The organism is Anoxybacillus kestanbolensis, from assembly GCF_001996285.1.
GTDB classification, from domain to species: domain Bacteria; phylum Bacillota; class Bacilli; order Bacillales; family Anoxybacillaceae; genus Anoxybacillus; species Anoxybacillus kestanbolensis_A.
The window spans coordinates 1-57,671 of sequence record NZ_MQAD01000003.1; the positions used below are offsets into that span (position 1 = coordinate 1).

Consider the following 57,671-nt stretch of genomic DNA (forward strand, 5'->3'; position numbering starts at 1 on the left):
ACGTGACTTCGGAGCGCCAAAGAAACGAGAGTAGCTTCGGCAAAATCGGGCGCGATGAACAAGGAAGGAAACAGTCTTGTAAGTTTTCTGTAACGGAGATAACGATGGATAGTAACCAAGTAGTCATCGGAGTAGATATTGGTACAACAAGCACAAAAGCTGTCATTTTTGAAGAAGATGGGCGTATTCGAGCGATGCATGCGGTTGAATATCCGATGCTTCATCCCCAACCGGGATGGGCGGAACAAGACCCTCACGTCCTTTTTTCAGCGGTGATGCAAAGTATACAAGGGGCGATATACAAAGGGGGCGTTTCATCGGAACAAGTGAAGGCGGTCGGGCTGAGTGTAGCGATGCATTCGCTCATGCTAGTCGACGATCATCATCGCCCATTGACGAATTGTATCATTTGGACGGACAATCGCAGCAACAAGCAAGCTGAACAGTTGCGAGCAAGTGAAAAAGGGATGGACATATATAAAAAAACAGGAACACCTATTCATCCGATGTCGCCGCTTGCTAAGTTAATGTGGTTTAAAGAGCATATGCCACACGTATTCGAACGCACACATAAGTTTATTTCTATTAAAGAATATGTGTTATATCAATGGTTTCAACAATATGTTGTCGATTATTCAATTGCCTCAGCTACCGGCTTATTTTCTTTACAGACGTTTGATTGGGATGAAGAAATTTTGCAATTCCTTCATATCGATCGTCAGCAACTATCGCAACTTGTCCCAACGACATATACACTACAGGGGATGGACAAAAAATGGGCGGAACAGCTTGGAATTTCCCGAAATACGCCTGTTGTCATCGGCGCAAGTGATGGTGTGCTCGCAAACGTCGGGGTCGGCGCAGTACTTCCTCATGAGGCGGCAATTACGATTGGAACAAGCGGTGCGGTACGAACGATTTCATCCGTTCCAAAAACGGACGAAAGAGGGAGGACGTTTTGTTATGTGTTGACGGAAAATGAATGGGTCGTTGGCGGGCCGACAAATAATGGCGGCATTTTACTTCGATGGTTGCGCGATGAATTTGGGGCGCAAGAAAAAGAAGTCGCAAAACGGCTCGGGATCGATCCGTACGATTTATTGACGCAATATGCGGCACGTGTACCCGCAGGGGCAGAAGGGTTGTTATTTTTACCGTTTTTATCAGGGGAGCGAGCGCCCTATTGGGATGCACATGCACGTGGGACATTTTTCGGCATTAGTTTGCAACATAAGCGTGAGCATTTTATTCGTGCTGTCATGGAAGGGGTTTGTATGAGCGTCTTTTCCGTTGCCCTTGCGGTTCGGGATGTCATCGGACCGTTATCAGAAATTCGGGTGTCGGGCGGATTTGCGAAATCGCCATTTTGGCGCCAAATGTTGTGCGATATGATGGGGAAAGAGTTGCTCGTCCCAGAGACGCATGAAGCCTCTGCGCTAGGGGCAGCAGCACTAGCGCTTTATGCGCAAGGTGATATTTCATCGCTTCAAGAAGTAAAATCGTGGTTGCGTATTTCATCGCGCCATGAGCCGAATGAACAACATACAGCGACATATGCGGAACTATTTGATTTGTATACAAGATTATATATGAAGTTAAAAGATGAGTTTCCAATCATCTCTTCGTTTCAAAGGAAATATGTGTAACTAAGGGGGTGATTTACTTCACAACTAAATCGGTTTAGTAATTGTAAGCGTTTACTGAACAATAAAAAAACAAAGGGGAGCGGAGAATATGGCATCGTCTTCGTTAATTTTAATTGTTATCGCTGGAATTAGTTTGTTATTATTTCTAATTATTCGCTCGAAGTTGCATGCGTTTGTTGCGCTATTGCTCGTTAGCTTACTCGTTGGCATTGCGGCAGGGATGCCATTAAAAAATGTGATCGAGTCCATTCAAAACGGAATGGGGGGAACGCTTGGATTTGTTGCGGTCGTCGTCGGATTAGGTGCGATGTTCGGTCAAATGCTTGAGGCGTCTGGGGGAGCAGAGCGTTTAGCACAAACGTTAATGAAAAAGTTTGGCGAAAGTAAAGCGCAGTGGGCGCTTGGAATTACGGGATTTTTCGTTGCGATCCCTGTATTTTTCGACGTTGGATTTATTATTCTTGTGCCGATCGTTTACGGGTTGGCGAAAAAGACAGGTCGTTCGCTTTTGTATTATGGCATTCCTTTGCTCGCCGGTTTGGCGGTGACGCATAGTTTTATCCCTCCAACGCCTGGGCCGATTGCGGTGGCGAATTTAATCGGGGCTGATTTAGGTTGGGTCATTTTATTTGGATTTATTGCAGGTATTCCTGCGATGATTGTAGCAGGACCGCTATTTGGAAAATATATTTCACAAAAAATTCATGCTTCCATCCCGCCATACATGGAATGGAAAGAATATGAGGATGAAAAAGATTTGCCAAGCTTCAGTTTAATTGCGACGATCATTCTTATTCCGTTGTTGCTCATTTTAATGAACACGGTTTCAGGTGTTGTGTTGCCAGAAAAAAGTACGCTTCGATCGTTTTTCACGTTTTTAGGACATCCGTTTGTTGCTTTAACGATCGCTACGTTGCTCGCTTTTTATTTCTTAGGACGGAAACGCGGTCTTTCTAAACAACAAGTACAAGATATTGCGACAAAGGCGTTAGAACCAGCGGGAATTATCATTCTTGTCACAGGTGCCGGTGGAGTGTTTAAGCAAATTTTAGTCGATTCAGGCGTCGGCAAAGTGCTTGCTGATATGATGGCAACATCTTCGTTACCACCAATCGTTCTTGCATTTATTATCGCAGCGCTTGTCCGCATTTCACAAGGATCAGCAACGGTGGCAATGGTCACCTCTGCCGGATTAATGGCACCGTTTATTGAGACGCTAGGCTTGACAGGTCCAATATTAGGGTTAATTACCATTGCGATTGCGGCAGGGGCAACGATTCTTTCACACGTCAACGACTCTGGTTTTTGGCTTGTGAATCGCTACTTTGGCCTAGAAGTGAAAGATACGTTAAAGTCATGGACAGTAATGGAAACGATCATCGCTTTCGTCGGTTTTTCAGTTGTATTTGTTATTAGTTGGTTTGTGTAAAATGACATGGAAGGATTGCGATTACGGAAGATGGGGCTGACTCAAAAGGTCACCTTTTTCCAAGGGATATACAATATATAGTTTCGTAAAGATGTTTCCTGAGTATATATAGGTATAACAAAGGGTGCCCCGTTACTTTTGGGACACCTTCTTTTTTTGAATGAATTTATTAGATATGTTTCGTTTATCTAATATTTATGGTGTATTTTATATAGAGGTGATTGCTTTTAGAAAACAAGAAATATACCCATAAAAAAGAATTGTGTATCTGCTGTATTCTGTCCAAAATATCGTAGAAGATTGTCGGGATTTTTATTGTCGATGAACTCATGATGGCTAATATGGAGCTATTAGAAACGCAAAAAGAATTAGCACTAAGCAACCCGATGTTCGTTCGCAATCATGAAATTAGACATTATGCAGTATATTTCCAATTAGCCGTGACGATGTTTGTTTTTATCATTTCTTTTATACGACCGTGGGGCAAGAAAAAAGCGTGGAAAGTATGAGGCAATAGCACAAGCCCTTGCTTATTCGCAAGGGTATTTAAGACTACTCGCTCAACCGTTCGTGCACATCTTCTTCCGTCATATCGAGTATATGTGCAATCTCTGCCACGCTCATTCCTTTTTCGCTCATTTTTCGGATCGTTTCTTTGATTCCTTCTTCTCGTCCTTTTTTCAATCCTTCTTCCCGACTGCTGCGAATGTTTGAAAGTTGGTCAAGCAGCCATTTGAGCCGCATTTCGTATGCGTAGCGGTTTTCTGGGTCAACGCTTAAACTTTGCCATTCTTCTAACGCCTCTAAAATTTCTTGTTCTGTCATCGCGATTCCCTCCAATTCGCGAAACATGTCTTCATCCATTCGTTTTGTTCGGCTATCGACCGCCGATAACATCGTCAGCCATGGCCATTCGGGCGATTGCTTCACTTCTCTCCGATATTTCTTCCATTTTACCATAAATTGTGACAAGTCGAGTACATGAAATTCAAGGTGCTCGCTCCAAAGAAATTGTTCTTCATCTTCACGGATATGAAAGACGGTATGGAAGCGATCAGTTTCATGTGGGAAAAGTGGGTAATTTAAGATGGCGATCATGATGGTCGGAGGAAGGGGGTCGTACCGTTCTCCTTTTGATAACGAAGAGGAAAACAACCGCGCCCAGTAATACAACAGCCGTTCGGGCATGCCGTATTGCGGGATGATTTGAATTTCGACATGAATGCGTTCGCCACGATTCGTGCGAACAATGACGTCTAACCGCCCTGTTTTTCCATCTTCTGTTTCTTTCGTCAGTTCGGTGTTTTCAAACTGCACATCAACGATGCGGTCATCGCCTGTCCGATGCAAAAGCGCGTTTAAAAACGCCATCGTAATGGACTTGCGGCTCGGGTGACCGAACAGCTGTTTAAACATAAAATCCATTTTTAAATCAAGATACTGCATACACCTCATCCTTTCATAATAGATACACTTTTATTACACTCGGGAAATACGGGAAATGCAAAAAGGGAAAATTGAATATTGAGGCACATTTTTTGTGAAAATCGGCGAAAAAAACGGTAGGAAGAAAATTTTGTGGACTGAAAAATCAATTTTCAATGGGAAAGGCACATTTTTTTCGATAGGTGACTGGGAACGTTTAGTGACGTAAAATGACAGCAGTTTACAATGGGGATTTTTGTTATAGTTAAAGTTGTAAAAAGGGCAACAAAAGATGGAGGCGCCTTGAAATTTCAAGACACCTCTATTTCACCTAAAACCGTTTTGCCATGTCTTTCGCGCGTTCGATCGCTTGTTGTTTAATGGCTTCTGCTTCGTTTGGAAATGCGTTCATACCTTCCACAGCAATCGTTTCGACGTCTGTGATGCCGATGAAAGAGAGGACCGCACGCAAATAGCGATCGCCAAATTCCATTTCTTTTGCCGGACCTTCGGAGTATATGCCTCCGCGCGCTTGAATGTGAAGCGCTTTTTTCCCTTTCAATAGCCCAACAGAACCTTCTTCCGTATATTTAAACGTTTTCCCTGCAAGACAAAGCGTATCAATATATGCTTTTAGTTTTGGAGGGAAGCTAAAGTTCCACATCGGTGTGACGAATACATATTTGTCAGCTTCCATAAATTGTTCGCATAACTCATTGATACGTGCTATTTTTTGTTGTTCATCTTTGCTTAATTGCTCGAACGCTTGTCCTTGTTGCAGTTTGCCCCAGCCGCTAAATACATCAGCATCAATGTACGGAATGTCCGTATCATATACATGTAGTTCAACGATTTCATCTTCTGGATGATGTTGTTTGTAAGTTTCTAAAAACGCACGCCCGACTGATAAACTAAATGATTGTTGTTCTTGTTTTGGATTTGCAGTAATATAAAGTACTTTTGCCATGACGATTCCCCCTCGGTATTTTAAGTGGAAAAATATCCGTAACTATATTAAAGTATATTACTTACTTTTGTAAAGTAAAAAACTTTTTGGGTCTTCACCATTTTCTATGTTTTCTACTCAATCCTAGATACATGTTAGCTGGATGAAATAGGTTCATCAGTCAGGATCCTTCTTCCGCATACAGACCACGAAGTTGGTAGAATGGAAACAGTCAAGTGCTTTCCTTCACGGGTTCCCTTCTACCAACTATCATACCGATAGCGGAAGAAGGGAGCGCTTAAGCAGCCGAAGTACCTGTAATGTTCCCTGTACACTCCAGAAATATACGCAAACGAAACCGTTCTAGATTTCGATAGCCATATGCCCGGCGTTTGATGTGATTCGTCCCCTCAATTTCGGCATTCGTATATGGGTACAAAAAGTAGGAAATCCACCTTTCAAGCGTGTTGGCTGCTTCCTGAAAAGAAGCAAAAGGGCTCTGTTTGGCTAACTTAATCCATTCTTCCAAGCAATCCTAGTGGTATAGAAAGCACTTACGAGACCTCCTTAATGTTTATTTCACTGCTAACATTATTGCCAGGATCTCGTCAGTGCTTTCTCTTTTTTGTCACTAAATCACAAAATTTGGTGATGAACTAACTTTTTTAAACGGATGACAGCCATCGAAAAATGAAGTAAAATACGTATACAGGTATAGAAGAAAAGGGTGATGACAAATGGCAGGGCATCGGTTTCATTATTCGAAAGCGGAAAAATTGTTGAATCCAAAAAGACGAGAGTTGATTGCGCCAGAGGATGTCGTTTCGTTATTGCATATAAACGAACATGATGTTGTCGCGGATTTAGGGGCAGGAAATGGGTATTTTACAGTGCCGATCGCTAAAACAGCAAAAACGGTATATGCGGTTGATGTGCAACAAGAAATGCTTGACTTACTTAAGCAACACACAGAAAAAGAAGGGATCGAAAACATTTCTTACATCCTAAGCGATGTAACCGCAACAACGATTCCAGCGCAATCGGCTGATAAAGGACTGATGGCGTTTGTTCTTCATGAAATTGACGATCGTAAGGCGGTATTGACAGAAGTCGCGCGCATCATAAAGCCAAACGGTGCGTTTATATTCATCGAATGGGAAGCGGTCGAAAGTGAAATGGGTCCGCCGATTCATGAACGCATTCCGTCCCAACAACTCATGGACGAGGCAAAAGCGACATTTGCACATGTCGAGCTCGTTCATTTCCATCCGAGCGTATATGGTATCGTAGTGAAAAAGTAGTCATCGAATTGTCGATGGCTATTTTTTTATCCGTTCGTTTATTCAAGGGATATGCATATTTTTCATTCATTGTTAAAAAATAATGGCGAATGGGGGGACGCTATGAAACTGTTCGCATTTGGCATGATGATCGTTTGTTTGCACGCATTGCCGTATTTTCTTCTTGGTGAAGATGCCCATATGCGCGTGCACGATAATTTAGATTCAAATATCGCTTGGTATCGTGTGCTTGCACGAAGCGGTGAGTTGTTCGGTTCCGTTCATGCGACGATTCCGCAAGTCATTAACGGATTGCCACGCAACGCGTACGGAACAGAATTTAGCGGCATCGTCTGGCTTCATGCGCTTTTTCCTTCCGTTTATGCTTACGGGCTTAGCCAGCTGTTGACGCGCGTATTTGCGTTTATCGGCATGTATATGTTGTTGAAAACGCACGTATTAAAGGAGCGAGAAGCGACGGCAGAATGGATTCGCGTTGGTGTGGCGCTTACGTTTGCCTTAACGCCGTTTTGGCCATCAGGGATGCTTAGCACGCTCGGCATGCCGCTTGCGTTATGGGCGCTACTTAACATTCGAGCGGGCGATCGTTCGTGGAAAAATTATGTCGTACTCACGCTTCTTCCTCTCTATTCTAGCTTCGTGCTCGGTTTTTTCTTTTTTTTAAGCGCGATGTTTTTGTTTTGGATCGTTGATGCGTGGCGTCGCCGACCGAATATGCCGTTATTGCTGGCGCTCGTATATATGACCGCCCTTTATTTAGCAATTGAATATCGGCTTGTTCATTCATTTTTATTTGCGACCGAACCGACAAGTCGGGATGAATATTTCCATGCCCGTCTGTCGTTATGGCGCTCGCTTCGACTAACATTAAAAAACTACATATTCGGTCATACGCATGTGATGACGATTCATACGCTTGTCATTTTACCTGTCACGTTCATCGCCTTATATATCGTATGGAAACGAAAATGGTGGCGGAATGAACGGCTATTTTGGCAGCTTCATGTGCTCAATTTCATTTTGTCGCTTTGGTATGCGTTTTGGTTTTACAAAGGATGGCTTCCTGCGACAGAAGCGTTTCCGTTTTTAGATCGCTTTAATTTTGCACGCTATCATTTTTTACGCCCGATGATCATTTACGTCTTGTTTGCTTTGTCGCTTCGCATCATTTGGCGCGCATGGGATCGGCGCATCGTTTCATTTGCGCTTTTTGCGCAACTTGTGGTGGCGCTGTTGTTTCATGAACAAATCGTTTATCGCGACAAGCCAACGTTTCGCGCCTTTTATGCGGAAAAGCAATTTCAAGACATCCAACAATATATCGGAAAGCCCGTTCATACGTATCGCGTCGTCAGCATCGGCATACATCCAGCGATTGCACAATATAACGGTTTTTACACGTTAGATACGTACAACAATTTTTATCCACTTTCGTATAAACATCAATTTCGTCAAATCATTGCGAGCGAGCTAAATAAAAATAAAAAGCTAAAGGAATATTTCGATGAGTGGGGCGGACGTTGTTATATTTTTGTTGCGGAACTTGGGAAAAAATATATGTTTACGAAACGATCAAACAAACGCATTCACCACTTGCAACTTCATACGGACGTTTTATATGACATGGGCGGGCGATACGTTTTTTCCGCCTTGCCGATTAACAATGCGAAAGACAATCAACTCAAGCTATTGCGCACGTTTCACCATAAAGAATCAGCATGGACGATTTATTTATACGAAGTAGAAGGAGGGAAAACGACATGACCGTTTTAGCGATCGTTGTGCCTTGTTATAACGAGGAGGAGATGTTGCCGGAGACGATCGAACAGTTGCGGGCATTGCGGCAACAACTTATCGATGAACAGCTCATTTCTTCGGAAAGTAAAATTGTGTTTGTCGATGATGGGAGCCGCGATCGGACGTGGACGATCATTTATAAAGCGTGTTTGCGCTACGAAGAAATAAAAGGAATTAAACTAGCGGGAAACGCAGGGCATCAACACGCGCTGTTAGCGGGGATAATTGCCGCTAAACAAATGGCGCATTGCGTTGTGACGATGGATGCTGATTTACAAGACGACATATACGTCGTTCGCGAGTTTGTGCGCAAATTTCAAGAAGGATACGACATCGTCTACGGGGTAAGAAAAAAGCGTGACGTTGACTCATATATGAAGCGATGGACAGCTGAGACGTTTTATCGCATAATGAATCGTATCGGGGTGAAGTTGATTTATAATCATGCCGACTATCGCCTTATGAGCCGGAGGGCAGTCGAAGCGCTAGCGCAATTTCGTGAAGTGAATCTGTTTTTACGTGGCGTTGTACCACTGCTTGGCTTTCCGTCGACGACCGTATATTATGACCGAAAAGAGCGGAAAGCAGGAGTGACGAAATATCCATTCATGAAAATGATTCGCTTTGCGTTCGATGGGTTAACATCGTTTAGCATGATGCCGATTCGTTTCGTCTCTCTTCTCGGTTTTTGTTCGTTTGTTGTGAGCGTATTATTTGCGTTATATGTGCTATTTTTAAAAATGACAGGCCATACGCAGACGGGCTGGACGTCGCTGATCATGTCCATTTGGCTTGTCGGAGGATTGCAGCTCATGGCGATCGGTTTAGTCGGGGAGTATATCGGAAAAGTATATCAAGAAGCCAAACAACGTCCGCGCTACATTGTCGACGTCGATTTGTTAAATGGACCGATGATCGCAAGGCACGAGCGGGAAAAACTAGCTGAGGAAATTAGTTAAGGCTCCGAACTAGACGGAGCCTTTTTGCATCATGGTGCGTTGAAACGATTGAAACAGGACGAATGAAACGAACGTAAGCACAATCCCTGTCATATACGGCAAGCTCGGCTTCAATGTAAATAGCCAGCCTGCAATCGCCGGTCCGCCGATGCGCCCGAGCGAATCGAACGATGATAACAGCCCTGTTGCGCTTCCTTGTCCGTCCGTCGTATGTTTCGTTAATAAGGCGGATACACATGGGCGAATGACGCCGTTACCGATGCCGAAAATCGTTAAATAAAGGGCAGCTGTCCAAAAGTTATGGATAAATAAAATGAGCGAAAATCCGAGTGCTGAAAGCAATAGTCCAGCGCGAATGACCGTTCCTTCGCCGAACGACTGAATAAGTTTGCCAAGAAGTCCTCCTTGAATGACCGCCCCAGCAAGTCCCATAATCATAAAAATATAACCGAGTTCAGTAGAAGCAAGTCCAGCACGTTGAGCCGCAAAATATGCAAATGTCGCTTCCAGCCCCGCAAGCGAAAACGTGACGATCAACTGCAATACGTATAGACGCGATACGTCGCTTCGTAACGCCGTCATCAGTGATGGACGTTTCGTTTCGCCGTTTGCGCGTTTTTCTTTTGGCAGCGACTCGTTTAAGAAAAAGAAAACGAATACCGCCGTCACAAAAGCTAAACTGCCTGCGATCCAAAACGGAACGGTTAAGCTATGTTTCGAAAACACGCCGCCGATGGCTGGTCCGAAAATAAAGCCGAGCCCGACCGCTGCCCCGATGATGCCCATGCCTTTTCCGCGATTTTCCTCGGTCGTCACATCGGCAACGTACGCCATCGCTGTCGGCATCGTTGCGGCCGATAAAAAGCCGCCGATGATGCGCGCTGCAAACAACATCCAAAGTTTTGTTGCTAAGGCGAATAAGAAAAACGAAAGCGCTAGACCAAAAATGCCGAGCAGTAAAAACGGCTTGCGTCCGTAACGATCAGACAGCCGTCCCCACATCGGCGCAAATAAAAATTGCATAAACGAATATACCGCCATTAACCAGCCGAGCTGTGTTGGGGTGGCACCGATGTTTTCAGCGTAAAACGGAAGGACAGGAATAATAATTCCGAATCCCATCATGACGAAAAACATGACAATAAATAAAAGCGGCAAATAACGCCGATCGTTCATATGACCATCTCCACTATGTAGTTTGCATCTTTATCATAATGGAAATGTGACCATTTTTCAAAGATGTCGCTGCATTGACAACGGAAAAAGTTTTCGCGAAACTGAGATTGGATGAACGATGTGGGAGAGTGAAGAAATGACATATATAAACCAACATGTGTTAAACAACTTATTTTACATTTTAGTAAGCATTTTTTTCTTTTACTTTTTGTACGATCACGTCCGCTTTTTTCAACAAAAAAAGGCGCATCAACATGTGTTGCTCATCGCATGTTTAAGTGTCCCCCTTATTTTATGTATGAAATATCCAATTTATATCGCACCAGATTGCGTGCACGATTTGCGACAAGTGCCGTTTTTGATCGGCACGTTTTACGGCGGTTGGGCGGTGAGCGTACCGCTATTGCTTATTTTGCTTGTGGCGCGCTTTATGATGTATGGATATGAGTTTATTACCGTTGCGGTATATGTGATGATGTGCCTATGCGGCAGCTTGTTTTCTCTGTTTTTTCAGCAGCTTACAAGAAAGCAGCGGCTCGTTGCTTCGGCGGCGATGACGTTTCTTTTGGCGATTGCGGCAACGGTGTTGGCGGTCGCCATTTCCGATTTTCAAGTGACGGAATCGTACGTTGTCGATTTTATTCTCGTTCCTCCTGTTGCGATGTTGTTCATTGTATTTATCATTGAAACGTTGCGAGAGGCGCTGTTTATTCGTTCAAAAGCGATCAAGTTGGAGAAAATGGAAGTCGTCAGTCAGCTTGCCGCCAGCATTTCTCATGAAATTCGCAATCCCCTTACAGTCGTCAAAGGCTTTATGCAACTGATGAAAGCAAAAGACATATCAGCGGAAACAAAAGAGCAATATATGAATATCGCCCTCGAGGAGTTAAACCGCGCCTGCATGATCATTGACGATTATTTAACGTTTGCGAAGCCGTTTCCTGAAAAAATTGAGACGCTTCATGTGGAGCGGGAGCTAGAAAAAGTGATCGACATGTTGCGTCCGTTTGCGAACATGTATGGCGTACAAATTGTCGCAACACTCATGCCTGCCACGATGGAAGGAAACGCACAATATTTTCGGCAATGTTTTTTAAATATAATAAAAAATGGCATTGAAGCAACAACAAATGGCGGTAAGGTATATGTCGATGCCCACGCCGATGGAAAAACGGTTACGATCGTTGTGCGCGATGAAGGGGAGGGGATGACGAAAGAGCAACTTGCTCGTTTTGGTGAGCCGTATTTCAGCACGAAAGAAAAAGGAACAGGGCTCGGGGCGATGGTGTCGATTCGCATCATTGAAATGATGAACGGAACATGGCGCATTCAAAGTGAAAAAGGGCGTGGAACGACGATGACAGTCAGCTTCTCGTTATTAGAAAAATAAAAATATTGCGAAATAGCGAAAAAGTATTGTCTTTAACGATTTTGGGCGTTAAAGTATAAAATGAACATAACGAGTAAGGGGAGTTTACATCGATGAGTTTGTTCAGGAGAAAGTCGGTTGAAGCGCTGATGAGCGAATCAGGAAAAAATGGGGCAACGCTCAAAAAAGAATTAGGCGCATTTGATTTAACGATGCTTGGCATCGGTGCGATTATTGGAACAGGTATTTTCGTTTTAACGGGGGTAGCGGCTGCTGAACATGCGGGACCAGCGCTTGTTCTTTCGTTTATTTTATCTGGATTGGCGTGCGTCTTTGCGGCGCTTTGTTATGCGGAGTTTGCATCGAGCGTTCCGGTGTCAGGGAGCGCGTATACGTACAGCTATGCGACATTTGGGGAATTAATCGCTTGGATGCTCGGTTGGGATTTAATTTTAGAGTATGGTGTGGCAGCTTCGGCTGTTGCGGCAGGCTGGTCTGGTTATTTCCAAGGATTGCTTGCCGGATTTGGCATTGAGTTGCCGAAAGCATTAACGAGCGCTTACGATCCAGCAAACGGGACGTTTATTGATGTGCCCGCCATTGTCATCGTCTTGCTTATTACGTTTTTATTGACGCAAGGGGTGAGGAAATCCGCTCGTTTTAATGCAATCATGGTCGTTATTAAAGTTGCGGTTATTTTATTGTTTATTGCGGTTGGCGTATGGTATGTGAAGCCAGAAAACTGGACGCCGTTTATGCCGTTTGGATTTTCCGGTGTTGCGGCAGGAGCGGCGACGGTGTTTTTCGCTTACTTAGGGTTTGATGCGGTATCGACAGCGGCAGAAGAAGTGCGCAATCCGCAGCGCAATATGCCGATCGGGATTATCGCATCGCTTGTGATTTGTACGCTTCTTTACATTGCGGTGTCGCTTATTTTGACAGGCATTGTGCCGTATGATCAGTTGGGAGTAAAAAATCCAGTTGCTTTTGCGTTAAACTATATTCAACAAGATTGGGTGGCGGGATTTATTTCGCTCGGTGCGATTACAGGCATTACGACGGTGCTTCTTGTCATGCTTTATGCACAAACGCGCCTCTTTTATGCGATTAGCCGCGACGGCTTGCTTCCGTCATTGTTTGCGAAAGTGAGCGAACGGAAACAAGTGCCCCTTGTCAATTCATGGGTAACAGGCATTGCGGTTTCCGTTTTCGCAGGGGTCATTCCGTTAAATAAATTAGCGCATTTAACAAATATCGGAACGTTGTTTGCATTTACGACTGTTGCGATCGGCATTTTAATTTTACGCAAAACAGAGCCGAACTTAAAACGAAGCTTTATAGTGCCGTTTGTACCGGTCATTCCGCTTCTTGCGGTCGCGTTTTGTACGTATTTAGCCCTTCAGCTTCCAGCAACAACATGGTTAAGCTTTGGTGGCTGGTTAGCGATTGGTCTTGTCATTTACTTCTTGTACGGTCGCAAACATAGCAAATTAAATGAGGCAAATGCCGCACAAAAACAAGTGAGTTAACGATTGACAAAACGAACAGCCACTTTTATAATGAAAGTACAATAACATCGTTTTCCTTCACAAAGGGGAGTAGCGTTCAGGCGTTGCCTGAAAACAAAGTCGTCAATTCATGGACCTTGTCCATCGGCTTTGTTGGCACAATTACGTGTCTAGCGAGACCTTTGCCGTTCGGCAAAGGTCTTTTTTGCGTTCTCATGATTTTTGCCGGCGGACGAGGGAAAACTACATATTACAGGAGGGATTATCGATGGATGTATCATTATTGTTAGAGTACGGTTGGGTGCTTCTCGTTTTAATCGGTTTAGAAGGTATTCTCGCTGCCGATAACGCTGTCGTGATGGCGGTCATGGTGAAGCATTTGCCAGAGAAAGAACAAAAACGGGCGCTCTTTTACGGGCTTGCTGGGGCGTTTATTCTTCGCTTTGCAGCGTTATTTGTTATTTCGTATTTAGTGAACATTTGGCAAATTCAAGCGCTCGGTGCGTTGTATTTAATGTTTATTGCGGTGCATCATTTTATCAATAAAAATCGCGATGGCTCGCATAAAACAGAGAAAAAGAAGTCAGGTTTTTGGATGACGGTATTAAAAGTCGAGCTTGCTGATTTAGCGTTTGCGATCGATTCGATTTTAGCGGCTGTCGCTTTAGCGATGACGTTGCCGGATACAAATTTACCAGCGATCGGCGGCATGGATGGCGGAAAGTTTTTAGTGATCTTCGCTGGTGGATTAATTGGCGTCATCATTATGCGTTTTGCGGCAAATGCGTTCGTAAAATTGTTGCATAAACGCCCAAGCCTAGAATCGGCCGCATTTTTAATCGTCGGTTGGGTTGGGGTGAAATTGGCAGTATATACGCTTGCACATCCAAGCTTAGCAGTCGTTTCCGAACATTTCGCGCATTCGGCGTTATGGAAAGCGATTTTCTGGATCGTTCTTTTAGCGATTGTTGCTGGCGGCTGGTTTTTCTCAGGAAAAGAAACACAACAACAGAAAGAAGCGATTCAAACGTTGAAAAAAGCGCAAAACGAGTAAAAGGAGGCACGTTCCTCCTTTTTTTGTTATAATGAGAAGAGGAGGAGTGAGATTTATGTTAAGTGAAAAATTGTTAAACGGACTGAATGAACAAATGAATTTCGAATTTTATTCCGCACATGCGTATATGGCGACGGCGGCATATTGCTCAGCGGAAGGATTGGATGGTTTCGCAAATTTCTTTTTAGTGCAAGCGGAAGAAGAGCGATTCCATGCGATGAAGTTTTACAACTTTATTAATGCGCTTGGCGAACGGGCCATTATGACAGGTTTTCCTTCACCGAACAACGAATTTACGTCCGTTCGTGACTGCTTCGAAAAAGCGCTCGCTCATGAAAAAGAAGTGACGCGCCGCATTTACAAACTATCTGACTTAGCGTTAGATGAGCGTGAACACGCGACGATGAACTTTTTGAAATGGTTTATCGACGAACAAGTGGAAGAGGAATCGCTATTTGACACGCTCATTCAAAAGCTCAAGCGCATCGAAGGCGACAGCAACTCGCTATTTATGCTCGACAACGAACTCGCACAACGTACATTTACACCAGAACCGTAAAGGGAATGCATCGGCATTCTCTTTATGGTGCATATGTGTACAAATACTTTTGATGAATGATATAATGTTTCGAAAGGGAATGGAGGGACGAATATGTCAAAACAAGTTGAAACAGCGATTTCTTCTCAAATGAAACGAAATAAGTTAAATGCTTCCTGTGTTGACTTTGCACAATTAAGAAAGAAAATTGCGAAACCTTCCCCTTTTGGTAGAAAGCTAGTGGATATGTATAAACAAGGAAGGTAGCGTCGCATGTCCTTCGTATTGACTTTTGAAGATGCGCGTCATGAAAATTTTGAACAAGCGTCCATTTACATTGATGCTTGTTTTATTTTGGCTTACATGAACAGCGATGATCCACGTGGTGATAAAGTTTGTGAAATGTTACAAAAATGGCAAGAGGAAGGTATCGCTCAATTAGGAATAAGTAGCCATGTATTTGGAGAAGTGATCCATCAGTTGTTTATGCAAGAAATATTGTTTCCGCTCGAAATATACTACAACAAGCAGCAACGTCCTAAATTAAAATCATCCTCATATACTCAGTTAGGATCGTTAGAAGAGCCTACTGCATTTCTTTATGACGTATGGAAAAAAGAAATTCCGCGTTTTTACAATAAACATTTTGTCGTCAATGTATCCCGTCTTATTAAATCTGTAAAAAATCGTTATCCATCGCAAAGAAATAAGTTGCAAATTTTTTATAACAATGCAATTGATCGCTACAATGAGTTTTTGAGTGCTTTGAGAAATAATTTTCACGTATCGTTTTTGAACACAAACATTGATATTCAACAGTTAACATTAGCTCAAATGAAATTATTACAATTGGAAGTGTACGACGCGTTACATTATGCACTGGCTCTATACCATGGCTATGATTATTTTGCGACGCTAGATGGAGATTTTGTACATGATCTTTACTCTGAAAATAGTAAAACAAAAATTTTAAAAATCGCCTAACACACTTTTTTCTTTTCGCCTAACCAACGATCGCGCGTCAAGCGATAGTTGGATATAGGAGGGATGGAGATGAAATGGTTAGTCGATGATGATCCGTTGTTCGTATTGCCGACGGTGGCGGTAAAGCTTGGACTAAATGAAAGCATATTTTTACAACAACTTCATTATTGGCTCGAAAAAAGTACGCATACGTACGATGGATATACGTGGGTATATAACACATACGAAGGATGGAAAAAACAGTTTCCGTTTTGGTCAGAAAGCACGATTCGGCGCACGATCGTCCGGCTTGAGAAAAAAGGGATCGTCGTGTCAAGGTATCGTTCGAAACTGGATAAAACGAAATGGTATCGCATTGACTACGATGTGCTTGCCGAAGTGCTTGACACAAACGTTGTACATGACGAGCAAGTGACGGAAGATGACGAGAACATGTGTATCGAAAAAACGAACGGTCAACATGACGAGCGGACGATGCAACATGACGCATCGCACGCGTCAACTTGCCAAGACGCACGTCGCAATATGAACAGACAAACAAATATAACAACAGATCATACGTTACAAAACTTGATTTATTTTTATGAACAAAACGGTTTCGGGACGATCAGTAGCTATGTCGGTGAACAGATGGCGCTATGGGTGAATGACACGTCAGCGGAATGGGTGCTCGAAGCGTTAACGATCGCGTTAAAAAACGGAGTGAAAACGTGGAAATATGCCGAGGGGATTTTGCGCAATTGGAAGAAGCATGGTCGCATAAAAAAAGAAAAACGAGCGGTGCGAACGGAATTGATTCCGGAATGGCTACATATCGACTATACGCAATATGAGCGGAGAACGTATAACGAAGCGGAACTCGAACAAAAGCGGCGTGAGTTAGAAGAACGATTAAAAAAGAAAAGGGCATGAATGTCCATACCCTATCCGATTTGTTTAAGTGGTTGGTCGTTTTCGTTTGTTGCTTCTACAGCTTCTACAAGCAATTCAACGAGATGGACGGCGCGTACGTTTGTGAGTCCTTCCCGTTCAATGCCGAGCTTCATTTGTAGTAAACAGCCGGGATTGGCGGTCACAATCGTCGTCGCTTTCGTTTGTTTTACTTGTTCCATTTTGTAGTCGAGCACTTGCATCGACATATCCGGTTCGATGATGTTATAAATGCCCGCAGACCCACAACATCGGTCGGCATCTTTCATTTCACGAAACTTGACGCCTGCAATCGACTGAAGCAATAGGCGTGGTTCTTTTGCGGTTTTCATGACGTTGCGCAGATGGCATGAATCTTGATACGTCACCGTTTGGTTTGGCAAGCGCCATCCTTGCTTATGAAAGCCGAGTTCCACTAAAATGACGGACACATCTTTTATTTTTGCGACAAACGCTTTCGCACGATCCGCCCAAACAGGATCGTCTTTTAACAAATGGTCGTATTCGATTAAAAAGGCGCCGCACCCGCCAGCGTTTGTAATGATGTAATCGACATCGAGTGTTTCAAACGCTTCGATGTTGCGTTTCGCTAACGTTTTTGCGTCCGCTTTTTCACCGCTATGTCCATGAAGCGCCCCGCAACACGTTTGCGCCTCAGGAATGACGATGTCGCAACCAACAAGCCGTAACAGTTTCATCGTCGCATCGTTGATGTCCATAAACATCGTATCCATTAAACAACCACGAAAAAAAGCGACACGCCGCTTGCGTAGGGGGAGCGCTTCTACATGCGTCGGGCGCTCATTCATTTGTTTCCACGTCGGCACGTTTGGCAACACGTTTTCCATCATCGCTAAATGATTTGGCAATAGGCGCAATAACCCGAGCTTACGAACGAGCGCCTGCAACCCTGAACGTTGATAAAAACCGATAAGTGCCGTCAACATGCGCATCCGTTTCGGATGTGGAAACAGCTGTTTAAATACAATATGGCGAATGAAACGGACGATCGGTGAATACGTTTTATGTTGCGCAATAATGTCGCGCGCTTCTTCAAGTAAATGACCGTAGCGCACGCCAGAAGGGCAAACCGGTTCACACGCGCGGCAGCCAAGACAGAGTTGAAGGGAACGTTCGACATCTTCGTCCGGTTCAATAAGTCCATCGACGACCGCTTTCATTAATGCGATCCGGCCGCGCGGCGAGTGCGACTCTTGAAAGCCGGATTCAATATACGTCGGGCATGTCGGCAAACAAAAACCGCACCGCATACAGTTTAGTAGTTCGTCTTCATTCATGCGCGCTTGAAATTGTTTTGCGAGCTGTTCGTTTTTCATCGTGTCACCACCACCCGTTTGCGCGTACTTTTAGCGAACACTTTTCCCGGATTCATAATGTTGTTCGGATCGAGCGCTTGTTTAATCGCTTTCATCGCCGCGATTCCTTCTTTGCCGAGCTTCCACTCTACATACGGCGCTTTCATGATGCCGACGCCATGTTCGCCTGTAATCGTGCCGCCAAGCTCAATCGCTTTGGCGAATATGTCTTCAAACGCCTGCTCGACGCGATGCAGTTCGTCTTTGTCGCGCACATCAGTCGGACATGTCGGATGAAGATTGCCGTCTCCTGCGTGACCGAACGTGCAAATGGTGACGTTATACTTTTTCGCAATGTCGTTAATCGCTTTTACCATATTTGCAATTTGCGAGCGCGGAACGGTCGCATCTTCTAAAATCGTCGTCGGCTTTAAACGGGCGAGTGCTGATAGTGCCGAACGTCTCGCTGTGCGCAAGTTATTCGCTTCTTCTTCTGTTTTGGCTACTTGGACGGAAATGGCGTGTTGCTCTCGGCAAATGCGCGCCATCGCTTTCATATCTCGCTCAACGACTTCTTTCGGTCCATCTTGTTCGATCAGCAATACCGCTTTCACGTCTGTCGGCAAGCCGATGTTGACGAACGACTCGACGACTTGTAACGTCGGTTGATCTAAAAACTCAAGCGTCGTCGGGATGATTTTATTGGCGATAATCGCTGAAACAGAGCGAGCGGCTGCTTCTAAATCTTCATAAAGCGCGAGCATCGTTTGTTTCGTCTCCGGCATCGGAATAAGTTTTAACGTCGCTTCTGTAATGATCCCGAGCGTGCCTTCCGAGCCGACAAACAGGCGCGTTAAATCGTAGCCAGCGACGTCTTTCGCGAGCTTTCCGCCCGTACGAATGATGTCACCGTTGGCGAGTACAACTTCAAGCCCCATGACGTAATCGCGCGTCACGCCGTACTTTAAACCGCGCAAACCGCCGGAATTTTCATTAATGTTTCCTCCGATCGTTGAAATTTTCATCGAGCTTGGATCGGGCGGATAAAATAGTCCTTTTGCTTCGACAGCGTGAATAAGGTCAAGCGTAATAACGCCCGGCTGAACGGTAACCGTTAAGTTTTCTTCATCAATTTCTAATATGCGATTCATATGTTTAAATAACATGACGATGCCACCTTCGGTTGGGCATGTGCCTGCACAAAGATTTGTGCCCGAACCGCGTGGAACGATCGGAATGCGCTCGTTGTTGCAAATTTTTACGATCTCACTCACTTCTTTTGTGTTGCGTGGTGCGATGACGGCATCAGGAAGCGATTGAAAGTTTGGTGTTGCGTCATAGGAATAAACTAGCCGTCCGGCTTTCGAATCATCGTAGTTTTCTGCACCAACGATGTCAATGAACTGTCGTTTCACTTGTTCAGTGATCATGTCAACGACCTTCTTTCTCCCATTTTTACTATAAGCATAAAAAAAAGCGGGAAAACCCGCTATGGATGAATATATAAAAATAAAACGTTTACATCTTATTTTTTTGTTGTTTCATCTAAAAAACGAATGGCTAAATATAAAGTGACGACATGTTCGATATGGCGCACGTTTAAATTTGTATATTGTTGTACTTTTTTTAGCCGATAATGAAGCGTATTAATATGAATGTGAAGCGCTTCGGCTGTTTGTTTGAGCGATAAGTGGTTGGCGAAAAAAGTACGCAATGTATGAAGAAGCTCTTGTTCATTCATTAATGGCGCAATCGTTCGTTTAATAAGTTCTTGTTTTGTCGCAAGCGAAATGTCTTCTAAACACATGTCCAATCGTAAATCTTCATCGAAAACGATGTCGCCTGTTTGTTTGGCGATATGAAGGGCACGTTCGGCTTGCTTATACGAATGGTACGCCTGTTTACTATCTCCCATTTTTCCGCATCCGATATGAAGCGTCACATCGTATTTGTCTAATAGTGCGCGTTGCATCGTTTTGATTTTAGCGATCGTTCGTTCTTTGTCATCGTCTGTTTGTAAAATAAGTAAGCGATCGTTTCCCCAACGGACGATGACGTCACGTGCATCGCTCCAAACAGTTTGAACGTATTTCCACATGTCAACGGAAATCGTTTGTTTTGTTTCCTTTAACGAAGCGATAATGACACGCCGTTTAACATGCAGATCGATATGAAACAGTTGGGCGCGTTCGTAAAACGATGGCGACCATTCGCGCGCTTGCAGCCATTCAAACACGAACGTTTCAAGCGTCCGCGCTTCGAGTTGGAGTTGTTCGATGTAATAGTTTTCTTGAATAAGAAGCTCGGTCATTTTTTTTAATAGTTCTCCATAAGGCGACACTTTTTTCGGGTCGCCTGTAATGCCGATGACGCCGATCACATCGCCGTGAAAAAAGATCGGCAAGTTGATGCCCGCTTTTACGCCTCGTAATACGTTTTCATCTTCTTTTGTAATAATCCGTGTTTTCTTTTCGTGAAAAACGAGAAACGCTCCTTCATGAAATTGTCCGATGCGCGTCGTATCGGTGCTCGCGATAATAATGCCGTTTGTCGCGACGATAATAATATCTTCATTAATGAGGCGGCGAACGTCAGAAACAATTTTTTTCGCAAGGTGAGGAGAGAGCATGTATTCACTTCCTTTCGTAGCGAGATGATGAAAAAAGAAACCGTCCTTTCACTTGAAAAGAAGGACGGTTGTCCGAGTTACATGTGGAAACGTGCGACCGCTTGACGAAGCTGTTCGGCAGTGCTTGCGAGTTCTTGCGAAGAAGCGAGCAACTCTTGCATCGTTGCGTTTTGTTCTTCCGTTGCTGCGGCCACTTGTTCAATGTTTCTTGCCGATTGCGATGAAATGTCAATAATTTGATCGGCAAATGACGTCATCGTTTTTACTTTTTCGTCAACGGCGCGAATTGTATCGTGCGCTGTATCACTTTCTGCTTGGACGCGCGCCATATCGGTCGAAATGGAATGGAAAATATGTCCGACTTGTTCGACGAGCGAATGACCTGTTTGGAACGATTCGCTGCTTTCATTCATCACATGTACGGCGTGCGCCGTTTGCGTTTGCGACTGCTCAGCAAGGGTGCGAATGTTGCCGGCCGCATGCGCCGTTTGTTCAGCAAGCTTACGCACTTCTTCAGCGACGACGCCAAATCCTTTTCCGTGTTCGCCTGCTCGTGCAGCTTCAATGGCGGCGTTTAACGCAAGCAAGTTCGTTTGATCGGAAATGCTCGTAATAAAGCCGACGATTTGATGAATTTCTTTTGACTTATCGTTTAGCGATTCAATGACGGTAGCAAGCCGCTCAATTTGTTCGCGAATGAGCTTCATTTGTGCAACCGTTTGCTCTACTAGTGCCGTTCCTTCGCTAACGCGTTTCGTTGCTTCGTTTGTTCGTTTCGTCGTTTCAGATACTTTTACCATGACGGTCGTTAGCGCATCAGATACGTCATGTACCGCTTCATTTGTTTGTTTCGATACATTCACTTGCTCATCTGCACCAGAGGCAACTTCGAGAATGGCTTGTGTAATTTGTTCGTTTGCTTCCGTCGTTGCTTCTGCGTTAAGTCGCAACGTTTGTGACATGTCGTTGACGTGTGTAGCCGCCGCTTGAATTTGAGCGATCGATTGTTCCAATCCATCCGCCAATTCATTCATCGCTTGAGCAATTTGTCCGACTTCGTCATTTTTCGTATCGGTCAATCGTTCGACGCGCAAATTGCCGCGCGCAAGTTCATGACAAACATGGACGACGTCGTGTAATCGTTTGCTAATTTTTTGGCTGACGACGATTAAAGAGATGACCGATAAAACGATCGCTACAACGACGGTGATGATCATCATGAAAATGTTTTTCGCAATTGTATCGTTCATTTGCGTCGTCAGCGTGTTTCTGTCATCCATGACGATTTTTCTTAATAAATCAAGCTTTTCAATGCTCATGTCGCGAATCGTTGCGGCTTTATTTTGGAAGCTAATGACTTGGAAAATATCAATTTGTTCGCCGCGATCGCGATATGACAATACTGCAGGTTGAATCGTTTTATACAGCAGTTCGTTTAGTTGATTTTCAATGGAAATGGTTGAGTTGTAAATCACTTTTGCTTCTTCCGTTTGCATATGCGGTTCTAGCAGTTTTATTTTCTTATTGAATTGATCGGTTAAATCGTTATATTGCCAAAGCGTCTCTGGACGCGGATTTGTCATATAGTCAGTAATGACGATATATTTTTGTTTAAATAACGAACCGAGGTCGGTAATTAAAATGGCTTGGTCGCTTTTTTGTTCCACTTGTTTGACGACGTTCGTTAAGTTATTGACGAGTAAAAAAACAAAAATGAAAACGCTGACAAATAAAAGTGTAGCAAAGCTGAAAACGATCCCATATTTTTTCCCGATCGTCATCGCTTTGTTCGTTTTAGTTGTTTTCTTTTTTTTCTGAAAACGATTTGTCCATCGTCCTTTCATCATGAGTCCTCCTTTGCTTTCTTCTCATTATAGCATGACTGCTAGAGAGGGAGGGAGAGCATTTTTGGACAAAATGCCACGAATTTTGTCACAAATTTTTTATTGCAATCGGTTTCGAGTTCGGTTACAATTCAAATCAACAAGGAATCCGAAACGTTTTGGAGGAAATGAAAGTGACAACGATTAAAGATATTGCGAAAGCAGCTGGCGTGTCGGTAACGACCGTTTCTCGCGCGTTAAACGGTTATTCAGACGTCAGTGAAAAGACGCGCAAAAAAATTATGGACATCGCGAAACAGCTCAATTACAGCCCAAACACTTTAGCGCGAAGCCTTGTTATGAATAAATCGAAAACGATTGGGTTGCTCGTTTCGGGGATGACGCGCTCAGCGGTGAAAGATAATTTTACGTTTGAAGTGATGACAGGCGTTAACGATTACATCGCAAAAACAGACTATGATGTCATTTTGTTTAATACGAATTCGACGAAACAGCGGGAAAAGACGTATTCGCAACTATGTCGCGAGCGGCGCGTCGACGGCGTCATTTTGCAAGGCATTAAAACGGACGATCCGTATTTAACGGAAGTCGTCGAAAGCGATATCCCGTGCGTGTTGATCGACATTCCAATTCAGTCTGATCGCGTCGGATACGTCACAACCGATAACGTACATGGGGCGAAAAAAGCGGTGCAACATTTGCTTGAGCTTGGGCATCGCCACATCGCGATGATGAACGGACACGATTACGCTTTCGTAAGCAAACAGCGTCTGCAAGGGTTTTATGAGGCGATGGACGAAGCGAACGTGCCAGTTCAAAAAGAATGGATTGTAAACGGCGAATTTTCAGAGGAAATAGCGGAAGCGCGAGCGTACGAGCTGTTTACGAAACATCAACACATTACTGCGATTTTTTGTGCGAGCGATTTAATGGCGCTCGGTGTCATGAAAGCGCTCAAACAGCTCGGGTTACGCGTGCCTGAAGATGTATCTATCGTTGGATATGATGACATTTTGCTTGCCTCTTACGTTTCGCCGGCGCTTACGACGGTGGCACAAAATAAGTTTCAAATGGGCTATGAAGCGGCGAGCATGCTTATTGATATGCTTGAAGGAAATGAAGCGAAAGTCGTGACATTGCGAACGCAGCTTGTTGTGCGCGAGTCCACGGCGGAAGTGAAAAAAGGGTAGCCTTTTTTCATACGCAAAATCCGAAACGTTTTGGAAAAACGATATTCATACGAGGAAAGGGAGTTTATGATGCTGCAATACAACTTAGGAACAGGCGAGTATAAAAATTGGATCGTGTCAGAAGTGCAATTTAATCCATATGCGCTCGGAAAATGTGAAGCGATTATGGCGCTTGGCAACGGATATATGGGACTTCGTTCGGCGACGGAAGAGTCGTACGTCGGGCAAGTGCGCAATTTGTTTGTGGCTGGGACGTTTAACCAATTTGATGAATACGAAGTGACAGAGCTGCCGAATGCCCCCGATGTTGTTGAGTTAGACATTTGGTTAAACGGCGAAAAGTTTTCGCTCGAAAAAGGGAAAATCATTCATTATCGCCGCGATTTAAACATAAAAGATGCGGAATTAGTGCGCCACGTCATTTGGGAAAATGCGCGCGGCGAGCAGTTTGAATTGACGTTTCGCCGTTTTGTATCGCTAAAAAACTTGCATCTCATCGGCATGAAAATGGAAATAAAACCGCTCAATTGCGAGGCGCATATTCAAATCACATCCGGTATTAACGGACAAATGACAAATAGCGGGGCGCAACATTTCCACGAAGGTGAAAAGCGCATTTTCGATAAAACGTATTTGCAGCTCATTCAAACGACGACGGAATCGAAAATTGATTTTGTTGTGAATGTAACGCATCGGTATATGATTGACGGAAAAGAAATCGAAGTCGAGCCGCGCATGGCGATGGACCGACGCAAAGTGTTTATTCAAGTTGCATTTGATGTGAAGCAAGGGGAGACGCTCACGTTTGAAAAGATTGCGAACGTATATACAAGTCGCGATAAACAGTACGATCATGACGCATACAGCCTTGATATCATGCGACAAGAGGCGTTAAATGACTTAAAAGAAGAGGCGAAAAAAGGGTACGATGCGCTCTTTTCCGAAAACGTTTCGGAATGGAAAAAGCGTTGGGAACAAATGAACATTACGATCGAAAGTGAAAACGAATTTGACCAGCTTGCCATTCGTTTTGCGCATTACCATTTAATTATTATGACGCCAGCGCATGATGCCCGCTTCGGTGTCGCGGCGAAAGGGTTGACAGGCGAAGGGTATAAAGGGCATTCGTTTTGGGATACAGAAATTTTCATTTTGCCGTTTTTCACGTACACGTTCCCGCATATCGCCCGCAGCTTGCTTGAATATCGATACAACACGATTGAAGGGGCGCGCCGAAAAGCGAAAGCGAACGGCTATGAAGGGGCAATGTATCCATGGGAGTCAGCATTTACGGGCGATGAAGTGACGCCGGTATGGGGCGCTGTCGATATTGTCACCGGAAAAGCGACGAAAATTTGGTCGGGCTTTATTGAACAACATATTACGAGCGACATCGCTTTTGCGGTATGGCAATATTACAAAGTGACAGGCGATGACGACTTTATGGAGCGTTACGGTTATGAAATGTTGTTTGATACGGCAACGTTTTGGGCGAGCCGCTTAGAGTGGAATGAAGAAAAACAACAATATCACATTAACGATGTCATCGGCCCAGATGAATATAAAGAGCACGTCAACAACAACGCTTTCACAAACTATATGGCGCATTGGAATATCGAAACGGCGATTCGCTATTATGAAAGATTAAAAGAAACGAACGCAGCACTTCTTGACGCGTTGCACGAAAAAATTGGCGTACATGACGCGTATAAAAAATGGAAAGAAAAAGTCGATCTCATTTACTTGCCGCAGCCGCGCGAAGAAGATCTCGTCATCCCGCAAGATGACACATATTTAACAAAACAAATCATCGACTTAACGAAATATAAAAAACAAACGCGCGTCGGCACGATTTTTGAAGATTACAACCTCGAACAAGTAAACAACATACAAGTATCAAAACAAGCGGACATTATGGTGTTGTTTTACTTGCTAGAAAACAAGTTTTCGCAAGAAGTGAAACGAGCGAACTGGAACTACTATGAGCCAAAAACGTTGCACGATTCATCGCTCAGCTTATCGACGCATTGCATTTTAGCGAGCGATATGGACGATCGCGAGTTGGCGTACGAATTGTTTGAACAAGCGGCCCGCATCGACTTAGGACCGAATATGAAATCGTCGGATCACGGCATGCATACCGCATCGATCGGCGGCGTCTGGCAATCAGTCGTGTGTGGATTCGGCGGCGTGCGCATGTTGGACGGGAAATTGCGCATCCATCCGAAGCTTCCAAAACAATGGAAAAAATTATCGTTCCCAATTTATTGGCGTGGCGACCGATTAGAAGTGACGGCGACGCACGAACAACTTGTTGTGAAAAAAGTGACGAACGTCCACGATGCCGTGACGTTTGATGTGTTCGGTACCGTATATGAAGTAAAAGATGAAGTGACAATTCCACTTACATGAAAGGGTTTGACATAATGAACAAGCAATTGAACGCAGTCATTTTCGATTTAGACGGTGTCATAACCGATACGGCAGAGTACCATTTTATCGCATGGAAACAGCTTGCAGAACAATTAGGCATCACGTTTGATCGCGCGTTTAACGAGCAATTAAAAGGGGTGAGCCGCATGGAGTCGCTTGAGCGCATTTTAGCGCTCGGCGGCCAAGCGGATCGCTATACAACAGCGGAAAAAGAGGCGCTGGCGCATAAAAAAAATGAGCATTACAAACAGCTCATTGCGCGCATGACACCGAACGATTTGCTTCCTGGCATGCTCGATTTATTGCGAGAGTTGAAGCGCAATCATATAAAAATCGGCTTAGCGTCCGCAAGTAAAAATGCGTTTACGGTTATCGAACGGCTCGGCATTCGGGAATATTTCGATACGATTGTCGATGCGGCAAAAGTACAAAACAGCAAGCCGCACCCAGAAATTTTCCTTACTGCCGCCGAGCAGTTACGTGTCGCTCCGTCGACGTGCGTTGGCGTAGAAGATGCGCAAGCAGGGGTGGCTGCCATTAAAGCAGCAAACATGTTTGCGATTGGTGTTGGCGACAAAGAAGCGTTAAAAGAAGCAGACTATATCGTCAAAACGACAGCCGATTTAACATACGATGCCATTGTACATGCTTTTCATCGGGAATAAGGGAGCTCGTCTCCCTTCCATATGCTACATTGAATAAGAAAGGGGTCTTATGAAATGAAAAAGAAACAATGGTTTGCAGTTGGGATGTCGACGTTGCTTTTTGGAAGCGTTTTAGCAGGATGTGGCGGTGAAGAAAAAACAGCGAAAAACGAAAGCAATGGTGAAACGAAAGAAGAACAAGTGGAAGTGACGCTTGCTGGTTGGGGCGGCAACCCAATGGAACAAAAGTTGTTGAAACAAACGTTAGATGAATTTGAGAAAAAATATCCGAACATTAAAGTCAAACATGAAGTCATTTCCGATCAATATATGGACGTCATTAAAACGCGCTTAATTGGCGGCGAAGGTCCAGACGTATTTTATTTAGATGCGTTCGAAGCGCCAGCGATGATCGAAACAGGCGTATTAGAGCCATTAGATGACTATGTGACAGACGATTTTGACATCGATGATTTTGAAAAGCCGCTTCTTGATGCGTTTAAAGGTCCAGACGGCAAAATATACGGCTTCCCGAAAGACTATTCGACGTTAGCGCTTTTCTACAACAAAAAAATGTTTGCCGAAGCAGGGTTAGATGTACCGAAAACGTGGGATGAATTGCGCGAAGCGGCGAAAAAATTAACAAAAGGAACAGAAGTGTACGGTTTCGGAGCAGCGCCAGAACTAGCGCGCCTATACTACATTGCGGAATCAAAAGGCGGCAAAGTTGTGACAGACAATAAAGCAAGCTTTGCCGATCCGAAAGTGGTTGAAGCGTTACAACCGATTGTCGATATGCGCTTAAAAGATAAATCAGCCGCGCAACCGAGCGAAGTAGGCGCCGGCTGGGGCGGCGAAATGTTCGGTCAACAAAAAGCTGCGATGGTTATTGAAGGAAACTGGGCGATTCCATTCCTCCAAGAAACGTTCCCGAATACGGAGTTCGGCACAGCCGAAGTACCGACGATCGACGGCAAAAAAGGAACGATGGCGTATACAGTTGCGTACGTCATGAACAAAGATTCACAAAAGAAAGAAGCGGCATGGAAACTCATTTCGTTTTTAACAGGAAAAGAAGGAATGAAAATTTGGACAAGTAAAGGTTTTGCGTTGCCAACTCGTAAATCGGTGGCGGCTGAATTAGGATATGATAAAGATGAATTGCGCGCCGCACTCGTTGCTGGAGCACCGTATGCAACCGTATGGCAAAACGGGACGAACTTGCCAATTATTATGAACAACTTTAACAACCAATTTGTCAGCGCCTTTTTAGGTGAACAACCGCTTGCTGAAGCGCTCAAAAAAGCGCAAGAGATTGCGAATAAAGAAATTGAAGCGAAGTAACGGCTGAGGGGACATTCCCCTCGCTGTTCCCTTCTTTCAAGTGAAGTGATACACAATCTTCACTTGAAAGAGGTGAATAGCACGAGATAAAGGAGATGAAAATATGTTTCGTCGTCAACGATGGAAAGAAGCAGGAACGGCATACACGTTATTATCACCAACGTTATTTGTTCTTCTTTTATTCGTCATCGGTCCAATTTTATTTGCGATTTATTTATCGTTTCATAAAGTGCAGTTGTTAGGAACAGCGAGCTTTCAATTTGTCGGATTCGATAACTTTACACGCATATTCGATGATACGCGAGCGAAAATCGCGCTTTGGAATACGGTGAAATACGTGGCGATCGTCGTACCGACGCAAACGATGTTAGCACTCGTTTTAGCGGCGACGCTCAATGCGGGTTTAAAAGGGGAAAAGTTTTTCCGCATCGTCTACTTTTTGCCGACGTTAACATCATCGGCTGTTTTGACGCTTATTTTTATGTGGATGTACAACCAAAATGGGCTTGTTAACCACGTGCTTCAATTTCTTGGCTTGCCGACATACAACTGGCTTGGTGATCCAGCTGTTGCGTTAAACGCCATTATGATTATGAACATTTGGTCAACCGCACCGTTTTTTATGGTCATTTATTTAGCCGCATTGCAAGACATTCCTGATTCATTATACGAAGCGGCGGAGTTAGACGGAGCAAACGCTTGGCATAAATTTTGGTACGTGACTGTGCCGTACTTAAAACCTGTCACATCGTTTGTCATCATTATGGGATTAATTGGTACGTTCCAATTATTTGACCAATCATACATTTTCTCAGGCGGCTCAGGCGGACCGAACAACGCCACGTTAACCGTCGTCCTACTGATTTATCAATATGCGTTTAAATCGCTCGGAACGATGGGATATGCGGCCGCGCTTGCGTTTGCGTTAGCGATCGTCATTTTACTTGCGACGTGGCTGCAACGAAAATTTTCAAAAGAAGAGTCGCTTTATTAAGGGGGGAAGGACATGCGATTTGGCAAAGCGTTGTTATATACGATTCTCGTGTTATATGCAATTGTGACGATGATTCCGTTTTTATGGGCGCTTTCGTCATCGTTTAAAACGCTTGAAGAGATTGTGGGCGGTTCGATTAGTTTTATTCCGAAAGACTTTACGCTTGATAATTATAAACAAATTTTCATCGAACAAGAGCTTTTCCCGCGTTGGTTTATGAATAGCGTCATTATTGCGGTGACGGTGACAATGTTGAATTTAATATTTAACTCGATGGCTGGTTATGCGCTCGCTCGCCTTCATTTCCGAGGAAAACAGACGATTTTTATGATCATTTTGGCGGTATTAATGATTCCAGCGCAAGTGACGATGATTCCGAACTATTTAATTTTAAAACAGCTCGGTTGGTTGAACTCGTATCAAGGGATGATTGTCCCAGCGATGATTAATGCGACGTTCATTTTTATGATGCGTCAATTTTTCATTAACTTCCCGAAAGAATTAGAAGAAGCGGCAGCGTTAGATGGGTTAAGCCGCATCGGTACGTTTTTCCGCATCGTGCTGCCGCTCGCTCGACCAGCGCTTGCCGCGCAAGCCATTTTCGTCTTTATGGGTTCGTGGAACGACTTTATGCGTCCGCTTATCATTTTATCCGATCCGCAACTGTTCACGTTGCCGTTAGGGTTAAATAGCTTTAAAGGACAATACATTAGCTATTGGAACTACATTATGGCGGCGTCAATGGTGTTTACGATGCCTGTATTAGTCATTTATGCATTTTTCAATCGCTACTTTATCAAAGGTATTTCGTTTACAGGTGGGAAATAGCTTTAATCTGTCCCATATCCGACGTCTTTGTCTGGATGAGCAAACGGTGCTAGTTCGCTCCGTTTTTCTTCGAGTAAGGCGCGGTTTTCGGGGGTATTCCAACCGATGTCGTTTGTTGGGTGCACCCATTCGTCACCCGCCATTACACTCGGATCGGTTTCGTCGCTCCATTCATGAAGTGGGGAGTTTGGCGAATTGTATTTACTATCGCCAATGACGACCCCATACCGATTGACAAATGGTGGTTTCATCTCGATGCCCGTTCCCTTAAATGACGGAGCATGTATTTGATGCGGTTGCGTCTCATTGAAAATGGGCGATTCGATTTCTTTTTCTTTTTCCATGATGATCACCTCATCATTAATGTGGCTAAATGGCGTATAAAATATGTCGTTTTGCATGACATTACTTGTGAGGGGGGATTTATATGCATTTTCCAATTGCGCAGTTGCATGAGCGCGACATCGCCCAAGTGCAACAATGGGAACAAACGCTTCGGCAACAAACAGGTGAAGACATTATATTGATTGCATACAAAGGAGTGGAACGTGATGAAAAGAAAAGTGAGACATGATGCAGCGAAAACAAATAACCAAACGCCGACAGAAAGCATGCCAAAAGACGAATTTGAAGCGCAATACGCTGGCGGAGAAGATATGAGCCGCGGCGCAAACCGAAATTCGAAAAAAGGACGGCAAGGAAAATGAAAAACAAACAAGCAGGCAAAACAATTCCGATTCCAAGCGACATATTAAAGGAAGAATTCGGACACGAACAAGGCGACATCAATGCCCATAAAGTGATGGAGTTAATGGAAGAGGCAAAGAAGAAAAAGTAGGAGTGGAGGCTCCTACTTTTCCATTTCCAAAAAATACGTCTCTGCTTTCATCGTCGTTTGGTTGAAGTATACGATCATCGCCATATGGCAATGGCGAATGTGTTTCGTTTGTAAATAATGCGGCAAGTCGAACGGGATCAGTTCAACGACCGTGTGTTTAAATAGTTCTTTTTCGCTTAGTGAAAGAAGGTGCGGTTGTTCGGACAGTTTTTCATATACGCGCGCGCGTACATGTTTGTCCGTTTTTTCATCCCACCACGGTTTGCGTGGTTTTTGTTTTTGATTGCGCAAATAGTCGTATTTCATCAACGCTTCGACAATTGGTAAGTTGGGCGTGTTTGTCGTTTGTAAAAACGAATAGAGGCGGCGGAATAAATCTTCAAGTTGATGTCCGATCCGCGCCCAACCTTGTTCATCCCAATACGTCCCAAACGACTGGAAAAAGTCAAATGGCGTGTCAAATAGATGGGTGACGATATATTCGATCGTCTCGTCCATCCGATGATCGTTCCAATATTTTTCAAGCACATCTTCGACTTGTTTTAAGCGAATGATGTCATGAAACGACAGCACGTTGTTTCGCAAAATTTCATACGGTGCGCGGTCCATAAAGACGTAGCCGTATTCGTTTGCCTTATGGCGTAAGCCTGTGCCGCGCAACATTTTCAAAAAGCCGAGTTGCAATTCTTCAGGACGGAGCGCAAATACGTCGTTAAACGTTTTGCGAAACGATGTGTAATCTTCTTCCGGAAGCCCGGCAATTAAATCAAGATGTTGGGCAATTTTTCCGCCTTGTTTGACCATCGTGACGGTGCGGGTGAGCTTTTCAAAATTTTGCTTCCGCATGACGAGTTTATTCACTTCATCGTTTGTCGACTGCACCCCGATTTCAAAACGGAATAGCCCTGGCGGCGCTTCTTTATTTAAAAATTCAATGACTTCTGGGCGCATAATGTCGGCCGTAATTTCAAATTGGAACACGACACCCGGCACGTGCTCGTCAATTAAAAATCGGAACATATCCATCGCATAGCTACGGCTAATGTTAAACGTGCGATCGACAAATTTAATTACTTTCGCTCCGTGTTTCATTAAATAACGTAAATCTTCCTTTATTTTTTCACGATCAAAGTAGCGGACGCCGACTTCAATCGACGATAAACAAAATTGGCAACTAAACGGACAGCCGCGGCTCGTCTCGACGTATGTGACGCGCTTCGACAAATGCGGGATATCTTCTGGAAAGCGAAACGGCGACGGCATGTTCGCTAAGTTGATTTTATTTCGTTGCGGGTTAATGACCGCTTTGCCGTCTTGATGAAACGCAAGACCAGCGATGTTTGCGACATCATCGCCATTTTGAAGCGCTGTCAGAAGCTGTTTAAACGTTTCTTCTCCTTCGCCGATGACGATATAATCAAACTCCGGCACGCGCTCAAGCCAATAAGCGACGTCATATGACACTTCCGGTCCACCGACGACGATTGTGACGGTCGGATGCACTTTTTTCAAAAGCTGAATAACTTCAATCGTCTGTTCGATGTTCCAAATGTAACAGCTAAACCCGACGACATCGGGTTTGCGGCGATATAAATCGGTGACGATGTTTAACACCGGGTCTTTAATTGTATATTCGACAAGCTCCACATGAAACTCCGGTTGGGCGTACGCTTTTAAATAGCGAATTGCTAAGTTCGTATGAATATATTTCGCATTCAACGTTGTACAGATGATATGCACTGCAAACGACTCCTTTATATGTAGGTTGCAACAAGTCATTATATCATATAAGAAGGGAAAGGAAAAAGGGTATCCTTTTTACAGGACACCCTTTTGTATTATGCTGAAATTTGGTTTTCGGCCCGTTTTGTTTTGCTGCGGTTTGACATCATAAACAAAATGAATGCGACGACGATGACGGCATAAAGGACAAACCAAACGTTAAAGCCGCCGACGATTAAGCCCATGCCGAGCATACCAGCCGCTAAAATGTAATATGTCATCGGAATGAGCGCTTTACGAATTAAACTTCCTTCTTGACCGACGAGGCCGACTGTTGCAGAAGCAGCAACGACGTTATGGACGCAAATCATATTTCCTGCTGCTCCACCAACAGCTTGCAGCGCAACGACGACCGCAGCGCCTGACGCCGATAAACCGATGCTTTCTGCTGTACCGAATTGGAAAAGCGAGAACATCATATTGCTGAACGTGTTGCTTCCTGCAATAAACGCTCCAAGCGCACCGATGAGCGGCGCCACGATCGGCCATGCTGAACCGGCGATGTGCGATACTCCTTCGGCTAAAACGAGCGGCATGCTCGCAAGCTCATCTGTTTTCGTATTAATGAAAATGTTGATCATCGGTACCGCGAAAATGAGTGCCGAACCTGCGCTTAATGCCGTTTTAAACGAATCGCTAAACGCTTTTTTGTAGCTTGAAGCGTCCATGCGATGTAACACGTACGTGATGAGCGAAACGACTAAGAAAATCGTACCTGGCAAGTAAAGTGGCGTTGATTTAATCGCAATGCCAGAGTTGAATAAGTTATCGATTAAAATGGTGACGCTTTCTCCTGTTAAAAATGTTTGTACTTCCGTTACTGTGCGCGTAATGATGAGCAACACAGCAACTAATACGTATGGGAACCAAGCGTTGAAAAGGGAAATGCGCTTTTTCCCTTGAGCGATGTTCGTTTGTTCATTGTTTAAACGCCCGATCCATTCTTGTTCCCAAGCGCTGCGATGTTCGAAATCAAACGTGTCTTTCGGCATAAACAATCCTGCTTTTGCCGCTGGTACGACGATCATCAGGCCGATTAACGCCCCGAATAACGATGGAAACTCTGGTCCGAGCACGTTTGCGATCATCGCATACGGAACGGTGAACGCCAATCCGGCAAACAACGCAAATTTCCATACGCGCAATCCTTCACGGAACGAACGATTTTTACCGAAAAAGCGCGTCATCATGCCGACCATAATAAGTGGAATAAACGTTCCGACTATCGCATGAATGAGGCCGACGTTTGCGGCAATTTGCAACAAATAATCCATAAACTCCATATCGCCAATCGCTTTCATAACCGCTTCTTGGTTAGCAAGCCCTGTATTAACTCCAACGAGAATTGGCGTACCGATTGCTCCGAAAGAAACAGGCGTACTTTGAATAATAAGCGCAACTAGTACGGCGGCCATCGCAGGAAAACCGATTGCGACAAGAAGCGGGGCAGCGATGGCTGCTGGCGTACCAAAACCTGCTGCACCTTCAATAAATGAACCGAACAACCAAGCGATAATGACCGCTTGAATGCGGCGGTCTGGCGAAATGTGAATAAACCCTTGACGAATCGTTTCGATCGCTCCGCTTTCTTTTACCGTATTTAAAAGCAATACCGCTCCAAATACGATAAACATAACTTCAATGGCGGTTTTTATCCCGTTGACGCTTGCGGCGGCGACAACATTGATGTTCGTCCCCCAAACGAACAAAGCGATCGCCGCGGTCACAACGAGCGCAACAGGCATCGCGCGGCTCGCTGGCCATTTCAGCACAACAAGAAATAAGAAAATTGTTAAAATTGGCAATAGTGCGATAAATGATAACATGTTCATCCCCCTTTGTTTATGTGAATGATATAACAATATGTGATGATGTAATTCCTTATCCCCTCCTCATAAGGTCATACAATCATCTGATGAGTATATCATAATGTAAGCGCAACCAATTTTCAATATGAATATTTAAAAATTTTTCACAGTTATTTTGTAAAAAAATATGATATGATATTCTATTTATGTGGGGGAGCAAACAAGAGATGATGGGGTGGACAGAGTGTACAAACAAATTAAACCGAAAAAAATATATGAAGAAGTAGCGGAAGCGATTTTACATATGATTCAAACGGGACAGTTAAAACCGGGCGATAAACTCGATTCCGTTCAACAACTAGCTGAAAATTTCCAAGTTGGGCGCGCAGCCATTCGCGAAGCGTTAACTGCGCTTCGAGCGATGGGGCTTATTGAAATGAAGCAAGGGGAAGGGACGTATGTGCGCGAATTCGATCCGGCGGTGTTGTCGTTTCCGATTTCTGCTGCTGTGCTGATGAATAAAGAAGACGTTGCCCATTTATTAGAAGTGCGCAAACTGCTTGAAGTTGGCGCAGCTGGATTGGCGGCGCTAAAACGGACGGAAGAAGATTTGCGCGCCATGCAAAGCGCCCTTGCGCAAATGCGTGAGGTGATCGGCGATGAAGAGCTTGGGGAACAGGCCGACTTTTTATTTCATATGGCGATTGCGGCGGCGACGAAAAATCCGTTATTAGTTAGCTTAATGAACAACGTATCTGGCATGATGATGGAGACGATGCGAGAAACGCGCCGCATTTGGCTGTTTGCCAAACAAGCGACGACAGAACAACTACTTGAAGACCATATCGCCATTTTTGAAGCGATTCGCGACCAAAACGCTGAACTTGCCCAAGAGCGAATGAAAGAACATTTAGGACATGTTGAAAAAGTGCTTGCTAACTACATATCTTTATAGTGGAGGTGCTCCCTCCGCCCTTAATCATCAGATGACCGGTTGACTAATTTTGCAATTGCATGTAAAGTGAAGGGAAAGAAAACGTTTTCTTGGAGAGGGGATTTCGGATGAACGTCACATTATTCGTTACATGTTTAGTCGACTTATTTCACGTGAACGTCGGAAAAGCGACAGTAGAGCTGTTAGAGCGGCTTGGATGCACAATTCATTTTCCAGAGGCGCAAACGTGCTGCGGACAGCCAGCGTACAATAGCGGGTATGTAAAAGAAGCGAAAGAAGCGATGAAACATATGATTCGCACGTTTGAACATGCAGAATATATCGTGACCCCATCCGGTTCGTGTGCCACGATGTTTAAAGAATATCCGCACATTTTTAAAGGTGACGGCGAATGGGAAGAGCGGGCGAAACGCGTTGCTGATAAAACATATGAACTGACGCAATTTATCGTTGATGTATTACAAGTCGAAGATGTCGGTGCGCAGTTAGAAGGAAAAGCGACGTACCATACGTCATGTCATATGACGCGCTTACTTGGCGTCAAAGATGCGCCGCTTACGCTTTTACAACACGTAAAAGAGCTTGAAGTTGTCCCTTTGCCGAACGCGCACAATTGCTGTGGATTTGGCGGTACGTTTTCAGTAAAAATGGGACCGATTTCGGAACAGATGGTCGATGAAAAAATTCAATGTATTGAACAAGTCGAAGCCGACTATTTAATCGGTGCAGACTGTGGCTGTTTAATGAATATCGGTGGGCGCATCGAACGAAAAGGCAAACCGATTCGCGTCATGCACATTGCCGAAGTGCTCAATAGTAGATAGGGGGGATTCATATGGCGATGAAAATTAACATGGGAGAATTTCACGAACGGGTGGAAAAGGGGATTCATAATACGTTTATGCGCGGAGCGGTTGCTGGAGCGCAAGAGCGGCTGCGCACGCGCCGATTAGAAGCAGCTGCTGAGCTTGGCAACTGGGAAGAATGGCGCGCGCTCGGAGAAGAAATTCGCCAACATACACTTGAAAACTTAGACTATTATTTAATGCAACTGAGCGAAAATGTAAAAAAACGCGGCGGGCACGTCTTTTTTGCGCAAACGGCAGAAGAAGCGAACGACTACATTTGCCGCGTCGTTGCAAGCAAACAAGCGAAAAAAATTGTGAAATCCAAATCGATGGTGACGGAAGAAATTCATATGAATGCCGCATTAGAGAAGCTTGGCTGTGAAGTCATTGAAACGGACCTTGGTGAATACATTTTGCAAGTCGATGACCACGATCCGCCATCGCACATCGTCGCACCTGCTCTTCATAAAAATAAAGAACAAATTCGCGACGTATTTCAAAAAAAGCTAGCGTATACAAAAACAGAAAAGCCAGAAGAACTGGCGCTTCATGCGCGTGCGATGTTGCGCCAACAATATTTAACCGCAGACGTCGGCATTACCGGATGCAATTTTGCGGTTGCGGAATCCGGTTCGATTACGCTTGTGACGAACGAAGGAAACGCCGATTTAGTCACCGCATTGCCGAAAACACAAATTACAGTCATGGGAATGGAGCGCATCGTACCGACGTTTGAAGAAATGGAAGTGCTCGTTAGTTTACTGACGAGAAGTGCGGTCGGGCAAAAATTGACGAGCTACATTACCGTATTAACCGGTCCGCGCGAGGAAGGGGAAGTGGACGGACCAGAAGAATTTCATCTCGTCATTGTCGACAACGGACGTTCTGACATTTTAGGGACGGAATTTCAACCGGTGTTGCAATGTATTCGTTGCGCGGCGTGCGTGAACGTTTGCCCTGTATACCGTCATATTGGAGGACATTCGTACGGTTCGATTTATTCTGGGCCGATCGGGGCGGTATTGTCTCCGCTTCTTGGCGGCTACGATGATTATAAAGAATTGCCGTATGCGTCCACGTTATGCGCCGCCTGTACGGAAGCATGTCCGGTAAAAATTCCGCTTCATGAACTGTTGTTAAAACATCGCCAAACGATTGTCGAACGGGAAGGAAAAGCGCCGATTTCGGAAAAATTAGCGATGAAAGCGTTCGGATTAGGTGCAGCATCATCGCTGTTATATAAGCTTGGTTCAAAAATTGCCCCGACTGCCGTCAATCCGTTTACGACAAACGACCGCATTTCGAAAGGTCCCGGACCGTTAAAAGCGTGGACGGACATTCGTGAATTTCCAGCGCCAGAAAAAGAACGGTTCCGCGACTGGTTGAAACAAAGGGGGAACGAATAATGGAAGCTTTTTTACAACGAATTGCTTCACGACTTGGACGCGATGTGCGCACGTCTGTTGAGCGCCCACAGTGGAAACATGCACCGCAACAAACGGTGTTTCAAGGATACAGCCAAAATGAATTGCTCGACGTATTAAAACAACAATGTACTCGCATTCATACGACGCTTGTTGAAACAAACAGCGCCGAGCTTCGTGATACGCTACAACAAGTCGTTGCTGCGCATGGCGGTGGACCGATCGTTGTCGCAAACGACGAGCGCTACGAACAGTTTGGGCTCTCCTCCTTTTTACAGAGAGAAGATGTGTACGTATGGGACGCTACACGTGGACGTGACAATATTGAAGCGGCAGAACGAGCTAATATCGGCATGACATGGAGCGACATGACGCTAGCGGAATCAGGAACGGTCGTGTTATTAAACAACCGCGATCAAGGGAGAACGATTAGCTTTTTACCGACGACGTATGTGGCGCTTATTCCGAAAAGTACAATCGTTCCGCGAATGACGCAAGCGGCGCACATCATTCGGGAGAAGCATGTTCCGTCATGCATCAATTTCATTACAGGTCCGAGCAACTCCGCAGATATTGAAATGAACTTAGTTGTCGGTGTGCATGGGCCGGTGAAAGCAACATATATCGTCATTACCGATCGTTAAGCAGCCGATGCGCTGCTTTTTTAATTCCAATCAGATTAGTAAAATTTTCGGAATATTAAGAAGGAATAAAAAAACAGATGGCGAATATACATCATAACTATGGGGAGGGAGCGATTGAGGAGGGAATGCGTTTGAGTTTGCAAAACATGATGGAAGAATCAAAATTCGTTCAGCTTTCGGTACAAGAAAAAGAGGCGATCGATCGGCGAATAAGTTTGTATAATTTTATTTTACAACAAGTGACAGACGCGATCGTTTTAGTAAAAGATGACGGGACGTTCGTAGACGTCAATGAAGCGGCGTGCCGTTTGTTTCGTGCGTCAAAAGAACAGTTGTTGCAAAAAAATTTTTACGAATACGCCTACCTTGTGCCAGAACATATTTTCCATTTTCAAAGACAAATGTTGCATAAATTTGGGACATACGACGATGAGCTCATCATCCGTTTAGCCGATGGCGAAATCAAACATGTGCAACTATTTATGCGCCGCTATAACGAACAACCGTTTAACTTATATATGATCCGCGACATTACCTCCAAAAAAGTGCTTGAGCGTGAACGGACGATTAACGAAACGTTATTTAAAGATTTGTTTAATCGCGCAGGCGACGGCATCGTCATTTTTGATGAACAAGGGCGCTTTATTGATGCGAATCCTTCCTTTTGTGCGAGTGTCAATGTCTCGAAAGAAGAGCTATTCAAATTATCGATTCAAACATTTATTCCAATTGAATATTACGGTTTATTTGAACAACTGTTGCTCACATTAAAACGAACGGGAACGGTATCGAGCGAACTTCCGTTTATTTTAGGGGACGGCATGCAAAAGCTGTTTGAACTGACGTTAACAGCGAACGTACATAGTGGCTTTTTTATGGCGATTATGCGCAACGTGACGGAAAAACGAAGCATGGAGATGAATTTGCAACGAAGCGAAGAGCGATTTCGTGCTATTTTTGAACAAGCTCATGAGGCGATTTTAATTTGCGATGACTTTGGAAATATTTTGCGCGCCAATCCAGCGGCAAGCCGAACGTTTGAATTGCCGCTTCATGACCTTGTTCATGCGAACTTAATGCAGTTTATTGATGCAAAAGATGAAAAAGTACGTCACGTGTTACGGCAATTTTTCCGCGATGGAGAAATTCGCGATGAATTAACGTTTCATATGCCAAACGGGGAGAAAAAACAACTTGAGTTTACTTCGAAAAAAGGGGTTATTAACGGCTATCATTTAACGATTTTTCGCAACGTAAGTGAACGGAGAAAAATGGAGAAACAGTTGCGCGAACAAGAACAAAAATTTCGCAACGTATTTAATCATGCGATGGACGGCATTGTGTTAATGGATAACGAACAGCGTATTTTTGATGCCAATCCTGTAGCATGCCGTATTTTCGCGCTTTCCAAAAAACAGTTGATGGAAAAAAGGTTGCATACATTTATCGGAAGCAACGATTTGCATAAATTTCAAATGTGGTTGAACAACGGAGAGGAAGAAGAACAATTTACAATTACAGATGGCGAAGGAAAGAAAAAAATCGTTGAATTATCGTTTAAACCGAACATTATTGAACATGTCGGTTTGATGATGGTGCGCGACATTACCGAGAAAAAAGAAATGGAAGAACAACTTCGCAAATCGGATACGTTAAGCGTCGTCGGTCAACTGGCGGCAGGCATTGCGCACGAAATTCGCAATCCGATGACAGCGCTAAAAGGATTTATTCAGCTTTTACAAGGAAGCATCGGCAATGATTGTGAACAACATAATATGTATTTTCACGTCATTATGTCGGAATTAAAGCGCATTGAGTCCATTATTACTGAATTTCTCGTTTTAGCAAAACCGCAAGCCGTTCATTACGAGCGAGGCGATGTCGCAAAAATTATGCAAGAGACGGTCGATTTGTTAAGTGTACAAGCGACGATGCATAACATTCAAATTGAAGCCACATATGAGCCGGTTCCGCCGATTTATTGCGATTCGAAACAACTAAAACAAGTGTTTATTAACATATTAAAAAATGCAATTGAAGTGATGCCAAAAGGCGGAACGATTACCGTTTCCGTGGCGCACGTTGCAGAGGGGGTACGCATTTCTGTCCGCGATGAAGGAAGCGGCATTCCGAAAGATAAAATCAAAAAATTAGGCGAACCGTTTTATACGACGAAAGAGCGCGGAACGGGACTTGGCTTAATGGTCAGCTATAAAATTATTGAAGAACATCAAGGGCGCATTGACGTCGAAAGCGAAGTCGGGGTTGGTACAACGTTTTATATTACTTTACCAATTGATAATGACATGCGATGAACCGATATGATCGTTGGCTATGAAACCGTTCGTCCAGAAGATGTTGCTTCGCACTATCAATGTCGACTAGGCAAATGGTACTTTGATGAACAAACGAAAAAACAACTGCAAGGTACGCCGGCATACGAAAAATTAAATGCTCCGCACGAACGTGTACACATCGCAGCGAAAAAAGCAGCCGAAGCGTACGCTAAAGGCGATCTAAAAGGTGCCGAAGCGCAGTTAATCGAACTAGAACAAGCATCGATAGAAGTGATTCGTCTCATCGATGAACTCATCGAAAAAGTCGAAAAAGAACGGACGTTTGAAACCCACCTCGCATAAGGTGGGTTTATTTTTTTACGATATGGGACAACGCAAGTGCAAAAATGAGTAGCGCTCCTTTTATAATATCTTGCGCATAGTACGGGACGTTCATCATCGTCAGCCCGTTTAACAACACGCCAATAAAAATCGAGCCAAGTAACGTACCGATCACATTCGGTTTGCCGGCACCAAAAACGGAAAAACCGATAAAGGCAGCGGCGACGCCGTCCATGAGTAGCGATGCGCCCGCAGATACTTGCCCTGTACCAATGCGGGAAGCGAGCACAATACCACCTAAAGCGGCAAACAATCCGCTAATCATATACGCATATGTACGATAGCGGTTGACAGGAATGCCGGTGAGATGAGCGGCTTCACGATTTTCGCCTGTCATATAAAATAAGCGGCCTGTTTTTGTATATGTTAAAAAAAGATGCGCACAAACGACGAGCAAAAGCATAAGCAACACAGAAAACGGGACGCCAAACAGCTCTCCTTGTCCGATAAATAAAAACGATGGAATAAATTTTCCAGGTGCCACGCCACCTTCGGGAAGTGGCATATCGTTATAAATGGAAAAACCTTTTGTGTACGTCAATTGCACACCGTTAATGATGTACATGACCGCTAACGTCGCCAACAAGTCAGGCAAACGAAGGCGAATAATGAGAAACGCATTGAGCAGCCCAACGAGCGCTCCGAGAAGAAGCGGAACGGCAAGGGCTACGAAAAGTTCTTGACGATGTAAAACGAGCGCGGAGGCGCTGGCGATCGTTGCTAAGCTGACGGTGGAGCCGACCGATAAATCAAACCCGTCGACAATTAACGAAAACGTAATGCCGATCGCAACAAGCGTCACAATGGAAATAGAGCGCAAAATGTCGCTAAAGTTGGCGTATGTGAAAAACGAATCGAGCGAGAAGCTAAAAAAAGCGATGACGATTACGATAGCGAGTATCGTTCCGTACTTGTATAAAAACTTCAATTTGTTCCACCCCCTGTCATGTCATAGACGAGCTGTTCATACGTCGCCTCGTGTGCGTCCATTTTTTTGACGAAGCGCCCGTCGACCATGATGTAAATCGTATCGGCGATATGAAGCAATTCTTGACATTCGCTCGTTAAATAAATGATCGCTTTTCCTTTTTCAGCAAGCGCGCGAATGATGGCAAACACTTCTTCTTTCGCATGCACGTCAATGCCTTTTGTCGGCTCGTCAAAAAGAAAGACGTCGCCATTTGTTTGTAACCATTTCCCGATGACGACTTTTTGTTGATTGCCGCCGCTTAAATGTTTCACAAGCGCAGTCGGCGAAGATGGGCGAATATGTAACGATGAAATAAGGTTTGTAGCGATCGTGCGCTCACGTCGTTTGTCAATCCATTGCCATGGGGCGATGTTTGACAATAGGCGTATGGTCAAGTTTTTTTCGATCGTTTCGTTCATAAAAAGCCCTTGTTTTCGCCGTTCTTCAGGAATGAAACAAACGCCTGCTTCAATTGCATCTTTTGGCGAGTTCCACGTTTGCTTTTTTCCATGCAATATGCGTTCGCCTGTCGTTTTTACGTGAGCGATCATACTTTCGGCAAGTTCTGTTTTTCCTGCACCAACAAGGCCAGCGATGCCGACAATTTCACCACGCCGAACAGCAAGATCGACGGTCGTGTTCGTTTTCGGGATATACAATTGTTTCACTTCAAATATCGTTTCGTCGCGGACGGTGCGCGCTCGTTGCTCGTTCGTTTCTTTTTGGCGTCCGACCATATGGCGCACGATGTCTTCTGTCGCTAGCGATACATCGCCTTCGTAAACGACGGTACCGTCTCGTAAAATCGTCATGCGGTCGCATATGCGTTTTACTTCGTGCAATTTATGCGAGATGTAAATAAACGACACTCCTTGTGCTTTCAATTGTTCGATCATCGCAAACAATCGTTTCGTTTCTTCTTCGCTTAATGAAGCGGTTGGTTCATCTAAAATAATGTAGCGAGCGGAAGAAGAAAGGACGCGCGCGAGTAAAATGAGTTGTTTTTCATGAAGCGTGCACGTCTGTACCGGTGTATCAAGCGACAAATGGGCTAAGCCGACGCGTTCAAGCAGTTGTAAAACAGTTGTGCGCTGTTTCGTTTTGGAAAAGAACATATGTTTTTGTTCGACCATTTGTTCAGCGAGAATATTTTCATATACAGATAAAGCAGGGAATAATGCCGCATCGACTTCTTGGACAACATGTCCGATGCCGGCTCGTTTCGCATCTTTCGGCGAAAAAAATGTATGTGGCTGTCCATCGATTTCAATCGTTCCGCTAGTCGGTTGCAACACGCCAGCTAAAATGTTCATTAACGTGCTTTTTCCCGCGCCATTCATACCTAAAAGGGCGTGAACTTCGCCCGGTTGGATATGGAAGTTCACGCCGTTTAATACGGTCACATCACCAAATGAATGAACGATTTGTTTCATGCGTAAACCGCTCATTGTTTTTTCACCTTTTCTTCAAGCGTCTTCATCCACGGCGAAACCGCAACATTCGATTGGCCCCAGCTTGTAATGTAGTTGTGCAGTTCGCCGATCGACACTTGCTCATCTGGTAAATCAGAACGTTTCACTAAATGCGGTTCAAGTGAATAAATATTTGGCGTTTGTTCGCCTGCAATTTTTTGATACGCAAAGCGCACTTGCACGCGTCCGACTTCCGCTGGGTCAGTTGCCGTTGTTGCGACCCATGGGCTATTCGGTTGTTGAATGAGTTGTAAATCTTCATCGCTTAAGTCGATGCCGTATACTTTAATTTCTGTTCGACCTGCTTGTTGAATGGCGCGCGTCGCTCCTTTAGCGAACTCATCCCACGTCGCAAAGACGGCGTCGATGTCGCCTTTATTCGGATATTTTTTCAAAATGGCTTCCATTTGTGTTTGTGTATCTAATGCAGTATTGGCGCTTGCCGTGCCGAATTTGGCGACTTCTTTTATGTTTGGATATCGTTTTTGAAACGCTTCATATATGACGTGGCGGCGTTCCATCGGCGTAAAGCCGCCGACCCAAATGGTGACGATTTCACCTTCACCGTTTAAATCTTCCGCTAACGTTTTTAACGTTTTCCATGCTAAGCTGTAATCGTCTTGGTCAATGACGGTGACACCTGGAATGTTTAAATCGTTATCGAATGCGACGACGTGAATGCCTTTCGCGAGCGCTTTTTCAACTGGCGCTTTTAACGCATCGGCGCGTCCGTGGTCTAATAAAATCGCATCGACGTTTTGGCTAATTGCTGTTTCGACGTACGATGCCATTTTCGTTAAATCGTTATCGGCGTTATAAATTTGCACGTCGCCTCCGAATTTCGCGACTTGTTCTTTTACCCCAGCGATATATTGTGATGAAAAGGTACCGATCGACATTTGCATAATGGCGGCAATTTTAATCGGTTTGTTTAATGCGGCTGGAATGTCCGCTCCTGTTGTTTCATTCGTTTGTTTCGTTTCTTCTTTCGGCTGCTCTGCCGGTTTTGAGACGGCGTCTTGTTCGTTCGTGCACCCGACTAATAGCGCGAATAAAAGCACGATCATTGCCCATATGTTTCTCATGCAAAAACCTCCTCAAATAATGTCGGTAGCTTCGTTTCATAATCGCCGAAAACGATGCCTTTTTCAGTAATAATGCCTGTAATAAGTTCATGCGGTGTGACGTCAAATGCCGGGTTGTAGACGTTCACATCTGGTGCGATGCGCACGCCTCCGATATGCGTCACTTCTTCTTTCGCCCGCTCTTCAATCGGGATATCGTCGCCTGTTTTCGTCTGTAAGTCGATTGTTGAAAGCGGGGCGGCGACGTAAAACGGAATGTTGAACGCTTTTGCCAAAATAGCTAAGCCGAACGTACCGATTTTGTTGGCGGTATCGCCGTTGGCGGCAATGCGATCGGCGCCGACGATGACTGCGGAAATATGTTTGGCTTTCATCGTTTGCGCTGCCATATTGTCTGTAATAAGCGTCACATCAACACCCGCTTCGGAAAGCTCCCATGCGGTCAGCCTTGCGCCTTGCAAGACCGGGCGTGTTTCACAAGCGTACGCATGAAGGGTGATTCCTTTTTCTTTCGCTAAATGAAACGGCGCAAGGGCGGTACCGTAGCGCGCCGTTGCAATCGCCCCCGCATTGCAAATTGTCATGATGCGGTCGCCGTCTTGAAACAAAGAAAGGGCATATTCACCGATGCGGCGGCAGACGTCTTCATCTTCAATTTGAATGCAAATTGCTTCATGAATGAGCGACGTTTTCGCTTCATTGACCGAGGTGGCGTTGACAACGCTTTTCATGAGCCGGTCAAGCGCCCAAAATAAATTGACGGCAGTCGGACGCGAGCTTGCTAAATAGTCGCGATCGCGCTTTAGTTTAGTATGAAATGTCGCTAAATCATCGGTTTCATATAATTTGGCTGCAAGTGCTAATCCGTAAGCGGCGGTCATGCCGATCGCTGGTGCCCCGCGCACTTTTAACGTGACGATCGCGTCCCACACGTCTTCTATATTTTTTAATTCTAAATATTCAGTCTTATGAGGCAACGCTTGTTGGTTTAAAATTGTAATATGCGTATCGTGCCATTGTACTGCTTTCATCATTTTCCTCCTAGCTGTTTACATGTGCGGTTTGTTCAACGAGACGTTTGAAATCATCGACACGAAGATTGTGTCGATGGACGATCAGCTCGCGTCCGAGACGAAGGGCATGGCGTTTCGCTTCGAGCCGTTGTTCAAGCGGCAATTCATCGAGGTCCGCCACATGCGCTAAACCGATCGTGCGGCGAATGACTTCGCAACCAGCAAAGCCGATTGCTTCCACGAGCGCATCGTTCATGATGTCGTCGAGCACGAAAGAAACGCGCGCATACGGTTCGTTGCTTTCTTGCCAACATGTTGTAAATGTGCGAACAAACACGTCCCACGTTTTTTCAATATGTGTAAAGAGCGGCTCGCATTCGCTTTCATGGCGAGCGAGGGCGTTTAATAGTAAATTGGCAAAAAAATTCCCTAAATCAAAGCCGATCGGACCGTAAAATGCAAATTCTGGATCAATTACTTTCGTGTCATCGTCGCTTGCGAATATGCTTCCGGTATGTAAGTCGCCATGAAGCAACACGTCTGCTTTTGTTAAAAAGAGCCGTTTCAATTTCGCTACTTCGCGCTTGAGTTCATCATCTTGCCAAAGCTGCTTGACATCGGCGCGCAGTTCTGCTTCAAAGTTGTTCGTGTCGTGGTCAAAAAACGGGTCGGTAAAGACGAGATCTTCCGTAATTTTACATAGTTCAGGGTTTGTAAATTGTTGGGCGAGCTTCTTTTTTTGTTGTTGATTCATGCCAAAATCAGACGTATAAAACGCCGTTTTCGCGACAAACTCGCCGATATGTTCAGAAAGCTTCGGAAATGTTTTTCCTTCGATCAGTCCACGACGTGCAATTTGTAAATGCGACAAATCTTCCATCACCGTAATCGCTAAAGTCTCATCGGAATAGTACACTTTTGGTACATACTGAGAGGCGTAGCTTGCGAATGTGCGCAACGCTTGGCTTTCAATTGTCGCTCGTTTTAATGTGAGCGGCCAGCTTTCTCCGACGACTTTCGCGTACGGCAACGCTTGTTTTATGATGATGCTGTCGTTTGTGCGTTCGTTGACGATGCGAAAGACGAGATTTAAGTTGCCATCGCCAATTTCTTGGCATGAAAGAAGGGCATCGGCGTCAAATAGCCCTAAGCGGACAGCGAGAGCGATCGCTTTTTGTTCTGTTAACGGTTCGTACATATGAATTCCCCCCTTGACATAAATAAAAAACCTCTTTCGCTGAACGAAAGAGGTTTGAAGTTTGCTTCGCACCTCTTATCTCTCAGCCTACTGCTGCAAGAATTAGCACCGTGCGTCATCGCCGGTTGCCGGGTTTCATCGGGCTCGTCCCTCCACCTGCTCTTGATAAGAGTGTTTATCTTTATTCGAATGTTTTGAATAGTGAAAACGTTTCGTGAATTCGCTTGATTTGAATCATACATCGCTTCTCGCTTGTTTGTCAATCTTTTTTTTCAAAAATTTTATACACGTCTGGGCGACGATCAGCAAAAATCGGGATGCGGGCGCGTACGCGTTGTACTTCGTTTATGTCGATCGTTGCCTTGATGACCGTTTCTTGTTCGCTTCCTTCCGCAAGAATATTTCCCCACGGATCGATAATCATCGAATGCCCAGCAAACGTGTTGTTCGGGTCTGATCCTGCACGGTTGCACGCGACGACGTAACATTGATTTTCGATCGCTCGCGCCATTAATAACGTGCGCCAATGATGAAGGCGCGAAAGGGGCCATTCCGCAACGACAAATAACACTTCCGCACCGTTTAGCGTATGCGCGCGAATCCATTCTGGAAAGCGAATGTCATAACAAATGACCCCCGCACACGTCGTTTCATCGAGCGAACATAGCCCGGTCGTTTCTCCCGCTTGTAAATATACATGCTCATCCATCAATTTAAACAAATGAAGTTTGTTATATTCACAAACGACATCGCCGTTTCGATGGACGATATACATCGTATTCGTTATGTTGTCCGCCACTTTTTTCGCGACCGATCCACCGACGATATGCACATGATACGTGCGGGCAAGTTCGGAAAGAAACGCTTTCGTTTGTTCGCCGTTTTCATCGGCAATATGAGCAAGTCTCGTTAAATCGTAACCTGTCGTCCATAGTTCAGGTAAAACGACGACATCGGCTTCTTTCGCGATTTGTTCCATGTAGCGCACGACTGTTTGTTTATTTTTTTCCGGTGCTCCAAACGCAATGTCCATTTGTACGCAAGCGATATTCATCTCATTCACCTCAAAAAAATTTTCTTTACATTTTGATTTTTACGATATATGATTCTTGACTAGAATTTCAACCTTTTTGTGAAGTAGGTGTGAAAAATGAAAACATTTCCGCAATCGAACTTGTTACAGCAACTTCCGAAGCAATTTTTTGCTTCGCTCGTGCAAAAAGTGAACGCAGTCATTGCCGAAGGGCATGATGTCATTAATCTCGGACAAGGAAATCCAGATCAGCCGACACCAGCGCACATTGTAAGCGCGATGCAACAGGCGGTAGCAAAGCCTATGTATCATAAATATTCACCATTTCGCGGCTATTCGTTTTTGAAAGAAGCAGTCGCGACGTTTTATAAACGCGAGTATGGCGTGACGATTGATCCTGAAAAAGAAGTCGCTATTTTGTTTGGCGGAAAAGCAGGGCTTGTTGAAATGCCGCTTTGCTTATTAAATCCGGGCGATGTTGTGCTCGTTCCTGACCCTGGTTATCCAGACTATTGGTCGGGGGTCGTGCTTGCGCGGGCGCGCATGGAAATGATGCCGCTACGGGCGGAAAACGGCTTTTTACCTAATTACGAGGAGCTAAACAAAGATGTCGTTCGCAAGGCGAAACTGATGTTTTTAAACTATCCGAACAATCCGACCGGCGCAACCGCAACGAAATCGTTTTTTCAACAAACCGTTTCGTTTGCTGAAAAACATCGTATCGGTGTTGTACACGATTTCGCATACGGAGCGATCGGCTTTGACGGGAAAAAGCCAGTAAGCTTTTTACAAGTCGAAGGGGCCAAAGACGTCGGCATTGAAATTTATACGTTCTCAAAAACGTACAATATGGCAGGATGGCGCATCGGTTTTGCGGTCGGTAACGAAAGCATGATCGAAGCGATCAACGTATTACAAGACCATTTATACGTCAGCATGTTCGGGGCGATTCAAGAAGCGGCAGCAGTCGCACTACTTGATTCGCAACAATGCGTCGCCGAGCTTGTCGCGACGTATGAAGCAAGAAGAAACACGTTCGTTCATGCATTGCGTGACATCGGCTGGAATGTGCAAGCGCCAGCAGGTTCGTTTTTCGCTTGGCTTCCGGTGCCAAACGGCTATACGTCGGAAACGTTTGCTGACCTTTTGCTTCAAAAAGCGCACGTGGCGGTCGCTCCGGGCATTGGGTTTGGCGAACATGGGGAAGGCTATGTGCGCACAGGGCTGCTCACAAGCGAAGCAAGACTTCAAGAAGCAGCGGAACGCATCGGGCGGTTGCAACTTTTTTAAAAAATCGTTGACAAAATCGGCATGTGCTGTCATAATTCGAATTAAATTTGTGAAAAACGAACTGTTTGAAAAATTTTATACATTGCGAATTCTTATCAAGAGTAGGTGGAGGGACGAGCCCGATGAAGCCCGGCAACCGACTTAACAAGTGTTAAGCACGGTGCTAATTCTCGCAGCAATGAGCTGAGAGATAAGAAGAGACGAACGATTGAGCCTCTTCTTATGAAGAGGTTTTTTATTTGTAAAGGAGTGGGAAGATGATTACCGCAACATATTTGATTCATGACGACAAAGACTTAGTGAAAAAAGCGGAAGGGATTGCGCTTGGATTGACTGTCGGGTCGTGGACCGATTTGCCGCAGCTTGAACAAGAGCAGTTGAAAAAACATAAAGGCGTTGTTCAGTCCATTGAACAGCTCGAAGAAGATGAGCGGGTCAATACGTTTTTTGGCAAAAGACTAAAGCGTGCCCTCGTGCGCATTTCGTATCCGAGCGTCAATTTTAGCGCCGATTTTCCAGCGATTTTGACGACGACGTTTGGAAAATTGTCGCTTGACGGAACGATTAAACTTGTTGATTTAACGTTTTCTGACGAACTGAAGCGTGCGTTTCCGGGCCCGCGCTTTGGCATTGACGGCATACGCGAAAAGCTTGGCGTTTTTGACCGTCCGCTTGTGATGAGCATTTTTAAAGCGGTCATTGGGCGTGATTTACAATACGTCACCGAACAATTAAAACTACAAGCGCTCGGTGGGGTCGATCTCGTGAAAGACGATGAAATTTTATTTGACAATGACTTAACGCCGTTTGAAAAGCGCATTGTCGCAGGAAAACAAGCGCTACAAGAGGTGTACGAACAAACAGGGCATCGAACGTTATATGCGGTCAATTTAACAGGTAAAACGTTTGAACTAAAAGACAAAGCGAAGCGTGCGGCGGAGCTAGGGGCGGACGTGTTGTTGTTTAACGTGTTTACATACGGACTTGACGTGTTGCAAGCGCTTCGTGAAGACGATGACATTCGCTTGCCGATTATGGCACATCCGTCGTTTAGCGGCGCGATCGCCTCATCGCACGTATATGGAGTTAGCTATGCGCTTCTTCTTGGAAAACTATTGCGCATGGCCGGGGCGGATTTTTCGCTTTTCCCATCACCGTATGGAAGTGTCGCGCTTGAAAAAGAACAGACGGTTGCGATTGCCCATGAACTTACGAAAGAAGAACCGTTTTTACGCACATTCCCTGTGCCATCCGCCGGCATTCATCCGGGGCTTGTGCCGCTTTTAGTGCGCGATTTTGGCATCGACTCCGTCATTAACGCAGGCGGCGGAGTGCATGGTCATCCGAGCGGGGCAATTGGTGGCGGGCAAGCGTTTCGTGCCGCAGTTGATGCGGTGCTTGCTGGTCGTTCGCTTCATGATGCGGCAAAAGAAAACGAAGCGTTACAACAAGCGCTTGATTTATGGGGGAGCGCTTGATGAAGCCAATTATTTTTTGCGACTTTGATGGAACGATTACGTTAAACGACAACATTATTGCGCTTATGAAACAGTTCGCTCCGCCCGAGTGGGAGGCCATCAAAGATGACGTACTTGCGCAAAGATGTTCCGTACAACAAGGTGTCGGACGTATGTTTTCGCTATTGCCGACGACGCTAAAAGAAGACATCGTGCAATTTTTGCTTGACACTGCCCGCATTCGCGACGGATTTTCCGACTTTGTCGCATTTACAAACGAACGGGAAATTCCGCTTTATATCGTGAGCGGCGGCATCGACTTTTTCGTTTATCCGCTGTTAGACGGACTTGTTGAAAAAGAGCGCATTTTTTGTAACAGCGCTGACTTTAGCGGAGAAACGATTCACATTACGTGGCCGTATGCGTGCGATGAACATTGCAAAAATGAATGCGGGTGCTGCAAGCCGTCGCTTCTTCGTAAACTCGCGCCAAAAGGGGCAAAAACGATTGTGATTGGCGATTCCATTACCGATTTAGCGGCGGCGAAACTAGCCGATTACGTCATCGCGCGCGACTTTTTGCTTGAAAAATGCCGGGAGCTTCATTTGCCACATACACCGTTCACGACGTTTTATGATGTCATTGACGCGTTACAAGAAAGCGAGGTGATCGTGTGAGACAAAAAAAATGGGAAGAACTTGCGGAAGTGAAACGAGAACTAGCGGAGCGCGACTGGTTTATGGGAACGAGCGGCAACTTGTCGCTAAAGGTGAGCGATGAGCCGCTTACGTTTCTTGTGACCGCTAGCGGAAAAGATAAACGAAAAGAAACAGCAGAAGACTTTTTACTCGTCGGTGCGGACGGACAGCCAGCCGAAGCGACGCATTTAAAGCCGTCAGCTGAGACGCTTCTTCACGTTAAAATCTACAATAAAACGAACGCTGGTTGTGTGCTTCATGTCCATACCGTTGACAATAACGTTATTTCCGAATGGTACGGTGACGAAGGGGAAGTCGTTTTTACAAATCAAGAACTCATTAAAGCGTTCGGATTATGGGAAGAAGATGCGGCATTTCGTATTCCGATTATTCCGAATTTCGCCCATATTCCGACGTTAGCGGATGCGTTTGCGAAACATGTGCACGCGGACGCCGGAGCGGTACTTATTCGCAACCACGGCATTACCGTATGGGGAAAAGATGCGTTTGAAGCGAAAAAGTTTTTAGAAGCATGCGAGTTTTTATGTCAATATTATGTGAAACTACTACTTTTAAAACGATAAGGGGGAGTATGTATGGCAGTTATTAAAGTGCGCAACACAGGTGAAGTGATTGAAGGAAAGGAAAACGTCGCTACGTTTTTAAATAAGCAAGGGGTGTTGTACGAACATTGGGATGCAAGTAAACTTCCAACGCATCTTCAAAACAAATTTGTATTAACAGACGAAGAAAAGGCGGATATTTTAGCGACGTTTCAAACAGAAATTGAAGATTTAGCGAAGCGTAGAGGGTACCAAGCGTGGGACGTCGTCGCCTTGTGCGAACAAACGCCAAATTTAGAAGAGCTATTGAAAAAATTTGAACAAGTGCATACGCATACAGAAGATGAAGTGCGTGCAATCGTTGCTGGCCATGGCATTTTCGTCATTAAAGGGGACGAAAATACAGGCTACTTTGACGTTGAACTTGAAGCAGGGGATGTCATTTCTGTACCAGAAGGAAACCCGCATTTCTTTACGTTAATGGACGATCGCCAAGTCGTCGCGGTGCGGTTGTTTATTGATCCATCTGGCTGGGTGGCACATCCGTATGAAGAAAAAGAAGGGGCGTAACGCTCCTTCTTTTTAAAATGCTTCAATTAAAAACACCATAACGAGCAAACCGATAATAAACGCATACGTCGATGATTGTTCGTTTCCGTCGCCATGGCTTTCAGGGATTAACTCTTTATAAATAATAAACAACATCGCACCAGCCGCAAACGCTAATCCGTACGGAACGAGCGCGTCGACGACGGACGTTAAATAAAAGCCGATGATGGAGGCGACGAGCTCGATCATTCCCGTCCCGGTTGCCATGAAAAACGCTTTTCCTTTTGATATATGTTGGTTAAATAAAAAAAGCGCAACGAGCAATCCTTCAGGTGCATTTTGAAAGCCGATCGCAAGCGCAATTAAATCCCCGATATGATTTTGTTCCCCCGAGGCATAACTCACGCCAACAGATAAACCTTCTGGAATGTTATGAAGCGTAATCGCCGTAAGGACAAGCAGCGCTTTTTGATCCATTTTGATGCCGCTTTTTGTATGTGCTAAGTCGATATGCGGTACGATGTTTTCAAGAAGTGTCAGCGTAAACACCCCAAAGCACAATCCAACCGCAAGAGACAAAAACGTGCCAGAAGAAAGTGACTCAGGAATTAACCCAAGCATCGATGCCGCCATCATAACACCAGCTGTAAAAGCGAGCAACATGTCGCGCCGTTTGTGCGTTAATGAGCGCGACAAAAATAAAATCGGAACAGCGCCAGCTCCTGTCGCTAGCGCCGATAACGTGCTTCCGATGAGCATATCGACCATCATTCCACCTCCTGTCGTAAAGGAAGACGAACGGTAATCGTCGTTCCTTTCTTTTCTATGCTATGAATGTCGATTGTCCCTTCATGCATATCGATGATACGTTTACAGACGACGAGCCCAAGTCCTGTTCCCGTTTGTTTCGATGTGACAAACGGTTGAAACAGTTTGTGTTTTACGTCGTTTGGAATGCCGCATCCATTGTCCGTCACTTGCAGCATCGCCCAGTCGTTTTGTTTCGTCAGCGAAATCGTTAGCTCACCTCCATCGGTCATCGCTTCGATCGCATTTTTTGCTAAATTTAAGACGACTTGTTTTAAATGATCTTTTGAACAACGAATCGGAAGTGGTACATCGGCACGTTGAAACGTATAGACGACGTTATGTAAATGCGCTTGCGACTCAATCATCGGATGAATGCTTTGCACAATATAGTTTAAATCACACGTTTCAAGTTTTTGTGCCGTCGGTTTGCCGAGAATTAAAAATTCGTTCACAATATCGTTAATGCGTGTAATTTCATTTTGAATGACGGAAAAATAAAGTTGTGATTCGTTATCTTTATGTTTTTCACTTAATAGTTGAATAAATCCTTTAATGCCAGCGAGTGGGTTGCGAATTTCATGCGCCGTGCTTGCGGCGAGTGTGCCGACAAGTTCGAGTTTTTGTGCTTCGGTCTCTATGCGTTCAAGCATCGTTTGCCGTTTTAATAGCCAATATTGAATCAGTAGCCAAACAATATGGATGGCGACGATCAGCAATAAGATGTATGGAAGGGATGTTTGCACATTTTGTTTCATCGTTACGTGCGGCACGTTCGCTTCAATTATCCATGGTGCATAATTTAAATGAACCGTCACCGTTTGTTGTGATGGGCGAATGTCGTTTGTTGCCAACAACATCGTTCCACGCTCATCATATAAACGAAACGATGCGCCTTGGTCAATGATTTTCATCCGTTTTTTTATGTAATCCATACGTAATTCCGCCACAAAAAAACCGACTGTATCACTTGTTTTTTCATCGACAATCGGTGTGACGATCGTTGTTGTATGATCGCTGTCAATGACCGTTTGTTTTGTCGTTTTCGCCAATCGCATCGCTGAACTTGTACTTTCAGAAAAAAACGATATGTGATGAAAACGAACGTCTTGTTTTTCTATTTGTTGCAACATGTCGTTTATGTCTTTTTCGCTTAACATCGCCATATGTTTGCTAACCATAAACGCTAACGTCTCGAGTTTTGTCGTTGTCTCCGCAAGAAAGCGATCGAGATCGTTTTTATGTATATTCGCAAACAAGCGCGTTCCTTCAAGCAATTGTTGTTGCTGTTGTTCATCTTGCCAAAGCACAATCCACGCGCTTCCTACAAGGCATGGGATCATAACAAGCAAGATGTACAACCATCGTCTCATTCTCTCTCTCCCCATATATGCTCCCTCAACAAAACAAAATTCAAGGAATATTATAACATAAAGATGAAAAAAAGACTGAGAAAATGAAAAAACCCCGCCAAAATTGGAGGGGGTTTTGTTATGTTGTAGAGTATGGAAATATGTTCCAATCAAAAATCGGTTTACATAAAAAAAAAAAAAATGGTATGATCACATAAAAATTAAAACAACAACACATTGTCAGGGGGAGCGGGTTTGGTATGAGTAAAATGTTTACGGGAGGAAAAAGACAGGTTCCTAATTTGGGACGATTTATTTTTTTATGTATTATCATGTTATATTTCATTTTTAGTAGCAATACGTATGCTTATGAGTTATTTGGTGGGAAATATAGGAACCCAAACTCATTAAAATATTGGATTGATTCGTCGGTTATCCAAGCTGGTTATGAAGCGAGAGCGGTTTATGGTTCAGAAGCGTTTGATAGTTCTTCTCTTATTGGTACGACTAGAACGTACGATGATTCCCAAGCTAACTACAAATGGTGGGCTAGTACGAAGGACATGGGTTCTGTCGTTGCCGATTGCATCAACTATAATGTGAACTGGCTAGGACAAGTGACTGCTTGTTGGGACTGTACATACGATAAGTCGCAGTTGAGAATTTATTTACCGGGTTTTCAAAAGTTATCTTGGGTTCAAACGAGAGAAACGACAGCTCATGAGATAGGGCATGCTTTAGGATTAGATCATGAAGATGATGTTCGTGCTATCATGCTTTCGAAAGGTTTTCTAAATGATGAGTATCCACAAAATGATGATTGGAATGGAATAAATGCTATCTATTAGCGGAAAGGGAGTGGCTTAATGAAAAAGATTGCTTTTCTTTTATTTTCGATTTTACTTTTATACGCTTGTAACAATATAGAGTCTCGATTGAGTAATGTACATACAAAACATGTCCATAGTGAGTCAAAAATAATAGATGAGTATGATTATTTAGGAGAAATGGAGAATGATAGTGAAGTTATTTTAATTGGTACGAAGAAAAAAGGAGAGAGTCATTTTGATAAAGACGGCGATATGGTGACGGGTTTTTATACAATCAGTGACGTCGAAATCAAAAAAGTTTTCAAAAATGAGAAAGGATACGAGTTAGATAAAGGGAATGTTATCAAAGTTATCGAAAATGGCGCGTTTGATAAAGAAACAAATACATTGTATGGTTCAGCAGGGTATCAGTTGATGAAGGATAATAAAAGCTATCTTTTGTTTTTAAGAAAAAGTACGACACATGATGAGTATACAATCAAAGGTGTATATTATGGAAAGGTGCCGTTAGCTAGTAATCAAATCGAATACGACGGTCATTTGAACAGTAGTAAGCAAGCAAATAATAAACAAATAGAAAAACTAAACCGAATATTTGAAGAGGCAAGAAAAAAATATAAAGAATAAAGATGGTGAGACTATGAACCCCCGCCAAATGGACGGGGGTTTTGTTATGCCGACTGTTTTTGTTTCGTTTTATGTTCGCTTTGTTGTTTAAGAAGTAGCGGATAAAACAACAAGCTGCTTGCAAGCAAGGCGATGCCGAGTAAAAATGTTTTCATGTCAGCCGTGCCTGCTTTCACAAGCCAAATGGAATAAATAGTCGCAAGGACAGCGATGATGCCGTCTGTCATTCGTTGTTGCGTCGTTTCATACGTTTCGCCTGTCCAGACAAGCTTCAATTGGAAGACAGAAGCGATGAAATACGGAACGAGATATGATAACGTCGCAATGTAAATAACGAAATCAAATGCGGCCGCCATTGAGTTTGAAATCGTTGAAAAAATAAATAATTGGGCAATCATATTTGAGACGATTAAAGAAAAACGCGGCATGCCTTTGTTGTTTTCTTGTAAAAAGGCACGAATAAATAATCCTTGTTTTGCCGCTTGATACGGCACTTCGGCACTTAAAAAAATCCAGCCGAGCGTTGAGCCGATTAAACTAATTAAACCAAGTCCTGCCAAAAGCTGCGCTCCGATTGGACCTAATACAGTACCGATCGCATCAACAAGCGGCTTTTCAGACTGAATAAGCGTCTCTTGTTTTAATAGTCCCATCACAAGTACGCTAATGCCAATATAAATGGCTAAAGCAATGAATAGTCCGACAATCGTTGCGCGTTTGACATCGCTTTGTTTTCGGGCACGCGAAGCAAAAACGATCGCTGATTCAATGCCGATAAACGCCCAAAGCGTGCTTAACGCGACGTTGTTAATTTGCGAAAGCAATCCGAGCGTATGACCTGCTTCATCGTAACGTGGAGCAACAAACGGTTGGAGATAGCTTTTTTCAAACGCAAACAACGCGATGACAATAAAAAGGAAAAAGCCGAGCACTTTCGTTGCCGTTGCGACAAAGTTCAACTTTCCGGCACTTTCTGCTCCTTGTAAAATGATCGCATGCATCATCCATAAAAGTGCGGTGCAGACGAGAAACGTGAGCAGGTTGCCAAGTTTTAATGTAAATGAGCCAACAGAGAAGACGACATGTCCGCTCGTTAAAATAGGGAAAAACGTTGATAAATAACTAGCAAACGTCGTAATGATCGCTACGTTTCCTGCGACGTTTCCGATCCAATATCCCCAAGAAGACATAAAGCCGGACAAAACGGATGCGTTTGAGCCTTTTGGAAACAGCTCTTTCGCATAAATTTGCGGTCCGCCGTTTAATTCAGGTTTACGAATCGCTAAGTTGCCAAAAATTATCGCAATCATAAGTACGCCCGCGCCCGTCAATAGCCAACCGAGCAACACGCCAGCAGGGCTTGCCGCTTCTGCAAGTGAACGAGGAAGCATAAAAATGCCAGAGCCGACCATATTCCCGACAACGAGCCCCGTCAATAACCAAAAGCCGAGTTTTTGTTGTTTCAT

At 44.4% G+C, this 57,671-nt stretch carries 53 protein-coding genes, 2 pseudogenes and 2 riboswitches; of the genes and pseudogenes, 35 read left to right on the forward strand and 20 right to left on the reverse strand.

The features are described from left to right. Window positions 1–104: 104 nt before the first annotated feature. The 3 genes from BO219_RS01805 (at window position 105) to BO219_RS01815 (ending at window position 3,584) form a co-directional block, all read left to right on the forward strand. Window positions 105–1,646: a gluconokinase gene (locus BO219_RS01805; RefSeq protein WP_077428066.1), complete on the forward strand. Its 1,542-nt coding sequence runs from the start codon at window positions 105–107 to the stop codon at window positions 1,644–1,646. A gap of 88 nt (window positions 1,647–1,734) precedes the next feature. After that, window positions 1,735–3,075, forward strand: coding sequence for a GntT/GntP/DsdX family permease (locus BO219_RS01810; RefSeq protein WP_077428067.1), 1,341 nt, complete (start codon window positions 1,735–1,737; stop codon window positions 3,073–3,075). A 341-nt stretch (window positions 3,076–3,416) separates the two neighbouring features. Beyond that, the gene (locus BO219_RS01815; RefSeq protein ID WP_226373739.1) at window positions 3,417–3,584 is read left to right on the forward strand and encodes a hypothetical protein; all 168 of its coding nucleotides are present in this window, start codon (window positions 3,417–3,419) and stop codon (window positions 3,582–3,584) included. 43 nt (window positions 3,585–3,627) lie between these two features. On the opposite strand, the gene BO219_RS01820 is transcribed toward BO219_RS01815, so the two are convergent. From BO219_RS01820 to BO219_RS01830, 3 genes and pseudogenes are all read right to left on the reverse strand, one after another. Beyond that, the gene (locus BO219_RS01820; protein ID WP_077428069.1) at window positions 3,628–4,521 is read right to left on the reverse strand and encodes an Rpn family recombination-promoting nuclease/putative transposase; all 894 of its coding nucleotides are present in this window, start codon (window positions 4,519–4,521) and stop codon (window positions 3,628–3,630) included. Window positions 4,522–4,831: 310 nt separating this feature from the next. Further along, window positions 4,832–5,467 carry an FMN-dependent NADH-azoreductase gene (locus BO219_RS01825; RefSeq protein ID WP_077428071.1) on the reverse strand — a complete coding sequence of 212 codons (636 nt, stop codon included), beginning with the start codon at window positions 5,465–5,467 and terminating at the stop codon, window positions 4,832–4,834. Between the two features lie 277 nt (window positions 5,468–5,744). Then, window positions 5,745–5,975 (reverse strand): annotated as a pseudogene (locus tag BO219_RS01830) (transposase); the annotation flags it as partial. 208 nt (window positions 5,976–6,183) lie between these two features. On the opposite strand from BO219_RS01830, the gene BO219_RS01835 reads away from it, so the two are divergent. From BO219_RS01835 to BO219_RS01845, 3 genes are all read left to right on the forward strand, one after another. Continuing rightward, a complete protein-coding gene (locus BO219_RS01835; RefSeq protein ID WP_077428073.1) occupies window positions 6,184–6,747 on the forward strand; it encodes a class I SAM-dependent methyltransferase in 564 nt (187 codons plus the stop codon). Window positions 6,748–6,849: 102 nt separating this feature from the next. After that, window positions 6,850–8,511, forward strand: coding sequence for a DUF6044 family protein (locus tag BO219_RS01840; RefSeq protein WP_226373740.1), 1,662 nt, complete (start codon window positions 6,850–6,852; stop codon window positions 8,509–8,511). After that, window positions 8,508–9,503, forward strand: a complete 996-nt coding sequence (locus tag BO219_RS01845; protein WP_077428077.1) for a glycosyltransferase family 2 protein — start codon at window positions 8,508–8,510, stop codon at window positions 9,501–9,503. Before BO219_RS01840 ends, BO219_RS01845 begins: the two co-directional genes overlap by 4 nt. Window positions 9,504–9,512: 9 nt before the next feature. Here the strand turns inward: BO219_RS01845 and BO219_RS01850 are convergent, their stop codons facing one another. Further along, window positions 9,513–10,679, reverse strand: coding sequence for an MFS transporter (locus BO219_RS01850; RefSeq protein ID WP_077428079.1), 1,167 nt, complete (start codon window positions 10,677–10,679; stop codon window positions 9,513–9,515). A 118-nt stretch (window positions 10,680–10,797) separates the two neighbouring features. Here BO219_RS01850 and BO219_RS01855 point away from each other — a divergent pair, with 118 nt between their 5' ends. The 7 genes and pseudogenes from BO219_RS01855 (at window position 10,798) to BO219_RS01880 (ending at window position 17,044) form a co-directional block, all read left to right on the forward strand. Beyond that, complete coding sequence (locus BO219_RS01855) at window positions 10,798–12,069, forward strand: sensor histidine kinase (protein ID WP_077428081.1); 1,272 nt, start codon at window positions 10,798–10,800, stop codon at window positions 12,067–12,069. 92 nt (window positions 12,070–12,161) lie between these two features. Next, window positions 12,162–13,577: a branched-chain amino acid transporter BcaP gene (locus tag BO219_RS01860; protein WP_077428083.1), complete on the forward strand. Its 1,416-nt coding sequence runs from the start codon at window positions 12,162–12,164 to the stop codon at window positions 13,575–13,577. Window positions 13,578–13,660: 83 nt separating this feature from the next. After that, window positions 13,661–14,610 (forward strand): annotated as a pseudogene (locus BO219_RS01865) (TerC family protein). 55 nt (window positions 14,611–14,665) lie between these two features. Then, window positions 14,666–15,169: a ferritin gene (locus BO219_RS01870; RefSeq protein ID WP_077428087.1), complete on the forward strand. Its 504-nt coding sequence runs from the start codon at window positions 14,666–14,668 to the stop codon at window positions 15,167–15,169. Between the two features lie 93 nt (window positions 15,170–15,262). After that, window positions 15,263–15,415 carry a hypothetical protein gene (locus BO219_RS14530; protein ID WP_158074585.1) on the forward strand — a complete coding sequence of 51 codons (153 nt, stop codon included), beginning with the start codon at window positions 15,263–15,265 and terminating at the stop codon, window positions 15,413–15,415. Between the two features lie 6 nt (window positions 15,416–15,421). Beyond that, window positions 15,422–16,132 carry a type II toxin-antitoxin system VapC family toxin gene (locus BO219_RS14390; protein ID WP_226373741.1) on the forward strand — a complete coding sequence of 237 codons (711 nt, stop codon included), beginning with the start codon at window positions 15,422–15,424 and terminating at the stop codon, window positions 16,130–16,132. 69 nt (window positions 16,133–16,201) lie between these two features. Then, window positions 16,202–17,044: a DnaD domain-containing protein gene (locus tag BO219_RS01880; RefSeq protein WP_077428089.1), complete on the forward strand. Its 843-nt coding sequence runs from the start codon at window positions 16,202–16,204 to the stop codon at window positions 17,042–17,044. Between the two features lie 11 nt (window positions 17,045–17,055). On the opposite strand, the gene BO219_RS01885 is transcribed toward BO219_RS01880, so the two are convergent. The 4 genes from BO219_RS01885 to BO219_RS01900 all read right to left on the reverse strand — a co-directional run bounded on the left by BO219_RS01885 (window position 17,056) and on the right by BO219_RS01900 (window position 22,851). Next, the gene (locus BO219_RS01885) at window positions 17,056–18,399 is read right to left on the reverse strand and encodes a (Fe-S)-binding protein (protein WP_077428091.1); all 1,344 of its coding nucleotides are present in this window, start codon (window positions 18,397–18,399) and stop codon (window positions 17,056–17,058) included. After that, window positions 18,396–19,808: a glycolate oxidase subunit GlcD gene (gene glcD / locus BO219_RS01890; protein ID WP_006321553.1), complete on the reverse strand. Its 1,413-nt coding sequence runs from the start codon at window positions 19,806–19,808 to the stop codon at window positions 18,396–18,398. The genes BO219_RS01885 and glcD overlap by 4 nt, the downstream gene beginning before the upstream one ends. Window positions 19,809–19,903: 95 nt before the next feature. Beyond that, complete coding sequence (locus tag BO219_RS01895) at window positions 19,904–21,007, reverse strand: CdaR family transcriptional regulator (RefSeq protein ID WP_077428093.1); 1,104 nt, start codon at window positions 21,005–21,007, stop codon at window positions 19,904–19,906. Window positions 21,008–21,084: 77 nt separating this feature from the next. Beyond that, window positions 21,085–22,851 carry a methyl-accepting chemotaxis protein gene (locus BO219_RS01900; protein WP_077428095.1) on the reverse strand — a complete coding sequence of 589 codons (1,767 nt, stop codon included), beginning with the start codon at window positions 22,849–22,851 and terminating at the stop codon, window positions 21,085–21,087. Between the two features lie 173 nt (window positions 22,852–23,024). Between BO219_RS01900 and BO219_RS01905 the strand changes: the two genes are divergently transcribed. The 6 genes from BO219_RS01905 (at window position 23,025) to BO219_RS01930 (ending at window position 30,284) form a co-directional block, all read left to right on the forward strand. Then, on the forward strand, window positions 23,025–24,041 hold the full coding sequence (locus tag BO219_RS01905) for a LacI family DNA-binding transcriptional regulator (RefSeq protein WP_077428153.1): 1,017 nt from the start codon (window positions 23,025–23,027) through the stop codon (window positions 24,039–24,041). Window positions 24,042–24,110: 69 nt separating this feature from the next. Continuing rightward, complete coding sequence (locus tag BO219_RS01910) at window positions 24,111–26,453, forward strand: glycoside hydrolase family 65 protein (protein WP_077428155.1); 2,343 nt, start codon at window positions 24,111–24,113, stop codon at window positions 26,451–26,453. After that, window positions 26,450–27,139 carry a beta-phosphoglucomutase gene (gene pgmB / locus BO219_RS01915; protein ID WP_077428097.1) on the forward strand — a complete coding sequence of 230 codons (690 nt, stop codon included), beginning with the start codon at window positions 26,450–26,452 and terminating at the stop codon, window positions 27,137–27,139. Before BO219_RS01910 ends, pgmB begins: the two co-directional genes overlap by 4 nt. A gap of 54 nt (window positions 27,140–27,193) precedes the next feature. Further along, on the forward strand, window positions 27,194–28,462 hold the full coding sequence (locus BO219_RS01920) for an ABC transporter substrate-binding protein (RefSeq protein ID WP_077428099.1): 1,269 nt from the start codon (window positions 27,194–27,196) through the stop codon (window positions 28,460–28,462). Between the two features lie 103 nt (window positions 28,463–28,565). Continuing rightward, complete coding sequence (locus tag BO219_RS01925; RefSeq protein ID WP_077428101.1) at window positions 28,566–29,456, forward strand: carbohydrate ABC transporter permease; 891 nt, start codon at window positions 28,566–28,568, stop codon at window positions 29,454–29,456. Window positions 29,457–29,468: 12 nt separating this feature from the next. Next, window positions 29,469–30,284, forward strand: a complete 816-nt coding sequence (locus tag BO219_RS01930; RefSeq protein WP_077428103.1) for a carbohydrate ABC transporter permease — start codon at window positions 29,469–29,471, stop codon at window positions 30,282–30,284. Between the two features lie 2 nt (window positions 30,285–30,286). Here BO219_RS01930 and BO219_RS01935 read toward each other — a convergent pair whose 3' ends face one another. Continuing rightward, window positions 30,287–30,628, reverse strand: a complete 342-nt coding sequence (locus BO219_RS01935) for a DUF3905 domain-containing protein (RefSeq protein WP_077428105.1) — start codon at window positions 30,626–30,628, stop codon at window positions 30,287–30,289. An 83-nt stretch (window positions 30,629–30,711) separates the two neighbouring features. Between BO219_RS01935 and BO219_RS14615 the strand changes: the two genes are divergently transcribed. Genes BO219_RS14615 through BO219_RS14980 form a run of 3 tightly spaced genes read left to right on the forward strand, consistent with a single transcriptional unit; the run spans window position 30,712 to window position 31,122 of the window. Continuing rightward, window positions 30,712–30,858 (forward strand): hypothetical protein, encoded by a 147-nt coding sequence (locus BO219_RS14615; protein WP_198936621.1) that lies wholly within the window; start codon window positions 30,712–30,714, stop codon window positions 30,856–30,858. Beyond that, window positions 30,836–30,991, forward strand: coding sequence for a hypothetical protein (locus tag BO219_RS14620; RefSeq protein ID WP_198936623.1), 156 nt, complete (start codon window positions 30,836–30,838; stop codon window positions 30,989–30,991). Before BO219_RS14615 ends, BO219_RS14620 begins: the two co-directional genes overlap by 23 nt. Further along, window positions 30,988–31,122, forward strand: a complete 135-nt coding sequence (locus BO219_RS14980; protein ID WP_255720833.1) for a hypothetical protein — start codon at window positions 30,988–30,990, stop codon at window positions 31,120–31,122. The genes BO219_RS14620 and BO219_RS14980 overlap by 4 nt, the downstream gene beginning before the upstream one ends. Window positions 31,123–31,134: 12 nt before the next feature. Here BO219_RS14980 and BO219_RS01940 read toward each other — a convergent pair whose 3' ends face one another. Both BO219_RS01940 and BO219_RS01945 read right to left on the reverse strand, forming a co-directional pair. Beyond that, complete coding sequence (locus tag BO219_RS01940) at window positions 31,135–32,862, reverse strand: B12-binding domain-containing radical SAM protein (RefSeq protein ID WP_077428107.1); 1,728 nt, start codon at window positions 32,860–32,862, stop codon at window positions 31,135–31,137. A 98-nt stretch (window positions 32,863–32,960) separates the two neighbouring features. Then, window positions 32,961–34,736 (reverse strand): L-lactate permease, encoded by a 1,776-nt coding sequence (locus BO219_RS01945; RefSeq protein ID WP_077428109.1) that lies wholly within the window; start codon window positions 34,734–34,736, stop codon window positions 32,961–32,963. Between the two features lie 211 nt (window positions 34,737–34,947). On the opposite strand from BO219_RS01945, the gene BO219_RS01950 reads away from it, so the two are divergent. The 6 genes from BO219_RS01950 (at window position 34,948) to BO219_RS01975 (ending at window position 41,222) form a co-directional block, all read left to right on the forward strand. Continuing rightward, entirely contained in the window at window positions 34,948–35,667 is a 720-nt protein-coding gene (locus tag BO219_RS01950) for a FadR/GntR family transcriptional regulator (protein WP_077428111.1), read from the forward strand. A gap of 107 nt (window positions 35,668–35,774) precedes the next feature. Further along, entirely contained in the window at window positions 35,775–36,491 is a 717-nt protein-coding gene (locus BO219_RS01955; RefSeq protein ID WP_077428113.1) for a (Fe-S)-binding protein, read from the forward strand. Window positions 36,492–36,502: 11 nt separating this feature from the next. Further along, on the forward strand, window positions 36,503–37,921 hold the full coding sequence (locus BO219_RS01960; RefSeq protein WP_077428115.1) for a LutB/LldF family L-lactate oxidation iron-sulfur protein: 1,419 nt from the start codon (window positions 36,503–36,505) through the stop codon (window positions 37,919–37,921). Further along, window positions 37,921–38,583 (forward strand): LutC/YkgG family protein, encoded by a 663-nt coding sequence (locus tag BO219_RS01965; RefSeq protein WP_077428117.1) that lies wholly within the window; start codon window positions 37,921–37,923, stop codon window positions 38,581–38,583. Before BO219_RS01960 ends, BO219_RS01965 begins: the two co-directional genes overlap by 1 nt. Before the next feature lie 125 nt (window positions 38,584–38,708). Continuing rightward, window positions 38,709–40,898 carry a PAS domain-containing sensor histidine kinase gene (locus BO219_RS01970; protein WP_077428157.1) on the forward strand — a complete coding sequence of 730 codons (2,190 nt, stop codon included), beginning with the start codon at window positions 38,709–38,711 and terminating at the stop codon, window positions 40,896–40,898. A gap of 6 nt (window positions 40,899–40,904) precedes the next feature. Further along, the gene (locus BO219_RS01975) at window positions 40,905–41,222 is read left to right on the forward strand and encodes a CZB domain-containing protein (RefSeq protein WP_226373742.1); all 318 of its coding nucleotides are present in this window, start codon (window positions 40,905–40,907) and stop codon (window positions 41,220–41,222) included. A 7-nt stretch (window positions 41,223–41,229) separates the two neighbouring features. On the opposite strand, the gene BO219_RS01980 is transcribed toward BO219_RS01975, so the two are convergent. The 6 genes from BO219_RS01980 to BO219_RS02005 form a co-directional block, all read right to left on the reverse strand. Further along, on the reverse strand, window positions 41,230–42,189 hold the full coding sequence (locus tag BO219_RS01980; protein WP_077428119.1) for an ABC transporter permease: 960 nt from the start codon (window positions 42,187–42,189) through the stop codon (window positions 41,230–41,232). Then, window positions 42,186–43,679 (reverse strand): sugar ABC transporter ATP-binding protein, encoded by a 1,494-nt coding sequence (locus tag BO219_RS01985; RefSeq protein WP_077428121.1) that lies wholly within the window; start codon window positions 43,677–43,679, stop codon window positions 42,186–42,188. Before BO219_RS01985 ends, BO219_RS01980 begins: the two co-directional genes overlap by 4 nt. Next, window positions 43,676–44,788, reverse strand: coding sequence for a sugar ABC transporter substrate-binding protein (locus BO219_RS01990; protein WP_077428123.1), 1,113 nt, complete (start codon window positions 44,786–44,788; stop codon window positions 43,676–43,678). Before BO219_RS01990 ends, BO219_RS01985 begins: the two co-directional genes overlap by 4 nt. Continuing rightward, window positions 44,785–45,822, reverse strand: a complete 1,038-nt coding sequence (gene mtnA, locus BO219_RS01995; RefSeq protein ID WP_077428125.1) for an S-methyl-5-thioribose-1-phosphate isomerase — start codon at window positions 45,820–45,822, stop codon at window positions 44,785–44,787. The genes BO219_RS01990 and mtnA overlap by 4 nt, the downstream gene beginning before the upstream one ends. Window positions 45,823–45,829: 7 nt before the next feature. Next, window positions 45,830–46,999 carry an S-methyl-5-thioribose kinase gene (gene mtnK, locus BO219_RS02000; protein ID WP_077428127.1) on the reverse strand — a complete coding sequence of 390 codons (1,170 nt, stop codon included), beginning with the start codon at window positions 46,997–46,999 and terminating at the stop codon, window positions 45,830–45,832. A 72-nt stretch (window positions 47,000–47,071) separates the two neighbouring features. Continuing rightward, window positions 47,072–47,171, reverse strand: a riboswitch (SAM riboswitch). Window positions 47,172–47,258: 87 nt separating this feature from the next. Further along, window positions 47,259–48,053: a carbon-nitrogen family hydrolase gene (locus BO219_RS02005; protein WP_198936624.1), complete on the reverse strand. Its 795-nt coding sequence runs from the start codon at window positions 48,051–48,053 to the stop codon at window positions 47,259–47,261. Window positions 48,054–48,149: 96 nt separating this feature from the next. On the opposite strand from BO219_RS02005, the gene BO219_RS02010 reads away from it, so the two are divergent. The 5 genes from BO219_RS02010 (at window position 48,150) to BO219_RS02030 (ending at window position 52,610) form a co-directional block, all read left to right on the forward strand. Continuing rightward, window positions 48,150–49,322, forward strand: a complete 1,173-nt coding sequence (locus BO219_RS02010) for a pyridoxal phosphate-dependent aminotransferase (protein WP_077428131.1) — start codon at window positions 48,150–48,152, stop codon at window positions 49,320–49,322. An 89-nt stretch (window positions 49,323–49,411) separates the two neighbouring features. Then, window positions 49,412–49,519: riboswitch (SAM riboswitch) on the forward strand. A 60-nt stretch (window positions 49,520–49,579) separates the two neighbouring features. Next, the gene (gene mtnW / locus BO219_RS02015; RefSeq protein WP_077428133.1) at window positions 49,580–50,800 is read left to right on the forward strand and encodes a 2,3-diketo-5-methylthiopentyl-1-phosphate enolase; all 1,221 of its coding nucleotides are present in this window, start codon (window positions 49,580–49,582) and stop codon (window positions 50,798–50,800) included. After that, entirely contained in the window at window positions 50,800–51,456 is a 657-nt protein-coding gene (locus tag BO219_RS02020; RefSeq protein ID WP_198936633.1) for a 2-hydroxy-3-keto-5-methylthiopentenyl-1-phosphate phosphatase, read from the forward strand. Before mtnW ends, BO219_RS02020 begins: the two co-directional genes overlap by 1 nt. Continuing rightward, complete coding sequence (locus tag BO219_RS02025) at window positions 51,453–52,061, forward strand: methylthioribulose 1-phosphate dehydratase (RefSeq protein WP_077428137.1); 609 nt, start codon at window positions 51,453–51,455, stop codon at window positions 52,059–52,061. The genes BO219_RS02020 and BO219_RS02025 overlap by 4 nt, the downstream gene beginning before the upstream one ends. 12 nt (window positions 52,062–52,073) lie before the next feature. Then, window positions 52,074–52,610 carry a 1,2-dihydroxy-3-keto-5-methylthiopentene dioxygenase gene (locus BO219_RS02030; protein ID WP_077428139.1) on the forward strand — a complete coding sequence of 179 codons (537 nt, stop codon included), beginning with the start codon at window positions 52,074–52,076 and terminating at the stop codon, window positions 52,608–52,610. A gap of 12 nt (window positions 52,611–52,622) precedes the next feature. Here the strand turns inward: BO219_RS02030 and BO219_RS02035 are convergent, their stop codons facing one another. After that, complete coding sequence (locus BO219_RS02035; RefSeq protein WP_077428141.1) at window positions 52,623–53,357, reverse strand: ZIP family metal transporter; 735 nt, start codon at window positions 53,355–53,357, stop codon at window positions 52,623–52,625. Next, window positions 53,357–54,784 carry an ATP-binding protein gene (locus tag BO219_RS02040; RefSeq protein ID WP_077428143.1) on the reverse strand — a complete coding sequence of 476 codons (1,428 nt, stop codon included), beginning with the start codon at window positions 54,782–54,784 and terminating at the stop codon, window positions 53,357–53,359. The genes BO219_RS02035 and BO219_RS02040 overlap by 1 nt, the downstream gene beginning before the upstream one ends. Window positions 54,785–55,008: 224 nt before the next feature. On the opposite strand from BO219_RS02040, the gene BO219_RS02045 reads away from it, so the two are divergent. Together BO219_RS02045 and BO219_RS02050 are read left to right on the forward strand one after the other, a co-directional pair. Then, window positions 55,009–55,596: a matrixin family metalloprotease gene (locus BO219_RS02045; RefSeq protein WP_077428145.1), complete on the forward strand. Its 588-nt coding sequence runs from the start codon at window positions 55,009–55,011 to the stop codon at window positions 55,594–55,596. Between the two features lie 18 nt (window positions 55,597–55,614). Beyond that, complete coding sequence (locus BO219_RS02050) at window positions 55,615–56,205, forward strand: hypothetical protein (RefSeq protein WP_077428147.1); 591 nt, start codon at window positions 55,615–55,617, stop codon at window positions 56,203–56,205. Window positions 56,206–56,249: 44 nt separating this feature from the next. On the opposite strand, the gene BO219_RS02055 is transcribed toward BO219_RS02050, so the two are convergent. Next, entirely contained in the window at window positions 56,250–57,671 is a 1,422-nt protein-coding gene (locus BO219_RS02055) for an amino acid permease (RefSeq protein WP_077428149.1), read from the reverse strand.

What these genes read in the sequence shown, in the direction of transcription:
- BO219_RS01805 (WP_077428066.1), top strand. Translation starts at nt 105, where the DNA reads ATGGATAGTAACCAAGTAGTCATCGGAGTAGATATTGGTACAACAAGC.
- BO219_RS01810 (WP_077428067.1), top strand. Translation starts at nt 1,735, where the DNA reads ATGGCATCGTCTTCGTTAATTTTAATTGTTATCGCTGGAATTAGTTTG.
- BO219_RS01815 (WP_226373739.1), top strand. Translation starts at nt 3,417, where the DNA reads ATGGAGCTATTAGAAACGCAAAAAGAATTAGCACTAAGCAACCCGATG.
- BO219_RS01820 (WP_077428069.1), bottom strand. Translation starts at nt 4,521, where the DNA reads ATGCAGTATCTTGATTTAAAAATGGATTTTATGTTTAAACAGCTGTTC.
- BO219_RS01825 (WP_077428071.1), bottom strand. Translation starts at nt 5,467, where the DNA reads ATGGCAAAAGTACTTTATATTACTGCAAATCCAAAACAAGAACAACAA.
- BO219_RS01835 (WP_077428073.1), top strand. Translation starts at nt 6,184, where the DNA reads ATGGCAGGGCATCGGTTTCATTATTCGAAAGCGGAAAAATTGTTGAAT.
- BO219_RS01840 (WP_226373740.1), top strand. Translation starts at nt 6,850, where the DNA reads ATGAAACTGTTCGCATTTGGCATGATGATCGTTTGTTTGCACGCATTG.
- BO219_RS01845 (WP_077428077.1), top strand. Translation starts at nt 8,508, where the DNA reads ATGACCGTTTTAGCGATCGTTGTGCCTTGTTATAACGAGGAGGAGATG.
- BO219_RS01850 (WP_077428079.1), bottom strand. Translation starts at nt 10,679, where the DNA reads ATGAACGATCGGCGTTATTTGCCGCTTTTATTTATTGTCATGTTTTTC.
- BO219_RS01855 (WP_077428081.1), top strand. Translation starts at nt 10,798, where the DNA reads ATGTGGGAGAGTGAAGAAATGACATATATAAACCAACATGTGTTAAAC.
- BO219_RS01860 (WP_077428083.1), top strand. Translation starts at nt 12,162, where the DNA reads ATGAGTTTGTTCAGGAGAAAGTCGGTTGAAGCGCTGATGAGCGAATCA.
- BO219_RS01870 (WP_077428087.1), top strand. Translation starts at nt 14,666, where the DNA reads ATGTTAAGTGAAAAATTGTTAAACGGACTGAATGAACAAATGAATTTC.
- BO219_RS14530 (WP_158074585.1), top strand. Translation starts at nt 15,263, where the DNA reads ATGTCAAAACAAGTTGAAACAGCGATTTCTTCTCAAATGAAACGAAAT.
- BO219_RS14390 (WP_226373741.1), top strand. Translation starts at nt 15,422, where the DNA reads ATGTCCTTCGTATTGACTTTTGAAGATGCGCGTCATGAAAATTTTGAA.
- BO219_RS01880 (WP_077428089.1), top strand. Translation starts at nt 16,202, where the DNA reads ATGAAATGGTTAGTCGATGATGATCCGTTGTTCGTATTGCCGACGGTG.
- BO219_RS01885 (WP_077428091.1), bottom strand. Translation starts at nt 18,399, where the DNA reads ATGAAAAACGAACAGCTCGCAAAACAATTTCAAGCGCGCATGAATGAA.
- glcD (WP_006321553.1), bottom strand. Translation starts at nt 19,808, where the DNA reads ATGATCACTGAACAAGTGAAACGACAGTTCATTGACATCGTTGGTGCA.
- BO219_RS01895 (WP_077428093.1), bottom strand. Translation starts at nt 21,007, where the DNA reads ATGCTCTCTCCTCACCTTGCGAAAAAAATTGTTTCTGACGTTCGCCGC.
- BO219_RS01900 (WP_077428095.1), bottom strand. Translation starts at nt 22,851, where the DNA reads ATGAAAGGACGATGGACAAATCGTTTTCAGAAAAAAAAGAAAACAACT.
- BO219_RS01910 (WP_077428155.1), top strand. Translation starts at nt 24,111, where the DNA reads ATGCTGCAATACAACTTAGGAACAGGCGAGTATAAAAATTGGATCGTG.
- pgmB (WP_077428097.1), top strand. Translation starts at nt 26,450, where the DNA reads ATGAAAGGGTTTGACATAATGAACAAGCAATTGAACGCAGTCATTTTC.
- BO219_RS01920 (WP_077428099.1), top strand. Translation starts at nt 27,194, where the DNA reads ATGAAAAAGAAACAATGGTTTGCAGTTGGGATGTCGACGTTGCTTTTT.
- BO219_RS01925 (WP_077428101.1), top strand. Translation starts at nt 28,566, where the DNA reads ATGTTTCGTCGTCAACGATGGAAAGAAGCAGGAACGGCATACACGTTA.
- BO219_RS01930 (WP_077428103.1), top strand. Translation starts at nt 29,469, where the DNA reads ATGCGATTTGGCAAAGCGTTGTTATATACGATTCTCGTGTTATATGCA.
- BO219_RS01935 (WP_077428105.1), bottom strand. Translation starts at nt 30,628, where the DNA reads ATGGAAAAAGAAAAAGAAATCGAATCGCCCATTTTCAATGAGACGCAA.
- BO219_RS14615 (WP_198936621.1), top strand. Translation starts at nt 30,712, where the DNA reads ATGCATTTTCCAATTGCGCAGTTGCATGAGCGCGACATCGCCCAAGTG.
- BO219_RS14620 (WP_198936623.1), top strand. Translation starts at nt 30,836, where the DNA reads ATGAAAAGAAAAGTGAGACATGATGCAGCGAAAACAAATAACCAAACG.
- BO219_RS14980 (WP_255720833.1), top strand. Translation starts at nt 30,988, where the DNA reads ATGAAAAACAAACAAGCAGGCAAAACAATTCCGATTCCAAGCGACATA.
- BO219_RS01945 (WP_077428109.1), bottom strand. Translation starts at nt 34,736, where the DNA reads ATGAACATGTTATCATTTATCGCACTATTGCCAATTTTAACAATTTTC.
- BO219_RS01955 (WP_077428113.1), top strand. Translation starts at nt 35,775, where the DNA reads ATGAACGTCACATTATTCGTTACATGTTTAGTCGACTTATTTCACGTG.
- BO219_RS01960 (WP_077428115.1), top strand. Translation starts at nt 36,503, where the DNA reads ATGGCGATGAAAATTAACATGGGAGAATTTCACGAACGGGTGGAAAAG.
- BO219_RS01965 (WP_077428117.1), top strand. Translation starts at nt 37,921, where the DNA reads ATGGAAGCTTTTTTACAACGAATTGCTTCACGACTTGGACGCGATGTG.
- BO219_RS01970 (WP_077428157.1), top strand. Translation starts at nt 38,709, where the DNA reads ATGCGTTTGAGTTTGCAAAACATGATGGAAGAATCAAAATTCGTTCAG.
- BO219_RS01975 (WP_226373742.1), top strand. Translation starts at nt 40,905, where the DNA reads ATGATCGTTGGCTATGAAACCGTTCGTCCAGAAGATGTTGCTTCGCAC.
- BO219_RS01985 (WP_077428121.1), bottom strand. Translation starts at nt 43,679, where the DNA reads ATGAGCGGTTTACGCATGAAACAAATCGTTCATTCATTTGGTGATGTG.
- BO219_RS01990 (WP_077428123.1), bottom strand. Translation starts at nt 44,788, where the DNA reads ATGAGAAACATATGGGCAATGATCGTGCTTTTATTCGCGCTATTAGTC.
- mtnA (WP_077428125.1), bottom strand. Translation starts at nt 45,822, where the DNA reads ATGATGAAAGCAGTACAATGGCACGATACGCATATTACAATTTTAAAC.
- mtnK (WP_077428127.1), bottom strand. Translation starts at nt 46,999, where the DNA reads ATGTACGAACCGTTAACAGAACAAAAAGCGATCGCTCTCGCTGTCCGC.
- BO219_RS02005 (WP_198936624.1), bottom strand. Translation starts at nt 48,053, where the DNA reads ATGAATATCGCTTGCGTACAAATGGACATTGCGTTTGGAGCACCGGAA.
- BO219_RS02010 (WP_077428131.1), top strand. Translation starts at nt 48,150, where the DNA reads ATGAAAACATTTCCGCAATCGAACTTGTTACAGCAACTTCCGAAGCAA.
- mtnW (WP_077428133.1), top strand. Translation starts at nt 49,580, where the DNA reads ATGATTACCGCAACATATTTGATTCATGACGACAAAGACTTAGTGAAA.
- BO219_RS02020 (WP_198936633.1), top strand. Translation starts at nt 50,800, where the DNA reads ATGAAGCCAATTATTTTTTGCGACTTTGATGGAACGATTACGTTAAAC.
- BO219_RS02030 (WP_077428139.1), top strand. Translation starts at nt 52,074, where the DNA reads ATGGCAGTTATTAAAGTGCGCAACACAGGTGAAGTGATTGAAGGAAAG.
- BO219_RS02035 (WP_077428141.1), bottom strand. Translation starts at nt 53,357, where the DNA reads ATGGTCGATATGCTCATCGGAAGCACGTTATCGGCGCTAGCGACAGGA.
- BO219_RS02040 (WP_077428143.1), bottom strand. Translation starts at nt 54,784, where the DNA reads ATGGGGAGAGAGAGAATGAGACGATGGTTGTACATCTTGCTTGTTATG.
- BO219_RS02045 (WP_077428145.1), top strand. Translation starts at nt 55,009, where the DNA reads ATGAGTAAAATGTTTACGGGAGGAAAAAGACAGGTTCCTAATTTGGGA.
- BO219_RS02050 (WP_077428147.1), top strand. Translation starts at nt 55,615, where the DNA reads ATGAAAAAGATTGCTTTTCTTTTATTTTCGATTTTACTTTTATACGCT.
- BO219_RS02055 (WP_077428149.1), bottom strand. Translation starts at nt 57,671, where the DNA reads ATGAAACAACAAAAACTCGGCTTTTGGTTATTGACGGGGCTCGTTGTC.